The sequence below is a fragment of the Pseudomonas oplopanacis genome (assembly GCF_057128725.1).
The window spans coordinates 169,261-226,931 of sequence record NZ_JBSKHV010000010.1 but is presented as its reverse complement, the minus strand read 5'-3'; the positions used below and the strand labels follow the sequence as shown (position 1 = coordinate 226,931).

The 57,671-nt window shown below is 59.9% G+C and carries 49 protein-coding genes (2 of these 49 only partly in view); 30 read left to right on the top strand and 19 right to left on the bottom strand.

What is annotated here, in order from left to right; all coding sequences use genetic code 11:
- The 25 genes from purB to ACWKV5_RS20360 form a co-directional block, all read left to right on the top strand.
- Window positions 1–180 carry the 3' portion of an adenylosuccinate lyase gene (purB, locus tag ACWKV5_RS20480; RefSeq protein ID WP_123432253.1) on the top strand. The gene continues 1,191 nt to the left of window position 1, outside the view, so the window shows 180 of its 1,371 coding nt (coding positions 1,192–1,371); its start codon lies beyond the left edge, outside the window; its stop codon occupies window positions 178–180.
- A gap of 86 nt (window positions 181–266) precedes the next feature.
- A complete protein-coding gene (locus tag ACWKV5_RS20475) occupies window positions 267–1,436 on the top strand; it encodes a ribosomal protein uL16 3-hydroxylase (RefSeq protein WP_483842761.1) in 1,170 nt (389 codons plus the stop codon).
- On the top strand, window positions 1,429–1,854 hold the full coding sequence (locus ACWKV5_RS20470) for a GNAT family N-acetyltransferase (RefSeq protein ID WP_483842760.1): 426 nt from the start codon (window positions 1,429–1,431) through the stop codon (window positions 1,852–1,854). The genes ACWKV5_RS20475 and ACWKV5_RS20470 overlap by 8 nt, the downstream gene beginning before the upstream one ends.
- A 140-nt stretch (window positions 1,855–1,994) precedes the next feature.
- Entirely contained in the window at window positions 1,995–2,756 is a 762-nt protein-coding gene (locus ACWKV5_RS20465; RefSeq protein WP_483842759.1) for a secretin N-terminal domain-containing protein, read from the top strand.
- A 474-nt stretch (window positions 2,757–3,230) separates the two neighbouring features.
- Window positions 3,231–4,556 carry an isocitrate lyase gene (gene aceA / locus ACWKV5_RS20460; RefSeq protein ID WP_028623958.1) on the top strand — a complete coding sequence of 442 codons (1,326 nt, stop codon included), beginning with the start codon at window positions 3,231–3,233 and terminating at the stop codon, window positions 4,554–4,556.
- 543 nt (window positions 4,557–5,099) lie between these two features.
- Window positions 5,100–5,513, top strand: a complete 414-nt coding sequence (locus ACWKV5_RS20455) for an NADH-quinone oxidoreductase subunit A (RefSeq protein WP_003223812.1) — start codon at window positions 5,100–5,102, stop codon at window positions 5,511–5,513.
- Between the two features lie 10 nt (window positions 5,514–5,523).
- Window positions 5,524–6,198 carry a NuoB/complex I 20 kDa subunit family protein gene (locus tag ACWKV5_RS20450; protein ID WP_007946424.1) on the top strand — a complete coding sequence of 225 codons (675 nt, stop codon included), beginning with the start codon at window positions 5,524–5,526 and terminating at the stop codon, window positions 6,196–6,198.
- Between the two features lie 72 nt (window positions 6,199–6,270).
- Window positions 6,271–8,055: an NADH-quinone oxidoreductase subunit C/D gene (gene nuoC, locus ACWKV5_RS20445; RefSeq protein WP_140667772.1), complete on the top strand. Its 1,785-nt coding sequence runs from the start codon at window positions 6,271–6,273 to the stop codon at window positions 8,053–8,055.
- Between the two features lie 2 nt (window positions 8,056–8,057).
- Window positions 8,058–8,555, top strand: coding sequence for an NADH-quinone oxidoreductase subunit NuoE (gene nuoE / locus ACWKV5_RS20440; protein WP_008020715.1), 498 nt, complete (start codon window positions 8,058–8,060; stop codon window positions 8,553–8,555).
- Entirely contained in the window at window positions 8,552–9,907 is a 1,356-nt protein-coding gene (gene nuoF / locus ACWKV5_RS20435; protein ID WP_059182581.1) for an NADH-quinone oxidoreductase subunit NuoF, read from the top strand. Before nuoE ends, nuoF begins: the two co-directional genes overlap by 4 nt.
- A gap of 138 nt (window positions 9,908–10,045) precedes the next feature.
- Window positions 10,046–12,760: an NADH-quinone oxidoreductase subunit NuoG gene (gene nuoG / locus ACWKV5_RS20430; protein WP_483842758.1), complete on the top strand. Its 2,715-nt coding sequence runs from the start codon at window positions 10,046–10,048 to the stop codon at window positions 12,758–12,760.
- Entirely contained in the window at window positions 12,757–13,764 is a 1,008-nt protein-coding gene (gene nuoH / locus ACWKV5_RS20425; RefSeq protein ID WP_218439445.1) for an NADH-quinone oxidoreductase subunit NuoH, read from the top strand. The genes nuoG and nuoH overlap by 4 nt, the downstream gene beginning before the upstream one ends.
- 12 nt (window positions 13,765–13,776) lie before the next feature.
- Window positions 13,777–14,322: an NADH-quinone oxidoreductase subunit NuoI gene (nuoI, locus tag ACWKV5_RS20420; RefSeq protein ID WP_007946418.1), complete on the top strand. Its 546-nt coding sequence runs from the start codon at window positions 13,777–13,779 to the stop codon at window positions 14,320–14,322.
- Window positions 14,323–14,331: 9 nt separating this feature from the next.
- On the top strand, window positions 14,332–14,835 hold the full coding sequence (gene nuoJ / locus ACWKV5_RS20415) for an NADH-quinone oxidoreductase subunit J (RefSeq protein ID WP_348058466.1): 504 nt from the start codon (window positions 14,332–14,334) through the stop codon (window positions 14,833–14,835).
- 2 nt (window positions 14,836–14,837) lie between these two features.
- Window positions 14,838–15,146 (top strand): NADH-quinone oxidoreductase subunit NuoK, encoded by a 309-nt coding sequence (nuoK, locus tag ACWKV5_RS20410; RefSeq protein ID WP_007946416.1) that lies wholly within the window; start codon window positions 14,838–14,840, stop codon window positions 15,144–15,146.
- On the top strand, window positions 15,143–16,996 hold the full coding sequence (gene nuoL / locus ACWKV5_RS20405; protein ID WP_483842757.1) for an NADH-quinone oxidoreductase subunit L: 1,854 nt from the start codon (window positions 15,143–15,145) through the stop codon (window positions 16,994–16,996). Before nuoK ends, nuoL begins: the two co-directional genes overlap by 4 nt.
- Before the next feature lie 40 nt (window positions 16,997–17,036).
- A complete protein-coding gene (gene nuoM, locus ACWKV5_RS20400; RefSeq protein ID WP_483842756.1) occupies window positions 17,037–18,569 on the top strand; it encodes an NADH-quinone oxidoreductase subunit M in 1,533 nt (510 codons plus the stop codon).
- Between the two features lie 7 nt (window positions 18,570–18,576).
- The gene (nuoN, locus tag ACWKV5_RS20395) at window positions 18,577–20,040 is read left to right on the top strand and encodes an NADH-quinone oxidoreductase subunit NuoN (protein ID WP_027925104.1); all 1,464 of its coding nucleotides are present in this window, start codon (window positions 18,577–18,579) and stop codon (window positions 20,038–20,040) included.
- Between the two features lie 496 nt (window positions 20,041–20,536).
- Window positions 20,537–20,887: a toxin gene (locus ACWKV5_RS20390; protein ID WP_483842768.1), complete on the top strand. Its 351-nt coding sequence runs from the start codon at window positions 20,537–20,539 to the stop codon at window positions 20,885–20,887.
- On the top strand, window positions 20,877–21,191 hold the full coding sequence (locus tag ACWKV5_RS20385) for a helix-turn-helix domain-containing protein (protein WP_483842755.1): 315 nt from the start codon (window positions 20,877–20,879) through the stop codon (window positions 21,189–21,191). The genes ACWKV5_RS20390 and ACWKV5_RS20385 overlap by 11 nt, the downstream gene beginning before the upstream one ends.
- A gap of 422 nt (window positions 21,192–21,613) precedes the next feature.
- The gene (locus ACWKV5_RS20380; protein WP_483842754.1) at window positions 21,614–21,742 is read left to right on the top strand and encodes a hypothetical protein; all 129 of its coding nucleotides are present in this window, start codon (window positions 21,614–21,616) and stop codon (window positions 21,740–21,742) included.
- Between the two features lie 44 nt (window positions 21,743–21,786).
- Window positions 21,787–23,022 carry a YcaO-like family protein gene (locus tag ACWKV5_RS20375; RefSeq protein ID WP_483842753.1) on the top strand — a complete coding sequence of 412 codons (1,236 nt, stop codon included), beginning with the start codon at window positions 21,787–21,789 and terminating at the stop codon, window positions 23,020–23,022.
- Window positions 23,019–23,963, top strand: a complete 945-nt coding sequence (locus tag ACWKV5_RS20370) for a class I SAM-dependent methyltransferase (RefSeq protein ID WP_483842752.1) — start codon at window positions 23,019–23,021, stop codon at window positions 23,961–23,963. The genes ACWKV5_RS20375 and ACWKV5_RS20370 overlap by 4 nt, the downstream gene beginning before the upstream one ends.
- Window positions 23,963–24,841 carry an alpha/beta fold hydrolase gene (locus tag ACWKV5_RS20365; protein ID WP_483842751.1) on the top strand — a complete coding sequence of 293 codons (879 nt, stop codon included), beginning with the start codon at window positions 23,963–23,965 and terminating at the stop codon, window positions 24,839–24,841. The genes ACWKV5_RS20370 and ACWKV5_RS20365 overlap by 1 nt, the downstream gene beginning before the upstream one ends.
- Window positions 24,842–24,987: 146 nt before the next feature.
- Window positions 24,988–26,313: an OprD family porin gene (locus tag ACWKV5_RS20360; RefSeq protein ID WP_483842750.1), complete on the top strand. Its 1,326-nt coding sequence runs from the start codon at window positions 24,988–24,990 to the stop codon at window positions 26,311–26,313.
- A gap of 318 nt (window positions 26,314–26,631) precedes the next feature.
- Here the strand turns inward: ACWKV5_RS20360 and ACWKV5_RS20355 are convergent, their stop codons facing one another.
- The 5 genes from ACWKV5_RS20355 to ACWKV5_RS20335 all read right to left on the bottom strand — a co-directional run bounded on the left by ACWKV5_RS20355 (window position 26,632) and on the right by ACWKV5_RS20335 (window position 33,095).
- The gene (locus tag ACWKV5_RS20355) at window positions 26,632–26,964 is read right to left on the bottom strand and encodes a DUF2790 domain-containing protein (RefSeq protein ID WP_483842749.1); all 333 of its coding nucleotides are present in this window, start codon (window positions 26,962–26,964) and stop codon (window positions 26,632–26,634) included.
- Between the two features lie 67 nt (window positions 26,965–27,031).
- On the bottom strand, window positions 27,032–27,232 hold the full coding sequence (locus ACWKV5_RS20350; protein ID WP_483842748.1) for a co-regulatory protein PtrA N-terminal domain-containing protein: 201 nt from the start codon (window positions 27,230–27,232) through the stop codon (window positions 27,032–27,034).
- A gap of 137 nt (window positions 27,233–27,369) precedes the next feature.
- Window positions 27,370–30,522, bottom strand: a complete 3,153-nt coding sequence (locus ACWKV5_RS20345; RefSeq protein WP_483842747.1) for a CusA/CzcA family heavy metal efflux RND transporter — start codon at window positions 30,520–30,522, stop codon at window positions 27,370–27,372.
- 52 nt (window positions 30,523–30,574) lie between these two features.
- Window positions 30,575–31,774, bottom strand: coding sequence for an efflux RND transporter periplasmic adaptor subunit (locus ACWKV5_RS20340; RefSeq protein WP_483842746.1), 1,200 nt, complete (start codon window positions 31,772–31,774; stop codon window positions 30,575–30,577).
- A gap of 49 nt (window positions 31,775–31,823) precedes the next feature.
- Window positions 31,824–33,095, bottom strand: coding sequence for a TolC family protein (locus ACWKV5_RS20335; protein ID WP_483842745.1), 1,272 nt, complete (start codon window positions 33,093–33,095; stop codon window positions 31,824–31,826).
- Window positions 33,096–33,574: 479 nt separating this feature from the next.
- Between ACWKV5_RS20335 and ACWKV5_RS20330 the strand changes: the two genes are divergently transcribed.
- Together ACWKV5_RS20330 and ACWKV5_RS20325 are read left to right on the top strand one after the other, a co-directional pair.
- Window positions 33,575–34,249 (top strand): heavy metal response regulator transcription factor, encoded by a 675-nt coding sequence (locus ACWKV5_RS20330; protein ID WP_483842744.1) that lies wholly within the window; start codon window positions 33,575–33,577, stop codon window positions 34,247–34,249.
- Window positions 34,246–35,655, top strand: a complete 1,410-nt coding sequence (locus tag ACWKV5_RS20325; protein ID WP_483842743.1) for a heavy metal sensor histidine kinase — start codon at window positions 34,246–34,248, stop codon at window positions 35,653–35,655. Before ACWKV5_RS20330 ends, ACWKV5_RS20325 begins: the two co-directional genes overlap by 4 nt.
- 198 nt (window positions 35,656–35,853) lie before the next feature.
- Here ACWKV5_RS20325 and ACWKV5_RS20320 read toward each other — a convergent pair whose 3' ends face one another.
- Genes ACWKV5_RS20320 through ACWKV5_RS20295 form a run of 6 tightly spaced genes read right to left on the bottom strand, consistent with a single transcriptional unit; the run spans window position 35,854 to window position 41,808 of the window.
- On the bottom strand, window positions 35,854–37,596 hold the full coding sequence (locus ACWKV5_RS20320; protein ID WP_483842742.1) for an ABC transporter substrate-binding protein: 1,743 nt from the start codon (window positions 37,594–37,596) through the stop codon (window positions 35,854–35,856).
- A 47-nt stretch (window positions 37,597–37,643) separates the two neighbouring features.
- Window positions 37,644–37,916 (bottom strand): DUF2160 domain-containing protein, encoded by a 273-nt coding sequence (locus ACWKV5_RS20315; protein WP_027925091.1) that lies wholly within the window; start codon window positions 37,914–37,916, stop codon window positions 37,644–37,646.
- Window positions 37,917–37,926: 10 nt separating this feature from the next.
- Window positions 37,927–38,727: a carbohydrate ABC transporter permease gene (locus tag ACWKV5_RS20310; protein WP_027925090.1), complete on the bottom strand. Its 801-nt coding sequence runs from the start codon at window positions 38,725–38,727 to the stop codon at window positions 37,927–37,929.
- Window positions 38,728–38,735: 8 nt separating this feature from the next.
- The gene (locus tag ACWKV5_RS20305) at window positions 38,736–39,602 is read right to left on the bottom strand and encodes a carbohydrate ABC transporter permease (protein ID WP_027925089.1); all 867 of its coding nucleotides are present in this window, start codon (window positions 39,600–39,602) and stop codon (window positions 38,736–38,738) included.
- On the bottom strand, window positions 39,599–40,714 hold the full coding sequence (locus ACWKV5_RS20300) for an ABC transporter ATP-binding protein (protein WP_483842741.1): 1,116 nt from the start codon (window positions 40,712–40,714) through the stop codon (window positions 39,599–39,601). The genes ACWKV5_RS20305 and ACWKV5_RS20300 overlap by 4 nt, the downstream gene beginning before the upstream one ends.
- A complete protein-coding gene (locus ACWKV5_RS20295) occupies window positions 40,714–41,808 on the bottom strand; it encodes an ABC transporter ATP-binding protein (RefSeq protein ID WP_483842740.1) in 1,095 nt (364 codons plus the stop codon). Before ACWKV5_RS20295 ends, ACWKV5_RS20300 begins: the two co-directional genes overlap by 1 nt.
- Window positions 41,809–42,226: 418 nt before the next feature.
- Here ACWKV5_RS20295 and ACWKV5_RS20290 point away from each other — a divergent pair, with 418 nt between their 5' ends.
- Complete coding sequence (locus ACWKV5_RS20290) at window positions 42,227–44,062, top strand: sigma-54-dependent Fis family transcriptional regulator (RefSeq protein WP_483842739.1); 1,836 nt, start codon at window positions 42,227–42,229, stop codon at window positions 44,060–44,062.
- 202 nt (window positions 44,063–44,264) lie between these two features.
- On the opposite strand, the gene cysS is transcribed toward ACWKV5_RS20290, so the two are convergent.
- Together cysS and ACWKV5_RS20280 are read right to left on the bottom strand one after the other, a co-directional pair.
- Window positions 44,265–45,647: a cysteine--tRNA ligase gene (cysS, locus tag ACWKV5_RS20285; RefSeq protein ID WP_483842738.1), complete on the bottom strand. Its 1,383-nt coding sequence runs from the start codon at window positions 45,645–45,647 to the stop codon at window positions 44,265–44,267.
- Between the two features lie 18 nt (window positions 45,648–45,665).
- Window positions 45,666–47,366, bottom strand: coding sequence for a glutamine--tRNA ligase/YqeY domain fusion protein (locus ACWKV5_RS20280; protein ID WP_483842737.1), 1,701 nt, complete (start codon window positions 47,364–47,366; stop codon window positions 45,666–45,668).
- Between the two features lie 248 nt (window positions 47,367–47,614).
- On the opposite strand from ACWKV5_RS20280, the gene ACWKV5_RS20275 reads away from it, so the two are divergent.
- Together ACWKV5_RS20275 and lpxH are read left to right on the top strand one after the other, a co-directional pair.
- Entirely contained in the window at window positions 47,615–48,118 is a 504-nt protein-coding gene (locus ACWKV5_RS20275) for a peptidylprolyl isomerase (RefSeq protein WP_483842736.1), read from the top strand.
- On the top strand, window positions 48,115–48,867 hold the full coding sequence (lpxH, locus tag ACWKV5_RS20270; protein ID WP_483842735.1) for a UDP-2,3-diacylglucosamine diphosphatase: 753 nt from the start codon (window positions 48,115–48,117) through the stop codon (window positions 48,865–48,867). Before ACWKV5_RS20275 ends, lpxH begins: the two co-directional genes overlap by 4 nt.
- A gap of 123 nt (window positions 48,868–48,990) precedes the next feature.
- On the opposite strand, the gene ACWKV5_RS20265 is transcribed toward lpxH, so the two are convergent.
- The 6 genes from ACWKV5_RS20265 to ACWKV5_RS20240 form a co-directional block, all read right to left on the bottom strand.
- A complete protein-coding gene (locus ACWKV5_RS20265; protein ID WP_483842734.1) occupies window positions 48,991–50,520 on the bottom strand; it encodes a DHA2 family efflux MFS transporter permease subunit in 1,530 nt (509 codons plus the stop codon).
- A gap of 61 nt (window positions 50,521–50,581) precedes the next feature.
- Window positions 50,582–51,799 carry an EmrA/EmrK family multidrug efflux transporter periplasmic adaptor subunit gene (locus ACWKV5_RS20260; RefSeq protein WP_483842733.1) on the bottom strand — a complete coding sequence of 406 codons (1,218 nt, stop codon included), beginning with the start codon at window positions 51,797–51,799 and terminating at the stop codon, window positions 50,582–50,584.
- A 15-nt stretch (window positions 51,800–51,814) separates the two neighbouring features.
- Window positions 51,815–53,284, bottom strand: coding sequence for an efflux transporter outer membrane subunit (locus tag ACWKV5_RS20255; RefSeq protein ID WP_483842732.1), 1,470 nt, complete (start codon window positions 53,282–53,284; stop codon window positions 51,815–51,817).
- Window positions 53,281–53,754 (bottom strand): MarR family winged helix-turn-helix transcriptional regulator, encoded by a 474-nt coding sequence (locus ACWKV5_RS20250; RefSeq protein ID WP_483842731.1) that lies wholly within the window; start codon window positions 53,752–53,754, stop codon window positions 53,281–53,283. Before ACWKV5_RS20250 ends, ACWKV5_RS20255 begins: the two co-directional genes overlap by 4 nt.
- Before the next feature lie 238 nt (window positions 53,755–53,992).
- Window positions 53,993–57,661, bottom strand: coding sequence for a translocation/assembly module TamB domain-containing protein (locus ACWKV5_RS20245; protein WP_483842730.1), 3,669 nt, complete (start codon window positions 57,659–57,661; stop codon window positions 53,993–53,995).
- Window positions 57,658–57,671: the 3' end of an autotransporter assembly complex protein TamA gene (locus tag ACWKV5_RS20240; RefSeq protein WP_483842729.1), read on the bottom strand. The gene runs 1,714 nt beyond the window's last position; 14 of the gene's 1,728 nt are visible here — the last part of the coding sequence; its start codon lies off the right edge, out of view; the stop codon is at window positions 57,658–57,660. The genes ACWKV5_RS20245 and ACWKV5_RS20240 overlap by 4 nt, the downstream gene beginning before the upstream one ends.

The following is a 57,671-nucleotide window of genomic DNA, read 5'->3' as shown; positions in this document are numbered from 1 at the left end:
AACATCGAAAACCCGTACGAAAAGCTGAAAGAACTGACCCGCGGCAAGGGCATCAGCCCGCAAGCGCTGCAGACTTTCATCGACGGCCTGGACATGCCAGCCGCCGCCAAGGCCGAGCTGAAATTGCTCACCCCGGCGAACTACATCGGTAACGCTGTAGAGCAAGCCAAACGCATCTGATTGACCGCTGGACCTGCTTGAGACGCCCGGCCGCGCCGGGCGTTTTTATTCCTGTCTAAAAAGTAGTTTTTTTCAATAGGTTACACATGAATCCTGACATTCCTCTTCAACTTCTGGGCGGCATCACGGCGCGCGAATTCTTGCGCGACTACTGGCAGAAAAAACCGCTGCTGATCCGCCAGGCGATTCCTGATTTCGAAAGCCCGATCGACGCCGACGAACTGGCCGGCCTGGCACTGGAAGAAGAAGTCGAATCACGCCTGGTGATCGAGAACGGCGAGCGCCCATGGGAATTGCGCCGCGGCCCGTTCGCCGAAGACGAATTCAGCAAACTGCCGGAACGTGACTGGACCCTGCTGGTTCAAGCGGTCGATCAGTTTGTGCCGGAAGTCAGCGAACTGCTGGAAAACTTCCGCTTTCTGCCGAGCTGGCGCGTCGACGACGTGATGATCAGCTTCGCCGCCCCAGGTGGCAGCGTCGGTCCGCACTTCGACAACTACGACGTGTTCCTGCTGCAAGGCCACGGCAAGCGCAACTGGAAAATCGGCCAGATGTGCGACTCCGAAAGCAAGTTGCTGCCACACGCAGACCTGCGCATCCTCGCTGAATTCGAAGCTACCGAAGAGTGGGTCCTGGAACCGGGCGACATGCTGTACCTGCCGCCGCGCCTGGCTCACTGCGGCGTCGCGGTCGATGACTGCATGACGTACTCGGTGGGTTTCCGTGCGCCGAGCGCCGCTGAAGTGCTGACCCACTTCACCGACTTCCTCAGCCAGTTCCTGACCGACGAAGAGCGTTACACCGACGCCGACGCCCTGCCTGCGGTCGATCCACACCAGATCCAGCACGACGCCCTTGATCGCCTGAAAAGCCTGCTGGCCGAGCACATGAGCGACGAGCGCCTGCTGCTGACCTGGTTTGGCCAGTACATGACCGAGCCGCGCTACCCGGAACTGGTGGTTGGCCCGGAAGAGATCGAAGAAGACGACCTGCTCGCCAGCCTTGAGCAAGGCGCCGTCCTGATCCGCAACCCAAGCGCCCGCCTCGCCTGGTCCGAAGTCGATGACGACCTGCTGCTGTTCGCCAGCGGCCAGAGCCGCTACCTGCCGGGCAAGTTGCGCGAACTGCTGAAAATGATTTGCGCCGCTGACGCGCTGCACATCGACAACCTCGGCGAGTGGCTGAGCGACGAAGACGGCCGAGGCCTGATCTGCGAATTGATCAAGCAAGGCAGCCTGGGGTTTGCTGATGAATAAAATTCACGTACGTGTCGCAGACTGGCAGAAGGACATCGCCGAGATCCGGCGCATTCGTGAGACGGTATTCATCGCCGAGCAATCCGTTCCACCTGAGCTGGAATGGGATGCCGATGACGCCACTGCGGTGCATTTCCTGGCCTTCGAAGGCGACTTCCCGATTGGCACCGCGCGCCTGCTGCCCGATGGCCACATCGGCCGGGTTTCGGTGCTCAAGGACTGGCGCGGCCTGAAGGTCGGCGATGCATTGATGCATGCGGTAATCGGTGAAGCCGAGGAGCGCGGCCTGAAGCAGCAGATGCTCAGCGCGCAGGTGCAGGCCACGGCGTTCTATGAGCGCCTGGGTTTTCACATCCTCAGCGAGGAATTCCTGGAAGCCGGGATTCCACATGTGGACATGGTGCGTCACTCGGCGTAACACCCTCGCCACAGAGAACACCACAAAACGCCCCGCCATCAACCGATGCCGGGGCGTTTTGCTGTCTACGATTCAACTTGCACCACGTCGGGCCGACAAACTGGCAATATCAACACTTCAAGATGTCGGAGATAACGGATATGTCCCTACGCACCCTGCTCACCACCCTGTTGCTGACCTGCAGTTTTTCAGCCATGGCAGCCACCGAGATCGTGCCCCTGAACTACCGCACCAGCGCCGACATGCTGCCCATGGCGCAGGATTTCATTGGCAAGGAAGGCCAGGTCAGCGCCTACGGCAATCAGCTGATCGTCAACGCAGATCAACGCAAGATCGACGAACTTAAAACCCTGATCAGCCAACTCGACGTCGCGGCCAAGCGCTTGTTGATTACCGTCGACACCAATGAAAACAACTTTCAGGGCGATCAGGGCGTCTCGGTCAACGGCGCCAAGCCAAGCCAGACCCGAATCATCAATTACGGCACCGCCAGTCGCGACGGTGGCATCCAGCAGGTTCAGGCCAGCGAAGGCACGCCCGCACTGATTCAGGTCGGCCAGAGCGTACCGCTCACCAGTTCGCAGACCGACTCCTACGGCGATTTGCGCAGCCAGACCGAATACCGCAACGTCACTCAAGGCTTCTATGTCACCGCCAGCGTCACCGGCGACATCGTTCACCTGGCGATCAGTACCAACCGTGACCGCATGAGCCAGGAACGTCCCGATGTAGTGAACGTGCAAAGTACCGACACAACTGTCACGGGCCGCCTCGGCGAATGGATCCTGCTGGCTGGCGTCAACCGTCAGACCCAGGCCGACAAACAGGGCACGAGCCGCAACTACGCTACTCAGGGCCGGGATGACATGACCCTGCGGGTGAAAGTCGATACTTTGGACTAAACCACCGAAAACTGACTGATTAGTCGTATTAGACCAAAGATGTAGTGCCTGAAAAAAAGCACTACAAAACGTTTGACGATCGAAAAAAGCAAAGGCATGATGGCCTCGCTCCCGCTAATCAGGGGCCCTGGCAAGGGCCTTCGAAGCGATGCTCGCACCTACCCCGCGAGCCGCTTCGTGTCTGTACCGCCCACAAGGTGTGTTTGACGAGGTTGCCGACTGGAACGAAGTTGTCCCGAGGGACGGAAGCGTAATTAGGTAACCCGGCTTTACACTGATGTTTGCACCAAGGCCCACGATGCCCCAATGCGTTCGCCAGTTTGCCCTTACCTGCTCACTTCCCCTCGAGCCCATCGTTCATCCCGTCGCCACCCCCGCCAAATCCGACTTGACCACCAAGCTTCTGGTCAGCGAGCGCATGAATTTTCCACCGCAGAACAACTTTCCGTAAAAGACGCGACGAGGTTTATCTCCATGGCACTGACACGCGAACAGCAAATTGCAGCCCTCGAAAAAGATTGGGCTGAAAACCCACGCTGGAAAGGCGTGACTCGCGCTTACTCCGCTGCTGACGTCGTCCGCCTGCGTGGCTCGGTTCAACCTGAGCACACCTTTGCAAAAATGGGCGCCGAAAAGCTGTGGAACCTGGTCACCCAGGGCGCCAAGCCTTCCTTCCGTCCTGAGAAAGATTTCGTCAACTGCATGGGCGCCCTGACCGGCGGCCAGGCTGTACAGCAAGTTAAAGCCGGTATCCAGGCGATCTACCTGTCGGGCTGGCAAGTGGCTGCGGACAACAACTCCGCCGAATCGATGTACCCGGACCAGTCGCTGTACCCGGTGGACTCCGTTCCAACCGTGGTCAAGCGCATCAACAACTCGTTCCGTCGTGCTGACCAGATCCAGTGGAAAGCCGGCAAAGGCCCGGGCGACGAAGGCTACATCGACTACTTCGCCCCAATCGTGGCTGACGCTGAAGCCGGTTTCGGCGGCGTACTGAACGCTTACGAGCTGATGAAAAGCATGATCGAAGCAGGCGCCGCCGGCGTTCACTTCGAAGACCAACTGGCTTCCGTGAAGAAATGCGGCCACATGGGCGGCAAGGTACTGGTTCCTACCCAGGAAGCCGTACAGAAGCTGACCGCTGCCCGTCTGGCAGCAGACGTTGCCGGTACTCCGACCATCATCCTGGCCCGTACCGACGCTAACGCCGCTGACCTGCTGACTTCCGACTGCGACCCGTACGACCAGCCATTCGTGACTGGCGAACGTACCCAGGAAGGCTTCTACAAAGTGCGCGCCGGTCTGGACCAGGCCATCGCTCGCGGCCTGGCTTACGCTCCGTACGCCGACCTGATCTGGTGCGAAACCGCCAAGCCGGATCTGGACGAGGCTCGTCGCTTCGCTGAAGCGATCAAAAAGGAATACCCGGACCAACTGCTGTCGTACAACTGCTCGCCTTCCTTCAACTGGAAGAAAAACCTGGACGACGCGACCATCGCCAAGTTCCAGCGCGAACTGTCCGCCATGGGTTACAAGCACCAGTTCATCACCCTGGCCGGCATTCACAACATGTGGCACAGCATGTTCAACCTGGCGCACGACTACGCCCGCAACGACATGACTGCCTACGTGAAACTGCAAGAGCAAGAGTTCGCTGACGCTTCGAAAGGCTACACCTTCGTGGCTCACCAGCAGGAAGTGGGCACCGGCTACTTCGACGACATGACCACTGTGATTCAAGGTGGCTCGTCTTCGGTAACCGCACTGACCGGTTCGACTGAAGAAGAACAGTTCCACTGATCTGCTTCGCTTGATCGATCGGCCGCTGCGGGCCAGATAGAAAGCTAACCGCAGCGCCGCACATCTGACGCCCCGACTGGTTCGGGGCGTTTTTTTGCCTGCGATTCCTCAAACACCACAGGGGTCCGTGGCGAGACAGGAAAAACATTGATCCAGCGCGGTATCAGGGTCAGAAAAATCCGTTAAAACCGTCGCCTTCACTACTTGCTGTAACGCGCATAAAAGACAACTTCGCGGCCCCAATCCGGATAACCAGTTTAAAAACCACTGCAAACAATATTGATTATCATTTAGCCATAACTATGTTCGTTACATTCCCTACAAAACAATATTGATGAAAACCCGGCTAATGCCCGTAACGCATGGGTTGCGGGGCTTTGGAGGTGCGCTATGTCCTTATTCCTGTAAATAATTTCGCTATAGGAATTTTACTTGCTGAGTGTTGTGCCATAAAATCAGCGGGATTGATTGCTGCGACATATCGTCACTGCTTTGTTTCTTTTCAAGCTCAGAGACCTTTGCTCTCTGTTAAGGATTACCAGCATGCCCGAAGCGACAGGACTCATGGCCCACAACTGGGGCTTTGCCATTTTCCTTCTGGGCGTCGTCGGCCTCTGCGCCTTCATGCTCGGCGTTTCCAGCCTCCTTGGGTCAAAAGCCTGGGGCCGCAGCAAAAACGAACCGTTCGAATCCGGCATGCTACCTACAGGTGGCGCCCGTCTGCGGCTCTCAGCCAAATTCTATCTGGTCGCGATGCTCTTCGTGATCTTCGATATCGAAGCCCTCTTTCTCTTTGCATGGTCTGTGTCCGTCCGCGAAAGCGGCTGGACCGGATTCGTCGAAGCTCTCGTTTTCATAGCAATTCTGTTGGCAGGCCTTGTCTACCTATTCCGAGTGGGCGCCCTTGACTGGGCTCCGGAAGCTCGTCGTAAGCGGCAAGCGAAGCTGAAACAATGAGGCTTTGGCAATGCAATACAATCTCACCAGGATCGACCCCGATGCTCCTAACGAGCAGTATCCGATTGGCGAACGGGAAACCGTTTCCGATCCGTTAGAAGATCAAGTCCACAAAAACATCTTCATGGGCAAGCTCGAAGACGTGCTTAACGGCACGATCAACTGGGGGCGCAAGAACTCCCTGTGGCCGTATAACTTCGGTCTTTCGTGCTGCTACGTGGAAATGACCACCGCCTTCACGGCGCCCCACGACATCGCGCGCTTTGGCGCCGAGGTTATCCGGGCATCGCCGCGCCAGGCGGATTTCATGGTTATCGCCGGTACCTGCTTCATCAAGATGGCGCCGATCATTCAGCGTCTCTACGAGCAAATGCTCGAACCTAAATGGGTTATCTCCATGGGTTCGTGCGCCAACTCCGGTGGCATGTACGACATCTACTCTGTCGTTCAAGGGGTGGACAAGTTCCTGCCCGTGGACGTCTACGTGCCTGGCTGCCCGCCCCGTCCTGAAGCTTTCCTGCAAGGCTTGATGCTCTTGCAAGAGTCGATTGGACAGGAGCGTCGTCCGCTTTCCTGGGTCGTTGGTGATCAAGGCGTCTACCGCGCCGAGATGCCTTCCGAAAAGGAAAAGCGCCGCGAACAGCGAATCGCAGTCACCAACCTGCGCAGCCCCGACGAAGTCTGATCCAGATCTGCTTCTTTAATAGAACGAGACACTGGCTTCATTCTTTACGTTGACCGAAAGCGATAAATAACCATGACTACAGGCAGTGCTCTGTACATCCCGCCTTATAAGGCAGACGACCAGGATGTGGTCGTCGAACTGAACAACCGTTTTGGCGCGGACGCGTTCACCGCCCAGCCTACCCGCACCGGCATGCCGGTGCTTTGGGTTGCGCGCGCCAAACTCGTCGAAGTCCTGACCTTCCTGCGTAACCTGCCCAAGCCGTACGTCATGCTCTATGACCTGCACGGCGTGGACGAGCGTCTGCGCACCAAGCGTCAAGGGCTGCCAAGCGGCGCCGACTTCACTGTGTTCTATCACTTGATGTCGATCGAACGTAATAGTGACGTGATGATCAAGGTCGCCTTGTCCGAGAGCGACCTCAACGTGCCGACCGTGACCGGTCTGTGGCCGAACGCCAACTGGTACGAGCGTGAAGTGTGGGACATGTACGGCATCAACTTTGCCGGTCACCCGCACCTGACCCGCATCATGATGCCGCCGACCTGGGAAGGTCACCCGCTGCGCAAGGACTTCCCGGCCCGTGCCACCGAGTTCGACCCGTTCACCCTGAACCTGGCCAAGCAACAGCTTGAGGAAGAAGCCGCGCGCTTCAAGCCTGAAGACTGGGGCATGAAGCGTTCCGGTGCGAACGAGGACTACATGTTCCTCAACCTTGGTCCTAACCACCCTTCCGCGCACGGTGCGTTCCGCATCATCCTGCAGCTGGACGGTGAAGAGATCGTCGACTGCGTGCCGGACGTTGGTTACCACCACCGTGGTGCCGAGAAGATGGCCGAGCGTCAGTCCTGGCACAGCTTCATCCCGTACACCGACCGTATCGACTACCTCGGCGGCGTGATGAACAACCTGCCGTACGTGCTCTCGGTCGAGAAGCTGGCCGGCATCAAGGTGCCCGAGAAGGTCGACGTCATCCGCATCATGATGGCCGAGTTCTTCCGGATCACCAGCCACCTGCTGTTCCTGGGTACCTACATCCAGGACGTCGGCGCCATGACCCCGGTGTTCTTCACGTTCACCGACCGTCAGAAGGCGTACACGGTGATCGAAGCCATTACCGGTTTCCGTCTGCACCCGGCCTGGTACCGCATCGGTGGCGTCGCCCACGACCTGCCGCGCGGTTGGGAAAAACTGGTGAAAGACTTCGTCGAGTGGATGCCAAAGCGTCTGGACGAATACCAGAAAGCCGCCCTGGACAACAGCATCCTGAAAGGCCGGACCATCGGCGTCGCCGCCTACAACACCAAAGAAGCCCTGGAATGGGGCGTCACCGGTGCAGGCCTGCGTTCGACCGGTTGCGACTTCGACCTGCGTAAGGCACGTCCATACTCCGGTTACGAAAACTTCGAATTCGAAGTGCCGCTGGCCGCCAATGGCGATGCCTACGATCGTTGCATCGTGCGCGTCGAAGAAATGCGCCAGAGCATCAAGATCATCGAGCAGTGCATGCGCAACATGCCGGAAGGCCCGTACAAGGCGGATCACCCGCTGACCACGCCGCCGCCGAAAGAGCGCACGCTGCAGCACATCGAGACCCTGATCACGCACTTCCTGCAAGTTTCGTGGGGCCCGGTCATGCCGGCCAACGAATCCTTCCAGATGATCGAAGCGACCAAGGGCATCAACAGTTATTACCTGACGAGCGATGGCGGCACCATGAGCTACCGCACCCGGATTCGTACCCCAAGCTTCCCGCACCTGCAGCAGATCCCTTCGGTGATCAAAGGCAGCATGGTCGCGGACTTGATTGCGTACCTGGGTAGTATCGATTTCGTTATGGCCGACGTGGACCGCTAAGCATGAACAGCACGCTTATCCAGACAGACCGTTTCACCTTGAGTGAAACCGAGCGCTCGGCCATCGAGCACGAGTTGCATCACTACGAAGACCCGCGCGCGGCGTCGATCGAAGCCCTGAAGATCGTCCAGAAGGAACGTGGCTGGGTGCCGGACGGCGCTCTGTACGCCATCGGCGAGATCCTCGGCATTCCGGCGAGCGACGTTGAAGGCGTGGCGACGTTCTATAGCCAGATCTTCCGTCAGCCAGTGGGCCGTCACATCATTCGCGTTTGCGACAGCATGGTCTGCTACATCGGTGGTCACGAATCCGTGGTCAGCGAAATCCAGAGCAAGCTGGGCATCGGCCTGGGTCAGACCACCGCCGACGGTCGTTTCACCCTGCTGCCGGTCTGCTGCCTCGGCAACTGTGACAAGGCGCCGGCGTTGATGATCGACGACGACACTTTCGGTGATGTGCAGCCTGCCGGCGTTGCCAAATTGCTCGAGGGCTACGTATGACCCTGACTTCCTTCGGTCCTGCCAACCGCATCAAGCGTTCGGCCGAGACTCACCCGCTGACCTGGCGTCTGCGTGACGACGGCGAAGCCGTGTGGCTCGACGAGTACCAGGCCAAGAACGGTTACGCCGCTGCACGAAAGGCCTTCGCCGACATGGCTCAGGACGACATCGTCCAGACCGTGAAAGACTCCGGTCTTAAAGGTCGCGGCGGTGCAGGCTTCCCCACGGGCGTTAAGTGGGGCCTGATGCCCAAGGACGAATCCATCAACATCCGCTACCTGCTGTGCAACGCGGATGAAATGGAGCCGAACACCTGGAAAGACCGCATGCTGATGGAGCAACTGCCCCATCTGCTGATCGAAGGCATGCTGATCAGTGCTCGCGCGCTGAAAACCTACCGTGGCTACATCTTCCTGCGTGGCGAGTACACCACCGCTGCCAAGCACCTCAACCGTGCAGTGGAAGAAGCCAAGGCAGCTGGCCTGTTGGGCAAGAACATCCTGGGCAGCGGCTTCGATTTCGAGCTGTTCGTCCACACCGGCGCCGGGCGTTACATCTGCGGTGAAGAAACCGCACTGATCAACTCCCTGGAAGGCCGCCGCGCCAACCCGCGCTCCAAGCCGCCCTTCCCTGCCGCCGTTGGCGTGTGGGGCAAGCCGACCTGCGTGAACAACGTTGAAACCCTGTGCAACGTGCCGGCGATCATTGCCGACGGCGTGGACTGGTACAAATCGTTGTCCCGCGAAGGCAGTGAAGACATGGGCACCAAGCTCATGGGCTTCTCCGGCAAGGTCAAGAACCCGGGCCTGTGGGAGCTGCCATTCGGCGTCACCGGTCGTGAGTTGTTCGAAGACTACGCCGGTGGCATGCGCGACGGCTTCAAGCTCAAGTGCTGGCAGCCTGGCGGCGCCGGTACCGGTTTCCTGTTGCCGGAACACCTGGACGCACAAATGTACGCCGGCGGCATCGCCAAGGTGGGCACCCGTATGGGTACCGGCCTGGCCATGGCGGTGGACGACAGCGTCAACATGGTTTCCCTGCTGCGCAACATGGAAGAGTTCTTCTCCCGTGAGTCGTGCGGTTTCTGCACCCCGTGCCGTGACGGTTTGCCGTGGAGCGTCAAGCTCCTGCGTGCGATCGAGAACGGTGAAGGGCAAGCCGGCGATATCGAGACCCTGCTGGGTCTGGTCGGCTTCCTCGGCCCTGGCAAGACCTTCTGTGCTCACGCACCGGGCGCCGTGGAGCCGTTGGGCAGCGCAATCAAATACTTCCGCCATGAGTTCGAAGCCGGCATCGCGCCTGTCAGCGCCGTCGTCCCGCCTCTGGCAAGGCCGATCGTAGTCGGCGCGTAAACGCTTAAAGAAGGCGAAGGGTCCGTGCCCTTCGCCTTCTCGTGTGATGACGCCTTTAACGGCTGTGTTGATTCACGCGAATAACAAGATTCCATTAGCCACGCCCGCTGACACCGGGCCAACGAAGAACTTTGAACCATGGCCACTATCCACGTAGACGGCAAAGAGCTCGAAGTCGATGGGGCAGACAACCTGTTACAGGCATGTCTGTCGCTAGGCCTCGATATCCCTTATTTCTGCTGGCACCCAGCCCTCGGCAGCGTTGGCGCTTGCCGCCAGTGCGCGGTCAAGCAGTACACCGACGAAAACGACAAGCGTGGTCGGATCGTCATGTCGTGCATGACGCCCGCCACCGACGGCAGCTGGATCTCCATCGACGACGAAGAAGCGAAAGTATTCCGCGCCAGCGTCGTTGAATGGCTGATGACCAACCACCCTCACGACTGCCCGGTCTGTGAAGAAGGCGGTCACTGCCACCTGCAAGACATGACGGTAATGACCGGCCACAACGAGCGCCGTTACCGCTTCACCAAGCGTACCCACCAGAACCAGCAACTGGGCCCGTTCATTTCCCACGAAATGAACCGCTGCATCGCTTGCTACCGCTGCGTGCGCTTCTATAAGGATTACGCTGGCGGCACCGACCTCGGTGTATTCGGTGCCCACGACAACGTGTACTTCGGTCGCGTTGAAGACGGCACCCTCGAAAGCGAGTTCTCCGGCAACCTCACCGAGGTCTGCCCGACCGGTGTGTTCACCGACAAGACTCACTCCGAGCGCTACAACCGCAAGTGGGACATGCAGTTCTCGCCGAGCATCTGCCATGGCTGCTCCAGCGGTTGCAACATCTCCCCGGGCGAGCGCTACGGTGAACTGCGTCGTATCGAAAACCGTTTCAACGGTTCGGTAAACCAGTACTTCCTGTGCGACCGTGGCCGTTTCGGCTATGGCTACGTCAACCGCGAAGACCGCCCGCGTCAGCCTCTGCTGGCCAACGGCGCCAAGCTGAGCCTCGACGAAGCACTGGATAAAGCTGCTGATCTGCTGCGCGGTCGCAACATCGTCGGTATCGGTTCGCCGCGTGCCAGCCTTGAAAGCAACTACGCGCTGCGCGAACTGGTCGGCGCCGAGCACTTCTACTCCGGTATCGAAGCGGCCGAGCTGGAGCGCATTCGTCTGGTCATGCAGGTGCTGAAAGACAGCCCGCTGCCGATCCCGAACATGCGCGACATCGAAGACCATGACGCGATTTTCGTTCTCGGCGAAGACCTGACCCAGACTGCAGCCCGTATGGCGTTGTCCCTGCGTCAATCGGTCAAAGGCAAGGCCGAAGACATGGCCGACGCGATGCGCGTTCAGCCTTGGCTCGACGCCGCGGTGAAGAACATCGGTCAGCACGCGCTGAACCCGTTGTTCATCGCCAGCCTGGCTGAAACCAAGCTCGACGACGTCGCCGAAGAATGCGTTCACGCAGCACCGGACGACCTGGCCCGCATCGGTTTCGCCGTGGCTCACGCCCTCGACGCCAGCGCTCCAGCCGTTGAAGGCCTGGACGCTGAAGCCCTGGAACTGGCCAAGCGCATCGCCGACGCCCTGCTCACGGCCAAGCGTCCATTGATCATTGCCGGCACCTCGTTGGGTTCCAAGGCGCTGATCGAAGCGGCAGCCAACATCGCCAAAGCCCTGAAGCTGCGCGAGAAAAACGGTTCCCTCAGCCTGATCGTGCCAGAGGCCAACAGCCTCGGCCTGGCCATGCTCGGTGGTGACTCGGTCGACGCCGCGCTGCAAGCCGTCATCGATGGCAAGGCCGACGCCATCGTCGTGCTGGAAAACGATCTGTACACCCGTACCGACAAAGCCAAGGTTGATGCCGCACTGACCGCTGCGAAAGTAGTGATCGTTGCCGACCATCAAAAAACCGCTACCAGCGATCGCGCGCACCTGGTTCTGCCAGCCGCCAGCTTCGCTGAAGGCGACGGTACCCTGGTCAGCCAGGAAGGCCGTGCCCAGCGCTTCTTCCAGGTCTTCGATCCGAAGTACATGGACGCGAGCATCCTGGTTCACGAAGGCTGGCGCTGGCTGCATGCCCTGCGCGCGACCCTGCTGAACCAGCCGATCGACTGGACCCAGCTGGACCACGTCACCGCTGCCGTCGCGTCGAGCACGCCGCAACTGGCGCGTATCGTTGATGCCGCACCGTCCGCCTCGTTCCGCATCAAGGGCATGAAACTGGCCCGCGAACCGCTGCGTTATTCCGGTCGTACCGCCATGCGTGCTGACATCAGCGTGCACGAACCGCGTACCCCGCAAGACAACGACACCGCGTTCAACTTCTCGATGGAAGGTTACTCGGGCTCGGTCGAACCGCGTCAGCAAGTGCCATTCGCCTGGTCTCCGGGCTGGAACTCGCCGCAAGCCTGGAACAAGTTCCAGGACGAAGTCGGTGGTCACATCCGCGCTGGCGACCCGGGCACCCGCCTGATCGAAAGCACCGGTGATTCGCTGAACTGGTTCGCCGCTGTACCGCGTGCGTTCAACCCGGCTCCGGGCACCTGGCAGGTTGTGCCGTTCTTCCACCTGCTGGGCAGCGAAGAGACCTCGTCCAAAGCCGCGCCGGTTCAGGAACGCATCCCGGCCGCTTACGTTGCCTTGGCCAAGTCCGAAGCCGATCGCCTGGGTGTCAATGACGGCGCCATGCTCAGCTTGAACGTGGCTGGCCAGACCTTGCGTCTGCCGCTGCGCATCAACGAAGAACTGGGTGCCGGTCTGGTTGCATTGCCTGCGGGCATCGCCGGCATTCCGCCAGCGATCTTTGGCAAATCCGTTGACGGTCTGCAGGAGGCAGCGCAATGACTTGGTTCACTCCTGAAGTGATCGCCGTGATCATCTCGGTCATCCAGGCCATCGTGATTCTGCTCGCCGTGGTGGTGTGCGGCGCGTTGCTCAGCTGGGTCGAGCGTCGTTTGCTCGCCCTCTGGCAGGACCGTTACGGTCCGAACCGCGTCGGCCCGTTCGGCGCGTTCCAGATCGCGGCCGACATGATCAAGATGTTCTTCAAGGAAGACTGGACCCCACCGTTCGCCGACAAGATGATCTTCACGTTGGCACCGGTCGTGGCCATGAGCGCCCTGCTGATTGCCTTCGCGATCATCCCGATCACCCCGACCTGGGGCGTGGCGGACCTGAACATCGGCATCCTGTTCTTCTTCGCCATGGCCGGTCTGTCGGTCTACGCGGTGTTGTTCGCCGGTTGGTCGAGTAACAACAAGTTCGCCCTGCTGGGCAGCTTGCGGGCCTCGGCGCAAACCGTGTCGTACGAAGTGTTCATGGGCCTGTCGCTGATGGGCATCGTGATCCAGGTCGGCTCGTTCAACATGCGCGACATCGTTGATTACCAGGCCCAACACCTGTGGTTCATCATTCCGCAGATCTTCGGTTTCCTGACCTTCTTCATCGCTGGCGTCGCCGTGACTCACCGTCACCCGTTCGACCAGCCGGAAGCGGAACAGGAACTGGCCGACGGTTACCACATTGAATACGCCGGCATGAAATGGGGCATGTTCTTCGTCGGTGAGTACATCGGCATCGTGCTGATTTCAGCGCTGCTGGTGACCTTGTTCTTCGGTGGCTGGCACGGTCCGTTCGGCATTCTGCCGCAGATCCCGTTCATCTGGTTTGCACTGAAAACCGCGTTCTTCATCATGATCTTCATCCTGCTGCGCGCTTCTATTCCGCGCCCACGGTATGACCAAGTGATGGATTTCAGCTGGAAGTTCTGCCTGCCGCTGACCCTCGTCAACATGCTGGTGACCGCTGCGATCGTGTTGCTCAACACGCCCGCCGTCGCGGCTCAGTGAGGATAGAGAATCATGAAGTACATATTTGACATCGTGCATGGCTTCTTCACCCAGCTTCGCAGCCTGGTGATGATCTTCGGCCACGCCTTCCGCAAGCGCGACACGCTGCAGTACCCGGAAGAAGCCGTGTACCTGCCGCCGCGCTACCGTGGCCGTATCGTCCTGACCCGCGACCCTGATGGCGAAGAGCGTTGTGTAGCCTGCAACCTGTGCGCCGTGGCGTGCCCGGTGGGTTGCATCTCGCTGCAGAAAGCTGAAACCGAAGACGGTCGCTGGTACCCGGACTTCTTCCGCATCAACTTCTCGCGCTGCATCTTTTGCGGCCTCTGCGAGGAAGCCTGCCCGACCACCGCAATCCAGCTGACACCGGATTTCGAGATGGCCGAGTTCAAACGTCAGGACCTGGTGTACGAGAAAGAAGATCTGCTGATCTCCGGCCCCGGCAAAAACCCTGATTACAACTTCTATCGTGTTGCAGGTATGGCGATTGCCGGGAAGCCGAAAGGCTCCGCGCAGAACGAAGCCCAGCCGATCAACGTGAAGAGCTTGCTGCCTTAAGGAAGAAAGATGGAATTCGCTTTCTATTTCGCATCGGGTATCGCTGTGGTGTCCACGCTTCGCGTGATCACCAACACCAACCCTGTGCACGCCCTGCTCTACCTGATCATTTCGCTGATCGCCGTGGCCATGACGTTCTTCGCCCTCGGCGCACCGTTTGCCGGTGTCCTGGAAGTGATCGCCTACGCTGGCGCCATCATGGTGCTGTTCGTGTTCGTGGTGATGATGCTGAACCTGGGCCCGGCCTCGGTCCAGCAAGAGCGCGTCTGGCTCAAGCCCGGCATCTGGCTCGGCCCGGTCGCCCTCGGCGCCCTGCTGCTGGTTGAACTGCTGTACGTGCTGTTCAGCCATTCCAGCGGCCAGGCCATCGGCCACACCACCGTAGACGCCAAGGCCGTGGGCATCAGCCTGTTTGGCCCTTACCTGCTGGTGGTCGAACTCGCCTCGATGCTGCTGCTCGCTGCAGCCGTCACGGCGTTCCACTTGGGCCGCAACGAAGCCAAGGAGCAATGACGATGCCTGCTATCCCTATGGAGCATGGTCTGGCGGTCGCCGGCATCCTGTTCTGCCTCGGTCTGGTAGGCCTGATGGTCCGCCGCAACATCCTTTTCGTGCTGATGAGCCTGGAGGTCATGATGAATGCCTCCGCACTGGCGTTCATCGTTGCCGGTAGCCGCTGGGCGCAGCCGGATGGACAGATCATGTTCATCCTGGTGATCAGCCTGGCAGCCGCCGAGGCCAGTATTGGCCTGGCGATTCTGTTGCAGCTGTATCGCCGCTTCCACACTCTCGATATCGACGCTGCCAGCGAGATGCGCGGATGAATCTTCTCTATCTGACTTTCGTATTCCCTCTCATAGGTTTCCTGCTGCTGGCGTTCTCACGCGGCCGCTTCTCGGAAAACCTGTCGGCGCTGATCGGCGTCGGTTCCATCGGTCTGTCGGCCATCGTCACGGCTTACGTGATCTGGCAATTCAACGTCGCCCCGCCCGAGGGCGGTCACTACACCCAGGTGTTGTGGCAGTGGATGGCGGTTGAAGGCTTTACGCCGAACTTCGCGCTGTACCTGGATGGCTTGTCGGTCACCATGCTCGGTGTGGTCGTCGGTGTCGGCTTCCTGATCCACCTGTTCGCGTCCTGGTACATGCGCGGTGAAGCCGGTTATTCGCGCTTCTTCGCCTACACCAACCTGTTTATCGCCAGCATGCTGTTCCTGGTCCTGGGCGATAACCTGTTGTTCCTGTACTTCGGCTGGGAAGGCGTGGGCCTGTGCTCGTACCTGTTGATCGGTTTCTACTACAGCAACCGCAACAACGGTAACGCGGCACTCAAGGCCTTCATCGTCACCCGTATCGGCGACGTGTTCATGGCCATCGGCCTGTTCATCCTGTTCCAACAGTTGGGCACGCTGAACATCCAGGAACTGCTGGTCAAGGCACCTGAGCACTTCAAGGTCGGCGACTTCTGGATCGTTCTGGCGACCCTGATGCTGCTGGGCGGCGCTGTCGGTAAATCCGCGCAACTGCCGCTGCAAACCTGGCTGGCGGATGCGATGGCCGGTCCTACTCCGGTTTCGGCACTGATCCACGCCGCAACCATGGTGACCGCAGGCGTTTACCTGATTGCCCGTACCCACGGCCTGTTTGCGTTGGCGCCGGACATCCTGCACCTCGTCGGCATCGTCGGCGGCGTGACCCTGGTGCTCGCCGGTTTCGCGGCACTGGTGCAGACCGACATCAAACGTATCCTCGCCTACTCGACCATGAGCCAGATCGGCTACATGTTCCTGGCGCTGGGCGTTGGCGCATGGGAAGGCGCGATCTTCCACCTGATGACCCACGCCTTCTTCAAGGCGCTGCTGTTCCTTGCCTCCGGTGCGGTGATCGTTGCCTGCCACCACGAGCAGAACATCTTCAAGATGGGCGGCCTGTGGAAGAAACTGCCGCTGGCCTACACCAGCTTCATCGTCGGCGGCGCGGCCCTGTCTGCCCTGCCACTGGTCACCGCCGGTTTCTACTCCAAGGACGAAATCCTCTGGGAAGCGTTTGCCAGCGGCAACCACGGTCTGCTGTACGCCGGTCTGGTCGGCGCGTTCATGACCTCGCTGTACACCTTCCGCCTGATCTTCATCGCGTTCCACGGTGAAGCGAAGACCGAAGCGCACGCCGGTCACGGTATCGCTCACTGGCTGCCACTGTCGGTGCTGATCGTGCTGTCGACCTTCATCGGCGCGATGATCGTTCCACCGCTGCACGGTGTGTTGCCGGAAAGCGTCGGGCATGCCGGCGGCGAAGCCAAGCACAGTCTGGAAATCGCTTCGGGCGCCATCGCCCTGGCCGGTATCCTGCTGGCCGCGTTGCTGTTCCTGGGCAAGCGTCGTTTCGTCACTGCCATCGCCAACAGCGGCATCGGCCGCTTCCTTTCGGCCTGGTGGTTTGCTGCCTGGGGCTTCGACTGGATCTACGACAAACTGTTCGTCAAGCCTTACCTGGCGATCAGCCACGCACTGCGCAGAGACCCGCTCGACCAGACCATCGGTCTGATCCCGCGTATGGCCAAAGGTGGTCACACCGCCCTGAGCCGTACCGAAACCGGTCAACTGCGTTGGTACGCAGCCTCGATGGCAGCCGGCTCCGTGCTGGTCATCGGCGCCATCGTGCTGGTAGCGGTCTGAATATGAACCTTGCGAACTTGCGAAAGGAATTGAGCCCGTCATGATTCTGCCTTGGCTAATCCTGATCCCCTTCATCGGCGGCCTGCTGTGCTGGATGGGTGAGCGCTTCGGCGCCACCCTCCCCCGCTGGATTGCGCTGTTGACCATGACCCTGGAACTCGCACTCGGCCTCTGGCTGTGGGCCCACGGTAATTACTCATTTGCACCGGCGCCTGGCGCCGATCCGACCTGGGCGCTTGAGTTCAAGCACATCTGGATCCAGCGCTTCGGCATCAGCGTGCACCTGGCCCTCGACGGCCTGTCGCTGCTGATGATCCTGCTGACCGGTCTGCTGGGTATCCTCTCGGTACTGTGCTCGTGGAAAGAGATTCAACGTCACGTTGGCTTCTTCCACCTGAACCTGATGTGGATCCTGGGCGGTGTCGTCGGCGTGTTCCTCGCCCTCGACCTGTTCATGTTCTTCTTCTTCTGGGAAATGATGCTGGTGCCGATGTACTTCCTCATCGCGCTCTGGGGTCACAGTTCTTCGGACGGCAAGAAAACCCGGATCTACGCGGCGACCAAGTTCTTCATCTTCACTCAGGCGTCCGGCCTGATCATGTTGGTGGCGATCCTGGGTCTGGTGCTGGTCAACTTCAACAGCACCGGCGTGATCACGTTCAACTACGCCGACCTGCTGAAAACCAAGATGTCGCTCACCACCGAGTACATCCTGATGCTCGGCTTCTTCATCGCCTTCGCGGTGAAGCTGCCGGTCGTACCGTTCCACTCGTGGTTGCCTGACGCTCACGCCCAGGCGCCAACAGCAGGTTCGGTCGACCTGGCCGGTATCTTGTTGAAGACAGCGGCTTACGGCCTGCTGCGTTTCGCCCTGCCGCTGTTCCCGAATGCCTCGGCCGAGTTCGCGCCGTTTGCCATGACCCTGGGTCTGATCGGGATCTTCTACGGTGCGTTCCTGGCCTTCGCCCAAACCGACATCAAGCGTCTGATCGCCTACTCCTCCGTTTCCCACATGGGCTTCGTGTTGATCGGCATCTACTCCGGCAGCCAACTGGCGCTGCAGGGCGCGGTAATGCAGATGCTGGCGCACGGTCTGTCGGCGGCGGCACTCTTTATCCTCAGCGGTCAGTTGTACGAACGCACCCACACCCGCGACATGCGTGAAATGGGTGGCCTGTGGTCGAAGATCGCTTACCTGCCGGCCATCAGCCTGTTCTTCGCAGCCGCGTCCCTGGGCTTGCCGGGCACCGGTAACTTCGTCGGTGAGTTCCTGATCCTGATCGGCACCTTCGCCGCTGCGCCGTGGATCACCGCGATCGCAACGTCGGGCCTGGTGTTTGGTTCGGTCTACTCGCTGATCATGATCCACCGTGCCTACTTCGGCCCGTCCAAGTCGGACGCGGTGTTGCATGGCATGGATGGTCGCGAACTGATCATGGTGGTCGGTCTGGCGGCGCTGCTGATTTACATCGGCGTGTACCCGCAACCGTTCCTCGATACCTCTGCCGCGACGATGCATGGCGTGCAGCAGTGGCTCGGCTCCGCCTTCACTCAACTCGCTTCGGCCCGGTAAGAGCGCTATGGAATTCACGACTCAACACTTTATCGCGCTAGCGCCGTTGTTGATCACCAGCGCCACGATCATCGTGGTGATGCTGGCGATTGCCTGGCGCCGCAACCACTCTCAGACCTTCCTGATTTCCGTGGCGGGCCTGAACCTGGCATTGCTGTCGATCCTGCCAGCCCTGAAAGTCGCGCCATTGGCCGTGACCCCGCTGTTGCAAATCGATAGCTTCGCCTGCTTGTACATGGCGCTGATCCTGGTCGCCACCCTTGCTTGTGTGACCCTCGCCCACGCCTACCTCGGCGATGGCGGTTCGGGTTACCCGGGCAACCGTGAAGAACTGTACCTGCTGATCCTGATGTCCGCCGCCGGTGGCCTGGTTCTGGTCAGCGCGCAGCACCTGGCCGGTTTGTTCATCGGTCTGGAACTGCTGTCGGTGCCGGTCTACGGTCTGGTGGCTTACGCCTTCTTCAACAAGCGTTCGCTGGAAGCCGGTATCAAGTACATGGTGCTGTCGGCCGCCGGTTCTGCGTTCCTGTTGTTCGGTATGGCACTGCTGTACGCCGACTCGGGTTCGCTGAGCTTCGTGGGTATCGGTCAAGCACTGGCTGCCACTGGCCTGCCAAGCTCGCTGGCGCAACTGGGCCTGGGCATGATGCTGATCGGTCTGGCGTTCAAGCTGTCGCTGGTACCGTTCCACCTCTGGACCCCGGACGTGTACGAAGGTGCTCCGGCACCGGTGGCCGCGTTCCTGGCAACCGCTTCCAAAGTCGCTGTATTCGCGGTGATGGTGCGTCTGTTCCAGATCTCCCCAGCGGCAAGCAGCGGTGTGCTGAGCGACGTGCTGACCATCATCGCCATCGCGTCGATCCTGTTCGGTAACCTGCTGGCACTGACCCAAAGCAACCTCAAGCGTCTGCTGGGTTACTCGTCCATCGCCCACTTCGGCTACCTGCTGATCGCCCTGGTGGCGAGCAAAGGTCTGGCCGTGGAAGCCATCGGCGTGTACCTGGTCACTTACGTGATCACCAGCCTCGGCGCGTTCGGCGTGATCACCCTGATGTCCTCGCCGTACAACGGCCGTGACGCGGATGCCCTGTACGAATACCGCGGCCTGTTCTGGCGCCGTCCGTACCTGACCGCCGTACTGACCGTGATGATGCTGTCCCTGGCCGGTATCCCGCTGACCGCGGGCTTCATCGGCAAGTTCTACATCATCGCGACCGGTGTCGAGTCGCATCAATGGTGGCTGGTCGGTTCCCTGGTACTGGGCAGCGCCATCGGCGTTTTCTACTACCTGCGTGTGATGGTCACCCTGTACCTGATCGAACCGAACCTGCGTCGCCACGATGCGCAACTGCACTGGGAACAACGTGCAGGCGGCGTGATGCTGCTGGCGATCGCTCTGGTGGCGTTCTTCCTGGGCGTTTACCCGCAGCCATTGCTGGTCCTGGTTCAACAGGCCGGGTTGGCGGGTTGATCGCTTAAGCGACACTCGGTAGAAAACAGAAACGGCACCTTCGGGTGCCGTTTTTGCGTTTGTGGGATGTGTTGCGGCTGCCCTGCCCTCCTTGTGCAATCCCCGAAAGCGCTCGCCTGACCCACCGCCATCGCGGGCAAGCCCGGCTCCCACAGGTTTAGCGGTGTACATGAAGCCTGCTGGCATCCCGCAATTCTGTAGGAGTGAGCCTGCTCGCGATGGCGGACTATCAAGCACATAAAACGACACCTTCGGCTGCTGCTTTTGCACCTGGGGTAGTGGCTTCAGACATCGATTGACCCACCGTTTTCCAGGCCAGCCCCCTGCCAAGTTTCCCCTCCCCTTTATCGAATGCTCTCACCGTACTGGTCGACTCGTCCTACAGGTGTTTTTACAACCGGGGTCTACCGTTCAAAGCGGGAGCGAAAAGGATGGCTTCGATGCCTTGACCGATTCGATTATCGAGACAACACTATACGTAGGTAGCGTACAGAACATGGATGCTCTTTTTATCGAATTACCTATGTTTCAGAAACACCGAGACGATTATCTGGATGACGATCTGTTTCGTAGCTTTCAGCTGGAGTTACTGAGGAATCCGCAAGCGGGTGATCTCATCGAGGGCACCGGAGGGCTGCGCAAAATCCGCTTCTGCGATCAACGCCGAAGCAAGGGCAAGCGCAGCGGATTGCGGGTGATTTATTACTGGTGGTCAGGCTTCGATCAATTCTGGTTATTCACCGTGTACGACAAAAACGAGCAGGACGACCTGTCGCCCTCCCAGAAAAAAATCTTCAGACAAATGCTAGCAAGAGAAATCAACACGAGATCCCACTATGAAACGTGACATTTTTTCCGAACTGATGGATGGCCTCGAAGCCCTGGCCGATGAGCGCCAAGGCAAGATTACATTGCGAACCCACAAGGTTCAGCTGCCAAAACTGGTGCCCATCACCGCCGAGGAAGTGGTAGCCATCCGCCAACAGCTCAACCTCTCCCGTTCCGTGTTCGCCATGTATCTGCGCACCAACACACGAACCCTCGAGAACTGGGAACAGGGACGGGCAATACCCAATGCCCAAGCCACGACGCTGATCCGTCTGGTGGAACGCTTTCCGCAGACGATCGAACAACTCGCAGCCTTGAACTGAACCGTCGAGGCAAAACGGCACAGTCGGGTGCCGTTATTGCATTTTTCGAAGGCCCAGAACCTTGGTTTGGGCGACGCTCGATTTTCCCCTCACAAATTTTGTAGGAGTATTCGCCAAGTAAAAGGTTAAAGATCACGATCAACACAACTATTGAGATTTTGCCTCAGCCTCCTGTTGAAACTTCCCACAAGTGGAAACGAAAAATCCCGAACACCCAGTTGTTTTGTAATGTCGTTACTGCCAAAGCGCACCACGGCGCCACGCACTATTTAGTCAACCCAACAATTGTTGTGTACGTATTTCGATGTTACTTCAATACGCTTTCGACACTTTCTGACATTTTTGACGCCCTTAACCCATGACTTATATATTTGATCCGTGCTCAACAACGCACATCCAACTAAAAACAAGAGGATTTAATCATGGGTTATTTGGTCAGCTGGAACGCCAACAAAGTAATCGACCTTGAACAACAGGACGGCCCTACTGCAGAGCAAATTGAAGAACTGCAATTGACCGAGACTGAACAGGCCGAACTGGAAGCCGTTTAAAAAAAACGGGGGGCAATGCCCCCCGTTTTTCAAGGGAGCAAACCATGGACAGTTTCACACCTGCAGAACGAGACCTCACCCTTGCACAGGCCGAACAGCGGATTTACGCGGAACTGGAGAGTTTGGGACTTCACGCCGAGCCCCGCGTAATGGGCCAACAGATCGTCGCGGTGCAGGTCTCTGCCAGTTCCAGCAACCAGCGCGGCATCGCTCGTGGGGCGGGCAAGGGTTATCACCCTCACGCCCATGTTGGAGCGCTGTACGAAACACTGGAGCATTATTTAAGCGATCATTTCAATACGTCCGATATTGACTGCATACACCCGCGTTACTTTTCTGACTCGACACTATTTATCGACGACTCTGTTCTTTCTCCCCTCATCGAACAAGACGACACATTGACAGCCTGCAGAACTTATACGGATGTTTTCAAACACACTTCATTTTATTACCCGGTTGCTTTATGCTCGCCCGGATACTCATCCAGCCCACTGAAACAAGACACAACACACTATGGCGTATTACGACGTTACGCATCTAACAGCGGAACGGCTATTGGCGCCAGTTACAACGAAGCCGTCTTGCATGCAGCCAATGAATGCATCGAACGCGATGCAGTCTCATTGTTTCTGCTGGAGCATTTCTACTACGAAAACCAGCCGGCGCTGCGCCGGGTCGCTCGAGTGGCGGATGACGAAGAACTGGGCCGATTATGGCGGGATGCCGAGACTGAGATCGGAGCAGAAATCGCCTTGATCGACATCAGCACCGAATTCCTGCCACACACGTTCCTGGCGTTCTCTACCGAACCTGCCGTCCATCCCAACGTGTTCGGGAGCGGTTGTTCGATCAGCCCCCGACATGGCGCGTGGCGGGCGTTGACCGAACTCGTCCAGTTGCATCACACCGCCTCGGAACCGGAACTGCAGTATTTCCTGAGCAACGCGCAACGGCACTTGAGCCCATTTCCGCGCCTGCTTCGCTGCCTGCAATTCGATCTGTATCCACTGCTGACCCTGTGCAAGCAACTCAAGGTGCAGTTACCCGACGCAGTCAATGAGCGTCCGTTGGCGGAGCAAATCAATCTGCTGGCCGAAGACCTGCAGCGGCATGGGCGCACGCTGGGGGTACACCGGCTGCATCAGACCCCACTGGGGACCACGCTGGTGAATGTGGTCATTCCGGGGCTGGAACGGTTTTTCGTGGTATCCAGCGGCAATGTGGTGATCCCGCAAGCACGCGGACGGCGCCTGCAAAAGCATCAGGAAGTGGCAGCATGACCCCTGCCTTCCGTCGAGAGCAGCACCTCACTCATTCCTTCACCGATCGCAAGGCTATGCCAGGCGAACTCGATGTCCACATCGAACCCTTCGGCCCGGGCCTGCATCATCTGTTCGTTTTGCGCGTGAACGGCAGCGATTGGATCGGTCGCAAAGTCCTGCAACAGCACGCCACTGACGGCTGGTACATCAGCAGCCTGCTCAAGCCCTGGATGCTGCTCGGACCGTTGGCTGAATGGCATTGGGGCAATCAAGGCGCAGTGATCTATTTCCGCGCGGCGTCTTTGCAGCAGAAGGAAACGGCGTTTGCCAACGCATTGGTGCAATCTGACGGCGAAGTGCGCTTCCCGTTTCCGGCCATGGATGACAGCGGTCTTGAATCTGTATGCCCGCCCGATTATTGGCAGTGCAACGAGTCCCTCGCCACACAGTTGAATGCCGACGAAACACACTTTCGCGAGCATTGTGCATGCCTGCTCAAGACCCTGTCAGATCCCGACTCGGTGATCCTTGACCCGGCGTGTTCGACGGGTGAATTCATCGCGCATCTGGCCGCCGAGCTCCCCGACCGTCAGTGTCTGGGCTCTGATCGCTCAGCTTCGATGATCGAACATGCCAAACAGCGTCACGGCACGTCACCTGTCCGGTTCTACTTTGCCGACGCCCGCGACATCGCAACTGCCGGCATCAAATGCGATGTGCTGATACTGCGTTTCCTGAATGCCGAAGTGATGACGCGCACGGACGCACGCAAAGCGTTCCACGATTTGGCGGCCTGCGTTAAGCCGGGAGGCACAATTCTTCTTTTCGGCCATACGCCGGTGCTGATCGCCGTGCCTTACATGGCGCAGTTGCTCAAACTTGAGCTGATGTCCTGCGTTGCGGCCCGTCCTGGCCACACAGAACTGTTCCAGTTCTACAGGCTGAGGAAGCCCCTCTGATGGTCAGGAATGGCTACTACCCGACAGACGACGGCCATCATCTCTATTGGGAGCGATACGGTACCCCAGGTAGCGAACCGATATTTTTCCTGCATGGCGGACCGGGTGGTCGCAGCAACCGCCATCACCTGGAGTTTTTCGATGAGCGCTGTTTCGACATCATTCTGTTCGACCAGCGTGGCTGCGGACGCTCCATACCCCAAGGCGAACTCCAGCACAACAACACCTGGCTTTGCGTCGAAGACATCGACGCCCTGCGCCGGCACCTGGGCTTCGAAAAAATCAGCTTGTTCGGTGTCTCCTGGGGGAGCTGGCTGGCTATCCAATACCAGCAACGTTATCCCGAGGCTGTTCTGAAAACCACGCTGGTCTCTGTGTTCGTGCCGTTTGCGGCCAATGTAACTGCCTACGATAAAGCCTTGAGTGACGGCTTGTCGGCAATGCCCGATGGAACCTGCGCCGCCAGTGCCGCGGCGATTTACCAAGCCCTGAACAACGGCTGTTCAATACAGCAGCGTCATGCGGCGCTTCACTGGTCGCGGGCGGCGTTGCATTTGAACGGACAATCGATGCCCCCTGGCGCACTCGAAGACTTCGTTGACGACGAAGCCGTGCGCAGTATCCGTCTGGAATTGCACTACCACGTCAACCGGTACTTCTTCAGCGTGGAAGACGAAAACCTCTCGCTCAACGCCGACACCCTGGCGATACAAGGCATCAAAGACACCTTCGGCCTGGCCAGCCTGCGCTGGTTGCGCGAGCGCCAGCCCATTCACTGCCGCCTGCTACACGCCGGGCACAACGCGTTCGAGTTGCCGGTATTAAAAACCGTGCGCCTGTCGTTGAAACGCGCTTATGCGCAGGCAACTCCGACATGACGAAATTGTAATTCCCTCATCACCTTGACGTTATCCGCAGCTTGCAACGATGTCACCCGGCGACCATGCCGGCGGGACTATGCCCGTCGAACAATAAAACCCACGCCGAAGCACGTTCCCGTTCTGCCGATCCCAAGGAGTGATTGATGGTTAACAATACAAAAATGTCGATGGCCGCTTTGGCTGTAGTGGTCGGCTCAGGGCCGTCCATGGTCCTGGCGGAGGATAAAGCCGAGGGGTTTATCGAAGGCAGCAGCCTGACGATGCTCAACCGCAACTTCTACTTCAATCGTGATTACCGTCATGGCCAGTCGAGCCCTACCGGCAATGGTTATTCCGAGGCCTGGGCCCAGGCCATCATCAGCAAGTTCGAGTCCGGGTTTACCCAAGGCACCGTCGGGGTTGGTGTTGATGCGTTTGCCATGATTGGCCTGAAGCTCGATACCGGTGACGGCCGCAACGGTGGTCGCAGTTCGTTCGACGTGCTGCCGGTCAACAGTGAAGGCGAAGCGCCGGATGAATACACCAAGGTCGGTGGCGCCGCCAAAATCCGCGCCTTCGATACGGTGGTCAAGGTCGGTGATGTGTTCCCCGCCACCCCGGTCGTCGCGGCAGGTGACTCTCGATTGCTGCCGGAAAGCTTTAGGGGCGTCACGGCGACCAACACCAGCCTCGAGAGATTGTCGGTTCAGGGCGGACGCCTGCATGCGATGAGTCAACCAGTGTCCAGCGACCTGCGCGAAAACTTCGCGACGTTTTACGCCGGTCCGGTCAATTCGCCGTGGATCGCCTACGGAGGCGGCGACTATGCGCTGAACAAGAACCTCCGCTTCAGCCTGTATTCCAGCCGTCTCAAGGATGCCTGGAATCAGTATTACGCCGGCACCGCGTGGACGTATCCGCTGTCGGACGACCTGTCGTTGTTTGGCGGCCTTAACTATTACAAGGCGGTCGATGAAGGCAAACAGTTGCTCGGCCAGTTCGACAACAACATCTGGAGCGGTCGGGTCGGCGTGAAACTCGGCGCGCATTCCGTGGCGTTGTCGCACCAGCGCAACAACGGTAATGACGACTTCGACTACCTGCGCCAGTCCGACTCGATCTTCCTCGACAACTCCATCCAGTACAGCGACTTCAACTCGCCGAAAGAACGTTCGTGGATGGTGCGTTACGACCTCGACATGACGACCTTTGGCGTGCCGGGATTGTCGTTCATGACCCGCTACGCCCGTGGCACCGACGCCGACTATTCCAACGCCAACGCCGTGTACATGCGCCGCGATGCCGAGGGCAATCCGCTGACCGACCAGAAGCGCTGGGAACGCGACATCGAAGTCAAATACGTGGTGCAGACGGGCTCGCTGAAAGACCTGTCGTTGCGCCTTCGCCAGGCCAATACCCGCGCTACCGCGTATGAATCGGATCTGGATGAAGTGCGGGTGATTATCGAGTACCCGCTGGCGATTCTCTGACTTCACGGGTTATACGCATTTACCTTTAGAAGCTCCTGGCTCCTTTGGTAAGAGGTGAATTTTTTGGCGTCCTTTTGGACGCCTTTTTTTGTGCCCGGGTTTGGTGGGCTCATTCAGCATCTTCTTTGACTGGCCTACCGCTATCGCGGGCAAGCCCGGCTCCCACAGGTTTCTCGGTGTACGCAAACTCTGCTGGCACCCCTGAAATAATGCAGGAGTGAGCCTGCTCGCGAAGAGGCCGGCCCAGCCCACATCATCATCGACTGACCCACCGCTATCGCGGGCAAGCCCCGCGAATTGAAATACGCACTGCAAGGCTCACCCACCACGCTGACGACAATCCCCAGCCACGGTGTATCGGATAGTGTTGAGCTGGCCCTTGGAGTCTTCATAAGTCATTGCGGCCGGCACCGCAGCGCAAGCCGCTTGCGGGCGCACCACGCTGACCACTTTCACCACGTCCAGCGTCATCCCGTACGCATACTCCTTCACCACCGGCGCAGCTTTACCCTGGTTGGCGGCGTACTGCTCCATGGCTTTGGAATTGGCGCTGAGCGCACGTTCAAACGTACGATCACCGCCGCCCTCAGCCATTACATTCAGGGACATCGCCATCACGCCGGCGAATGTCATCACCTTGATCAATTTCATGTTCATTACCTTCATAAAAAAGCCCACCACCGGAATTCGATGACGGGCTTGTCCAAGTGCGGCACGCTTACAAATTTTTAGTCTTATCGTCCTTCTTTTCATTGACGACGACCGGGTCGCGGGCCTGCTCCTTGGCGACGAACAGTTCTACGGATCGGTCTTTGGCCGCCATCATTCTTGCGAATGTCTTGTCGCCGCCACCGGCCGCCATGACCACAGAAGACATCACCAATGCCGCTGCAAACGCACCCACCTGTACAAGTTTCATCTTTGATTCCTCGTTTAATTAACTAACGGGATCAAGGTAACAATCCGAACCTTTCGTGACGGTGGCGCGCACATTACATATCCGTTATGTGCCAGAAAAGGGTGGGAGCGAGCAGGCTCGCTCCCACAGGGGATCACCTATTGGGTTGGGACAGTGTCTTCGTCTCGTCGATGGGCGAGCTGATACAGCGCCGGCAAGATCAGCAACGTGAGGATGGTCGAGGACACAATCCCGCCGATCACCACCGTCGCCAGCGGACGCTGCACCTCCGCCCCGGTGCCGGTTGCCAGCGCCATTGGAATAAAGCCCAGGGACGCCACCAGCGCCGTCATCAACACCGGCCGCAACCGCGTCAGCGCCCCTACGTTGATCGCATCAGACAGCGAACGCCCCTCCTCGCGCAAATTGCGGATGAACGAGATCATCACCAACCCGTTGAGCACCGCCACCCCCGACAGCGCAATGAATCCGACACCTGCCGAGATCGACAGCGGGATGTCCCGCAGCCACAACGCCATGACGCCACCGGTCAAGGCAAACGGAATCCCGGTGAACACCAGCAGCCCGTCCTTGAGGTTGTTGAACATCATGAACAACAAGCCGAACACCAACAGCAGCGCCACCGGCACCACGATCTGCAAGCGCCTGGCCGCCGACTGCAACTGCTCGAACTGCCCGCCCCAACTGGTCCAGTAGCCCGCCGGAACCTGGACATCGCGCTCGATCACTTCGCCGGCCTCTTTAACGAACGAACCAATGTCGCGCCCACGCACGTTGGCGCTGACAATCACCAGTCGCTTGCCGTTTTCGCGGCTGACCTGATTGGGCCCGAGTACCAGGTCGAGGCTGGCGACGTCCTTGAGCGCGATGAAGCCAATCTGGCCGGCAGCGCCATTGACCGGCGCCGGTACCGGAATCAGCAGCGCCGACAGGCCATCGATGTCCTGGCGCATGGCATCGGACAGGCGCACCACCATGTCGAAACGCCGGTCGCCTTCGTACAGCGTCCCGGCCTTGCGCCCGCCGACCGCCACCGCAATGGTGTCTTGCACATCGCCCACGTTGAGGCCATAACGCGCGGCCTTGTCGCGGTCGATGTTGATGGTCAGCACCGGCAGGCCGGTGGTTTGTTCAACCTTGACCTCGGAAGCGCCATCGACCTTCTGCAGGGCTGCGGCGACCTTCGCCGCCGTGGCGTTGAGCACGTCCATGTCGTCGCCGAACACCTTGACCGCCACGTCGCTGCGCACGCCGGAGATCAGCTCGTTGAAGCGCAACTGGATCGGCTGCGACAGTTCATAGTTGCTGCCCGGCAACGTCGCGGCGGCTTGTTGCAGTTCGGCCATCAGGGTTTCGCGGGACTTGTCCGGGTCCGGCCACTGCTCTTTCGGCTTGAGCATCACGTAGCTGTCGGAGATGTTTGGCGGCATCGGGTCGGAGGCGATTTCGGCGGTGCCGGTGCGGGCGAACACGCGCTCGACTTCGGGCACCTTGTCGAGGATCAGGGTTTCCAGACGCTGTTGCATGTCGACCGACTGGGTCAGGCTGGTGCCCGGCACGCGCAGGGCTTGCAGGGCAAAGTCGCCTTCACTGAGGCTGGGCACAAACTCGCTGCCCATGCGACTGGTCATCACGCCGCTGAGCGCAATCACGCCCAGTGCCATCCCCACGGCCAGCGCCCGATGGCTCATTACCCAGGCCAACGCCGGCGCATAAATCTGGCGCGCGCCGCGCATGACCGCACCCTCCTCTTCCTTGACCTTGCCGGTCACGAACAGCGCAATGGCCGCCGGAACAAACGTCACCGACAACAACATGGCCCCCAACAGCGCGATGACCACCGTGAACGCCATCGGGTGGAACATTTTCCCTTCGACACCGCTCAAGGCGAAGATCGGCAGGTACACGACCATGATGATCAACTGGCCGAAAATCAGCGGACGCCGCGCTTCTTTGGCGGCTGCAAACACTTCGTGAAACCGTTCGGAACGGGTCAGCAGTCGCCCGTGATGCTGCTGCGCATGGGCCAGCCGTCGCAGGGTGTTTTCGACGATCACCACGGCGCCGTCGACGATGATCCCGAAGTCCAGCGCGCCGAGGCTCATCAGGTTGGCACTGACCTTGTTGCTGAACATGCCGGTGAAGGTGAAGAGCATCGAGAGCGGAATCACCATCGCGGTAATCAGCGCCGCACGGATGTTGCCGAGAAACAGGAACAGAATCGCGATCACCAGAATCGCGCCTTCCACCAGGTTCTTCTTCACCGTGGCAATGGCTTTGTCGACCAGGTGCGTGCGGTCGTACACCGGCACCGCGATCACGCCTTTGGGCAAGGATTTATTGATCTGTTCGAGCTTGCCGGCAACCGCTTGCGAGACGGTGCGGCTGTTTTCACCGATCAGCATGAACACCGTGCCCAGCACCACTTCGCGGCCGTTTTCGGTGGCGGCACCACTGCGCAGTTCGCGGCCGATTTCCACGGTCGCGACGTTCTTCACCCGGATCGGCGTGCCGTCGACGTTGGCCATGACAATGTTGGCGATGTCCTCGGTGCTAGCCACCTGCCCCGGCGCACGAATCAGCAACTGCTCGCCGCTGCGCTCGATGTAACCGGCGCCGACGTTGGCGTTATTGCGCTCCAGCGCCGTGACCAGATCGGTGAGGGTCAACTTATATGCCGCCAACCGTTTCGGGTCGGGTGCGATCTGGTATTCCTTGGCGAAACCGCCGATGGTGTTGATCTCGGCGACCCCCTGGACGTTGCGCAATTGCGGCTTGATGATCCAGTCCTGAATCACCCGCAGATCGGTGGGTGTGTACGGCGTGCCGTCGTCCTTCAGCGCACCGTCCTGCGCTTCCACCGTCCACAGGAAAATCTCGCCGAGGCCGGTGGAAATCGGTCCCATCACCGCCTCCGCGCCCTCGGGCAATTGCTCCTTGGCGATCTGCAAGCGCTCGTTGACCAGTTGCCGGGCGAAGAACAGGTCGGTGCCGTCCTTGAAGATCACCGTGACCTGCGACAGACCGGAACGCGACAGCGAACGCGTCTGCTCCAGCGCCGGCAAACCGGCCATCGCGGTTTCAATCGGAAAGGTGATGCGCTGCTCGGTTTCCAGCGGCGAGAACCCGGCGGCGCCGGTGTTGATTTGCACCTGGACGTTGGTGATATCCGGCACGGCGTCGATCGGCAGTTTTTGATAACTGGCGATGCCGAGGCCGGCCATGAGCAAAACGGCGAGCAGCACAATGATGCGCTGCTCGATGGCAAACTGGATCAGGCGTTCGAACATGAGAACCTTCTCGTCGAGGGGGCGTATCGGTGGGAGTCTTCAGTGAGCGGTTTTAGTGAGCGTGCTCTGCCGAGGCTTTGCCCAGTTCCGATTTGAGGACGAAGCTGCCGGCAGCAGCGACTTGCGCGCCAGGCTCCAGCCCTTGGGTGATTTCCACCTGGCCGGCCGCGCGACTGCCCAGCTCCACCGCTTGCGCCTTGAAGCCATCGTCGGTGCGCACGAACACCGTGGGTTTGTCCTCGACCGTCTGGATCGCGGTTTCGGGAACGGCGACCTTGGCCTGGCGGCTGTCGGTGGCGACCCGGGCAGCGACGAACAGCCCCGGACGCCACGAGCCTTGCGGGTTTTCCAGGGTCACGCGAACCGTCGCGGTGCGCGTCTGTTCGCCGAGCAAGCTGCCGACGTAAGCCACGGTGCCGACGACTTCGGCGTTCAGTTCCGGGGCGCTGACGGTGACTGTTTTGCCCACTTGCACCTTGTTCAGGTCCTTGGGCGACACGCCGAAGGTCACCCACACCCGCGACAGATCCGAAAGCGTGAAAGCCGCCGTGGTTTCGTCAACCACCTCCCCCGGCGTCAGGTGTTTTTCCACTACCACGCCGTCGAATGGCGCGCGCAATTCATAGCGATTGCCGCCGGTGGCGACCACGCTGCCGCTGAGCACGCTGATTTTCTGCCGGGCATTGTTCAGGGCGATTTCGGCTTCCTCCAGCGCCTGGCGAGCCTGAAGGAAATCCTGTTCGGCGGAAATCTTGTCCTGCCACAACTGCTTTTCTCGCTCGTAAGTGGTACGCGCCAAGGTCAGGCGTCGCTGTGCGGCAGCTTGTTCGCTGCGCTGATCGGAGATCTGCTGACTGGCGATCACCGCCAGCAACTGCCCCTTTTTCACCGGCTGCCCGAGATTGACCGACACCGACTCGACCACTCCCGGCACGCGCGGCACGATGTGGGCGGTACGGTCCTCGTCGAAGCGCACTTCGCCGGGAAACGACAAACCGAGGCTGATGTTCTGCGCCCCGGCTTCGGCCAATTGAATGCCCGCTATAGCAATCTGCTCGGCGCTCAACGTCAGGTGCCCTTCTTCGCCTTCGGCATGCTCGCCGTTGGCAGTGGCGCCTGCTTCAGCGTGGTCGGCATGCTCCGCCGCCTCATCGGCATGGGCGTCGATGGTGGAATTACCCGTCCACATCGAACCGATGCCAATGCCCAGTGCCAACGTCGCCGCAGCGACAACGATCAGTTTTTTATCCATGGAAACTCCTCTGCGTCAGGCCATCGCGCAGTCAGGTAAAAGGTGAAATTCAAGGGCTGACGGCGAGATCGCCAAAAATCCGTTCGATGCGCACCCGCGCGTCCGTCGCCTCGGCAACGGCCTGTATGTACTGGGTGCGGGCGCTGATCAGGGTGCGCTGGGCGTCGAGCACGTCGAGGAAGCCGAACTTGCCCATTTCGAAACCGCGGGTGGCGCTGTCCACAGCACTTTGCGCGGCGGGCAGGATGGTCTGGTTGAACGCTTTGACCTCGCCGTTGGCGGTCTGCCATTGCTCCAGGGTGGTCTGGATTTGCGTGCGCAAACGCAGCTCGGTGGCATTGCGCAGGTCCCGCGCCTGATCAGCGCGCCGCGCCGCGGCCAGGACGTTGCCTTGATTGCGGTTGAACAGCGGAATCGGCATCGACAGCCCCACCACGTTCACCCGCTCGCGCTCCGTTTCGCTGTACTGGCTGCCGACACTGACAGTCAGATCCGGCATTCGCTGCGCTTTCTCCAGCCCCAAAGAAGCCTCGCGCTGATCGATCTGCAATGTGGCCAACCGCAGCTCGGCGGTTTCGTTCAGGCGCTCGAGCAACCGGGTCGGCGGCGGTACGGCCGGCATGCCTTGAGGTGCGGCCTGCACATTGACCGAGGTCGGCAACGGTGAGCCCATGACCTGCGCCAATTGCTGATAGGCATTGCTCTGGTCGCGTTCGGACCGGCTCAACTCCAGGCGCACTTCCGACAGTTGCACCTGCGCCCGCGTGCCTTCGACCGGTGACGATTTGCCCGCCTCGATACGCCCTTGCGCCACGCGCACACCGTGCTCGGCCAGTTGCAGCGACTGACGGGACAACTGCAACCGTTGCTGGGCAGTCTGTGCGCCGGTAAACGCCTGGATCACATCGGCGCGCAAGGCATTGCGCTGGCGTTCCAGCTCGATGCCGGAGGCGTCCTGCGCACGGCTGGCAACTTCGATACGTGCGCCGCGCTTGCCGCCCAGTTCAATCGGCTGGCTGAGCATCACCGTGGTGGTACGCGATTCGCGCCGGGTGTCTTCGGCCTCCCACGACACTTCAGGGTTGGGTATCAGACCGGCCTGCTGTCGATCCCCTTGGGCGATGCCGATTTCCCACTGCGCTGCCGCCAGGTCGGGGTTACCGGCGAATGCCGTTTGCAGGGCCTGATCCAGCGTCAGCGTCGAGCCGGGCGAGACCGCTGCGAAACCAGGACCGGCCAACAATAAAAAACAGGTGGCACTCACCACCCGTCGCGTTTTTTTCAGGCGTGATCGCGCCGTCAGTTCTCTTAAACCGGGCAATGGAGTACTTCCTTCTTTAAATCAAGAAACTTCGATGCGGCCACGGTAATGTTTTGAACTTATCGACAAGGTGACTGGAACATTACAAATCCGTTATACACGGCGCCGACAAGTTGTTTTGCTCTAGCATGTGAAGTACAAATCCAGTATCGCAATACATAGAAACAAATGCTCTGTGGTTATCCGCCGAACAGTACTTGTCCGAATTCAGTTCTCATGCGGCGGATGAACTTTTTGCCACACCCACTGCGACAAGCCGTCGCAGATGGCCGGTTTAAAGGCTCAGCACCGACGTTTTCGGTTGACCCTGTAGCCACTACACCCTTTACCTTGCACGCCTTGACACGGAGAACCGCTGAAAGAAAATACAGACCTCACACAGTTAGCCGTTATTGAATCCCGTCCGGAGCCCTTACAAAAACAACAACTTTCCCGACCAACTTAGTTACATATCCGTTAAATAGAAGTGGTGATTGATCATGCGAATCCTTATCGTCGAGGACGAGCTTAAAAGTGCCGAATACTTACATCAGGGACTGACGGAAAGTGGTTATATCGTTGACCACGCGGCAACGGGTGCCGATGGACTGCATCTGGCCCAACAACAGGTTTATGACCTGGTGATCCTGGACGTGAATCTGCCCGAACTGGACGGCTGGGGCGTACTTGAACAACTGCGTCGTACCCGCTCCACCCGGGTGATGATGTTGACCGCGCGCGGTCGGCTGGCCGACAAGATTCGTGGCCTGGACCTGGGTGCCGATGACTATCTGGTCAAGCCATTCGAGTTTCCGGAATTGTTGGCGCGGGTACGCACCTTGATGCGCCGCAGCGATAACATCCCGGTCCCCCAGGTGCTCAAAGTCGCCGACCTGGAACTCGACCCGGGGCGCCACCGCGCCTTTCGCGGCGAACAACGCATCGACCTGACCACCAAGGAGTTCGCGCTGCTGCATCTGTTGATGCGCCAGTCCGGCGAGGTGCTCACCCGCACCCAGATCATTTCGCTGGTGTGGGACATGAACTTCGACTGCGACACCAACGTGGTCGAAGTCTCGATCCGGCGCTTGCGGGCGAAAATCGACGACCCCTTCGACAACAAGTTGATCCATACCCTGCGCGGTGTCGGCTATGTGTTGGAGGCGCGGGAATGAAGCCGGTGAGCCTGTCGCTGCGCCTCGGTCTGACGGTGAGTATTCTCGGGGCATTGTTGGTGGTGTTTCTGGCGATCTTCGCGTATTTCGCCCTGACCCATGAGCTGAATTCGCTCTCCCGGGACAGTCTGGAAAAGAAAATGGCGCAGGTGGAACACAGCCTGTCGATGTACATCGATGCCAATGAAGTCAGTGGAAAACCACACATTCTGCTCGATCAGATCATGGGCCATGACAACCTGACGCTGACAATTTACGACCGCTCGAACCTGCGTTCACCGCTGTTGAAGTCCGGCACCGGCATGGCCGATCCGCGCGTCGAACTGAAGGCCGTGCGCAGGGCCACCGATCAGTTGGCTTACTCCGCCAGCACCGACGCCCAAGGCATAAAGTTTCTGACGGCCTCCCGATTGATCCGCCTGAAGGACGGCACCAGCGTCCCGGTACTGCTGTCGATGGACAATGCCCACGATCAGGCGTTGCTCAGTGCCTATCTGCGCACGACGCTGATGGCGCTGCCGTTGCTGCTGATCCTCATCGGCCTCTGTGCCTGGGCGGCCGTGCAGCGTGGCCTGGCACCGATGCGCGAGTTTCGCAAAGTGGCGGAGATGGTGTCGACGCAAGACCTCGACCATCGACTCTCGGTGGTGAACATGCCGCAGGAACTCAGTGAACTGGCGCAGGGCATCAATTTCATGCTGCATCGCCTCGACAGCGGCGTGCAGCAGTTGTCGCAGTTCTCCGATGATCTGGCCCACGAGCTGCGCTCGCCGATCAACAACCTGATGGGCAAGGCACAGGTGACACTCTCTCGTGAACGCACGACGGATGAGTACAAAGACGTGTTGGTGTCGTGTACCGAAGAACTGGATCGCCTTGCGCGGATTGTCTCGGACATGCTGTTTCTGGCGCAGGTCAGCCACCCGGCGGCGCTGACGCCTTTCGAGCTGATTGCGCTGGAAGATGAAGCCCTGAAAGTCGCCGACCTGTTTTCCCTGTCCGCACAGGACAAGCAGGTTCATTTGACGGTGGTGGGCAGTGCCCGGGTGACGGGCGACCGGTTGATGATCCAGCGGGCGATCTCGAACCTGCTGTCCAACGCCCTGCGCCACTGCCCGGCCGGGCAAACGGTTTCGCTATTGATTGAACAAGGCGCGACGCAGGTTTCCCTGCTGGTTAGCAACCCCGGCGCGGGCATCGAAGCGCAGCATCTGCCGCATCTTTTCGACCGTTTTTACCGCGTCGACAGCAGCCGCTGCCGCGCCCAGGGCAGCACCGGACTGGGCCTGGCCATCGTGCGCTCGATCATGAGCCTGCATCAGGGTGTGGCAGAGGTTAAGAGCCTGCCGGGAGTGATGACGGTGTTTCGGTTGGAGTTTCCTGCGATTGAGGGTGTGGCGCCCTGAGGTATCAGGCTTGAGATTTTCGCTGTCGGGGCCGCCGCCTTCGCGAGCAGGCTCGCTCCCACAGGGGATTTGTGTCGTACACAAAATCGGCTGTCACCTCGGCCCAATGTGGGAGCGAGCCTGCTCGCGAAAGCGGTTTCTAAGCCACACACAAAAACGGCACCTTTCGGTGCCGTTCGTTTTGCTCAGTAAAGAGGCTTACTTACGCGCATCCGCCCACGATTTCAGCAGTTCGTTGTAGTTCACGGTTTCGCCTTTCGGCTTCTCGTTCGCCAGCTTAGGCTTCGGTGCGCCCGGTTGATCGAACCAATATTGCGCATCGCGCTCGGGGTTCATTTTCGGGGCGCAAGTGGTTTGCGCTTTCGAGCGTTCCAGACGGGACATGATCGCGTCCTGATCCTTGGCCAGACCGTCCAATGCCTCTTGCGGGGTTTTCTCGCCGCTCGCCGCTTCGGCGATGTGGCTCCACCACAGTTGCGCCAGACGCGGATAGTCCGGCACGTTGGTCCCGGTCGGGGTCCATTGCACACGCGCCGGGCTGCGGTAGAACTCGACCAGACCACCGAGTTTCGGTGCCAGGTCGGTCATCGCTTGCGAGTTGATGTCCGACTCGCGGATCGGCGTCAGGCCGACGATGGTTTTCTTCAGCGACACGGTTTTCGAGGTCACAAACTGCGCATACAGCCACGCCGCCAGTTTCTGTTTCTCAGGCGTGGACTTCATGAACGTCCACGAACCCACGTCCTGATACCCGAGTTTCATGCCCTCTTCCCAATACGGACCACGCGGCGATGGCGCCATGCGCCACTTCGGCGTGCCATCGGCGTTGACCACCGGCAGGCCCGGTTTGGTCATGTCGGCGGTGAACGCGGTGTACCAGAAGATCTGTTGGGCGATGTTGCCCTGAGACGGTACCGGCCCCGACTCGGAGAAGGTCATGCCCGCCGCTTCCGGTGGTGCATAGGCTTTGAGCCAGTCGACGTATTTCTGGGTGGCAAAGACTGCCGCCGGGCCGTTGGTGTCGCCACCGCGGGTCACGCTGGAACCCACCGGGTGGCAATCCTCGACGCGAATGCCCCACTCGTCCACCGGCAAACCGTTCGGCAGGCCTTTGTCGCCACCACCGGCCATGGAGAACCAGGCATCGGTGAAGCGCCAGCCCAGCGACGGGTCTTTCTTGCCGTAGTCCATGTGCCCGTAAACCCGCTTGCCGTCGATTTCCTTGACGTCTTCGCTGAAGAATTTGGCGATGTCTTCATAGGCCGACCAGTTCACCGGCACGCCCAATTCGTAGCCGTACTTCTCCTTGAACTTGGCTTTCAGGTCCGCACGTTCAAACCAGTCGGCGCGGAACCAGTACAGGTTGGCGAACTGCTGGTCAGGCAGCTGATAGATCTTGCCGTCCGGCGCGGTGGTGAAGGAAATGCCGATGAAGTCCTTGATGTCCAGGGTTGGCGAGGTATACGCCTTGCCTTCGTTGGCCATCAAGTCGGTGATCGACTCGGTCTTGCCATAGCGAAAGTGCGTACCGATCAGGTCCGAGTCGTTGACCCAGCCGTCATAGATGCTCTTGTCCGACTGCATCACGGTCTGCAGTTTTTCCACCACGTCGCCTTCTTGCAGCAAGTCGTGGGTCACCTTGATCCCGGTGATCTCGGTAAAGGCCTTGGCCAGCACCTTGGACTCGTATTCGTGGGTAGTCAGGGTTTCCGATACGACTTTGATGTCCATCCCGCGAAACGGCTCGGCCGCCTTGATGAACCACTTCAATTCCGCGAGCTGCTGGTCGGCCGTCAGGGTGGACGGTTTGAACTCGGCGCCAATCCATTTCTTCGCAGCGTCTTCATAGGCGTCGGCCCAGGCCGCAGCGCTCAACCCACTGAGTGCCAGCATGGCTGCCAATGAAATGCTATGTCGCAGCTTATTGTTTTTGTCGAACATAGAGACCTCCTGTTTGATTTTCGGAGCAACATTGCCGAGCGATTCGACTAGCCCCAACGCATCACAGCCAACAGCCACACCAGGGACAACGCGGACGCTACCCAGATGCTCCAGTCGGTGACGCCGATTACCAGCAAATGCAGGTAGGCGCTGCCGAGAAGACCGATAAACAGCCGATCGCCACGGGTGGTGGCAATCGGCAACAAACCCCGCCGAAGAATGCTCGGCGAACGCAACTCCCAGGTCGTCATGCCCACCAGAATCAGGCCAATGACAATGAAGAACGCCGCGGTGGGGACCGTCCAACTCATCCATTCCATCATCAGCTCCTCATACCCGGCCGAGGGCAAAGCCCTTGGCCACGTGGTTGCGAACAAACCAGATCACCAGCATGCCCGGCAGGATGGTCAACACCCCCGCCGCCGCCAGCACGCCCCAATCGATGCCGGACGCCGAGACGGTACGCGTCATCACCGCCGCAATCGGCTTGGCGTTGACCGACGTCAGCGTGCGCGCCAAGAGCAACTCGACCCAGGAAAACATGAAGCAGAAAAACGCCGTGACACCGATCCCGGAGCCGATCAGCGGGATGAAAATCTTCACGAAAAACTTGGGAAAACTGTAGCCGTCGATGTAGGCGGTTTCGTCGATTTCCTTCGGAACACCGGACATGAAGCCTTCAAGAATCCACACCGCCAACGGCACGTTAAACAGGCAGTGAGCCAGGGCCACGGCGATGTGGGTGTCGAACAGACCGATCGAGGAATACAGCTGGAAGAACGGCAGCAGGAACACTGCCGGTGGCGCCATGCGATTGGTCAGCAGCCAGAAGAACAGGTGCTTGTCACCGAGGAAGCGATAGCGCGAAAACGCATACGCCGCCGGCAGCGCCACGCTCAGGGAGATCACCGTGTTCAGGCTCACGTAATACAGCGAGTTGAGGTAACCGGTGTACCAGCTCGGATCGGTGAAAATCACCTTGTAGTTATGCAAGGTGAAGTCCGAGGGAAACAGCGTCAGGCCGCCGAGGATTTCGGTGTTGCTCTTGAACGACATGTTCAGCAACCAGTAGATCGGCACCAGCAGGAACAGGATGTAGATCAGCAGCGGGATGAGTTTTCTCTTGCTCATGATGGGCCTCAGCGGTTGGCGTCAGAGTGAGTCATGGCGGTGTAGAACAGCCAGGACACCAACAGGATGATCAGGAAGTACACCAGCGAAAACGCCGCTGCCGGTCCCAGGTCGAATTGCCCTACGGCCATCTGGGTCAACGTCTGACTGAGGAACGTCGTGGCATTCCCCGGCCCGCCACCGGTCAGCACGAACGGCTCGGTGTAGATCATGAAACTGTCCATGAAGCGCAGCATCACCGCGATCAGCAGCACGCTTTTCAGCTTGGGCAACTGAATGTGCCGGAACACTGCCCAGGCCGAGGCCCGATCAATCCGTGCCGCCTGGTAATACACGTCCGGAATCGCTCGCAACCCGGAGAAACACAGCAACGCCACCAGCGACGTCCAGTGCCACACGTCCATCACCAGCACCGTGACCCAGGCGTCCATGGTGTTCGATGCATAGTTATAGTTGATGCCCATCGCATTCAGGCTCGAACCCAGCAGGCCGATGTCGGCGCGGCCGAAAATCTGCCAGATGGTGCCGACCACGTTCCAGGGAATCAGCAGCGGAATGGCCAGGATGATCAGCACCAGCGACGACCAGCGCCCCTTGGTCGGCATGGTCAGGGCGATGGCGATGCCCAGCGGGATTTCGATCAACAGCACGCAAGCGGAGTAGATGAACTGCCGCAAAAGAGAGTCATGCAGGCGCGGATCGAGCAGCACTTGCTTGTACCAGTCGGCGCCGACGAAGTAGCGGCTGGACTGGTCGAAAATGTCCTGCACCGAATAGTTGACCACCGTCATCATCGGGATCACCGCACTGAAGGCCACCAGCAGGAACACCGGCAACACCAGCCACCAGGCCTTGTTGTTTTGCACCTTGTTCATGGCTGCACTCCGTTATTGGCTTGCGCTGGCAGCAGATATTCATCGGCATAGACCATCAACCACTGCGCCGGAAAACTGATGTACGCCGTGCCTTCCGGCACCGGTTTGTCTTCGGCCAGGCGCACTTTCAGCGGCGCGCCGTCGAGGTTCAGGGTCAAGATTTTGTAGGTGCCAAGGTCTTCGATGTGTACGACCTGTGCCTGCATTGCGTCATCAAAGGGTTCTTCCCACACGTGGACGAACTCCGGGCGGATACCGACTTTCAGGGTTTTCCACTCGGACTCGGCGATGCGCTGTTGCTGCGCCTCGGACAGCGGCAGGTGCGTCGAGGCGAACCCCACGCCTCCCGGTTGCGGCGTGACCTCGATCAGGTTCATCCCCGGGCTGCCAATGAAGTAGCCGACAAAGGTGTGGCTCGGCCGTTCGAACAGTTCTCGCGGCGTGCCGAATTGCACGATCTGCCCGCCGTACATCACCGCGATCTTGTCGGCGAAGGTCGAGGCCTCCAGCTGATCGTGGGTGACGTAGACCATGGTGATGTTGAACTGCTCGTGGATCTGCTTGAGCTTGCGTCGCAGCTTCCACTTCAGGTGCGGGTCGATCACGGTCAGCGGCTCGTCGAACAGGATCGCCGAGACGTCATCGCGCACCAGCCCACGGCCCATGGAGACTTTCTGCTTTTCGTCGGCGGTGAGGTTGCTGGCCTTTTTGCTCAGCAGTGCCTGCAGGTCAAGGACCTCGGCAATTTCCTGCACCTTGGTGTGAATTCTCGCCTCGGCCATGCCCTGATTACGCAGCGGAAACGCCAGGTTATCGAACACGGTCATGGTGTCGTAGACCACCGGGAATTGAAAAACCTGGGCGATGTTGCGCTTCTCCGGCGTCAGGTCGTTGACCGCTTTGCCGTCGAACAACACGTGCCCCTGCGAAGGGCTGAGCAACCCGGAAATGATGTTGAGCAAGGTCGACTTGCCGCACCCCGAAGGCCCGAGCAACGCATAGGCGCCGCCCTGCTCCCAGATGTGGTCCATCTCGCGGATCGCGTAATCCTCAGGGCCGGACGGGGTTTTGGTGTAACTGTGGGCGAGGTTCTGCAAACGGATTTCGGCCATCAGGCAACCCTCGCGACACGGCGACCGGGCGCCTGGACCAAACGTCCCTGCGCATCGAACACAAACAGTTTATGGGTCGGGATATAGATGCGGATCGGCGCGTCGACGTCGTATTCGTGAACGCCAGGCAAGTGCAGCACCAACAGGAAATGCTCGTTGCGCACGTGCAGGAAAGTTTCCGAACCGCTGATCTCGGCGACCTCGACGGTCACGGCCAGTTCCAGATCATCGTCGTTGCTCGGCACCAGCGAGATGTGGCTTGGCCGCACGCCAAAGCGGAACTCGCCCTCGCCAACCGGCCGCAAATCCACGTTCAACGGGAAGTGCACGAAGTTGGCGAAGCTGACTTCGTTGCCGGCAATCCGTCCCGGCATCAGGTTGATCGGCGGCTCGGAGAACAGCTCTGCCGCGAGCACGCTTTGCGGCTGGTGATAGACCTCGGACGACTTGCCGCTCTGGATCACCCGACCTTCGTGAAGAATGGTCGTGGTGCCGCCCAGTGCCAGGGCTTCGTTGGGTTCGGTAGTGGCGTAGATGGCGATGGTGTGCCGCGCCTTGAACAGCTCGCGCATTTCCTGGCGCAGTTCTTCGCGCAGCTTGTAATCGAGGTTGACCAGCGGCTCGTCGAACAGGATCAGCTCGGCGTCCTTGACCAGTGCGCGGGCCATGGCCGTGCGCTGTTGCTGGCCGCCGGAGAGTTCAAGGGGATGGCGCTGGAGGAACTTCTCGATGCGCAGCATCTTCGCGGTTTCCAGCACTTTGCTCTGGATCAGCTCATTGGACACACCGCCCTGGCGCAACGGCGAGGCAATGTTCTCGAAGACGGTCATGGTCGGGTAATTGATGAACTGCTGATAGACCATCGACACGTTGCGCAGGCGCACCGGGCGCTGGGTGACGTCGACGCCGTTCATGAGGATGCGGCCGCTGTCGGGCTTGTCCAGCCCGGCCATCAGGCGCATCAGACTGGTTTTGCCGGACAGCGTGCGCCCGAGCAAAACGTTGAAGGATCCGGGTTCAAAACTCAGGCAGGCATCGTCGATCCAGGTCTGGCCCTCGACGGTGCGGCTGACGTGCTCCAGGGTTAATGACATGGCTCGGCCTTTTTTATTATTTGGAGTCAAGCGACCGGAGCTACAGAGCGAGTTTCGTGCCAGATATTTCAAGCCATTGATCCGACTGGAAAATCTTTGTATGAGCAGGGTGAACGCTTTCGTTGCTGAACAAAAATGAACAGCCTGAACTGAACAACTGAACAATCCGGCGGTTGACAATGAACAATCGTGAACAACACTCTACGGATGTTTTTGCCCCACCCGCAGATGCGCAACGTCGCTAAACCTGTGGGAGCGAGCCTGCTCGCGAAGGCGGTGTGTCAGTCGATATAAATGTTGAATGTTGTATCGCATTCGCGAGCAGGCTCGCTCCCACATGGAGTTCGTCGCCACCCCGGGGTTTGTGCAGCAAAACCAATCATAAAAACAATAAAAGCTTGCTCAGAGATCGACTGCCATGGCCGCACCCGCCTCGCCGCTCTCCCACGACGCCGTCATTCAGGACTCCTGGAAGCGTTGCCGCGCCTTCGGCCTCAACCACCAGAGCGCCCCGGCATTCGATCAACTGCCGGCCGAAGGCATCGCCCAATTGCTGGAGAGCCAGCACTCCCTGGTCCAGACCACGCACCAGGAAGTCCTGCCGTATTACGAAAACATCCTGAGCAATTCCAATTGCCTGATCATGCTCGCCGACAATCAAGGCCAGGTCCTGACGTCGTGGGGCACCCAACGCTTTATCGAGCCGAGCCTGACCCGTGGTTTCAGCGCCGGCGCCAGCTGGATGGAGCGTTGCAGCGGCACCAACGCCATCGGCACCGCCCTCGCCTGCGAGCAGGCCGTGCACATCGAACACGATGAACACTTTCTGAAAGCCAACCGTTTCATGACCGGTTCCGCCGCGCCGATTTTCGATGCCGAGCGCAAGGTGATCGCGGTGCTGGACGTGTCCAGCGACAGCTACCTGCCGCCGTCCCACACCCTCGGCATGGTCAAGATGATGAGCCAGACCGTGGAAAACCGGCTGATTCTCAACCTGTTCCATGGCCAACATTTTCAACTGACCTTCAACACCGGGTTGAACAACCTCGACAGCCAGTGGGCGGGGTTGTTGATCTTCGACGAGACCGGCCAGGTACTGTCCGCCAACCGTCGCGCCGACAATCTGCTGGGCATCAGCCTGTCGCGGGTCAGCGTCGAAAGCCTGTTCAAGGTGTCGCTGCTGGAATTACTGAACCAGCCCGACGGTTTGCCGTTCGCCCTGCAAGCCTCGGGGCGCAACCGCTTCCAGTGCCTGCTGAGGCGGCCGAAACAGGTGCCGATTCAACCGCGGCTGTTTGCGGAGCCAGTGGTCGTGGCGGCTCCCGAAACGATCAGCCTCAACACCCTGCACTTCGGCGACAGCCGCGTGGAAAAAGCCGTGCGTCAGGCTGAACGCCTGCTGGAGAAAGACATTCCGCTGTTGATTCACGGCGAAACCGGGGTCGGCAAGGAAGTCTTCGTCAAAGCCTTGCACCAGGCCAGCTCGCGCAGCAAACAACCGTTCATTGCCGTCAACTGTGCAGCGATCCCCGCCGAACTGGTGGAATCCGAGTTATTTGGCTACGAGAAAGGCGCATTCACCGGCGCCAACCAGAAAGGCAGCATCGGACTGATCCGTAAGGCGGATAAGGGCACCCTGTTCCTTGATGAAATCGGCGACATGCCGCTGCCGACTCAAGCCCGGTTGTTGAGGGTATTGCAGGAACGTTGCGTGCAACCGGTGGGCAGCAGCGAGCTGTTCCCGGTCGATATCCGGATTATTTCAGCGACCAACCGTGCGTTGCGTGAGCAAGTGCAACTCGGTCGGTTTCGCGAAGACCTGTATTACCGGATCGGCGGCTTGACCCTGGAATTACCGCCCCTGCGCGAACGCAGTGACAAGCAGGCCTTGTTCAAACGCTTGTGGGAGCAGCACCGGGAGCCATCGCAATGGGCCGGGTTGAGCCGTGAAGTGCTGGAGCTGTTCGGCCGTCATCCGTGGCCGGGGAATTTGCGTCAGGTCAGCAGCGTGATGCAGGTGGCGCTGGCCATGGCCGAAGAACAGCCGGTACGGCCGGAGCATTTGCCGGATGATTTTTTTGTCGATCTGGAGATGGAACCGGTGGATTCGCCTGAAACGCTGGCGGTGGATTTGAATGATGTCGAGAATTTGAATCGGCAGTTGCGCGCGGCTGGGGGGAATATTTCGCATCTGGCCCGGCGGTTGGGGGTTAGCCGTAATACCCTCTATAAGCGATTGCGCCAGGCTGAGTGATGAGTGAACTGTACTGGCTGTGGTTGGCTTGAGACCTTCGCGAGCAGGCTCGCTCCCACAGGGGATTTGTGTCGTGCCGAAGATCGACTGTGGGAGCGAGCCTGCTCGCGAAGGCATCAGCCCTGTCACCACAAACCTAAAACCCTGCACATAAACAAAAACCCGCACAAGGCGGGTTTTTGTTTTGTAGCGGATAACCCAATCAGTCAGCCAAACGCCAGGTCGTGCCGCCCTTCCCGTCTTCCAGCACCACGCCCATGGCGGTGAGCTGGTCGCGGATGCGGTCGGATTCGGCCCAGTCTTTACCGGCACGAGCCGCCAGACGCGCAGCGATCAACGCATCAACTTCAGCGGCATCCACACGCCCTTCAGCGCCAGCCTGCAAGAAGTCATCGGCCTCAAGCTGCAACACACCCAACACGCTCGCCAGTTCTTTCAGACGCGCCGCCAGACCCGCCGCCGCATTGAGATCGCTCTCGCGCAGACGGTTGATCTCGCGCACCATTTCGAACAGCACGGCGCAGGCTTCCGGCGTGCCGAAGTCGTCGTTCATCACCTGAGTGAAGCGCTCGACGAAGGCTTCGCCGCCGGCCGGTGCCACGTTCGGCAGGCCTTTGAGCGCGTGATAGAAACGCTCTAGGGCGCCTTTGGCGTCCTTGAGGTTGTCTTCCGAGTAGTTGATCGCGCTGCGGTAGTGGCTCGACACCAGCAGGTAACGCACGACTTCCGGGTGGTACTTTTCCAGCACGTCACGAATGGTGAAGAAGTTGTTCAAGGACTTGGACATCTTCTCGCCATTGATACGAATCATGCCGCAATGCATCCACGCGTTGGCGTAGGTCTTGCCGGTGGCCGCTTCGCTCTGGGCGATTTCATTTTCGTGGTGCGGGAACTCGAGGTCGCTGCCGCCGCCATGAATGTCGAAAGTCTCACCCAGGCAGCAGGTCGACATCACCGAGCACTCGATGTGCCAGCCCGGACGACCGTCGCCCCACGGCGAAGGCCAGCTCGGCTCGCCTGGCTTGGCGCCTTTCCACAGTACGAAGTCCAGCGGGTCCTGTTTGGACTCGTCGACTTCGATGCGTGCGCCGATGCGCAGGTCTTCGATCTTCTTGCGCGACAGCTTGCCGTAGCCCATGAACTTGGCGACGCGATAGTACACGTCGCCATTGCCCGGGGCGTAGGCGTAACCCTTGTCGATCAGGGTCTGGATCATGCTCAACATACCCGGAATGTGATCCGTGGCACGCGGTTCCATGTCCGGCTTGAGGATGTTGAGGCGCGCCTCGTCCTCGTGCATCGCAGCGATCATGCGTTCGGTCAGCGCATCGTACGGCTCGCCGTTCTCGCGGGCACGATTGATGATCTTGTCTTCAATGTCGGTGATGTTGCGCACATACGTCAGGTTATAACCGCTGAAGCGCAACCAGCGGGTCACCAGGTCGAATGCGACCATGCTGCGGCCATGGCCAATGTGGCAGTAGTCGTACACGGTCATCCCGCAGACGTACATGCGCACATTGTTGCCATCCAGCGGCTTGAAGACTTCTTTGCTCTTGGTGAGCGTGTTGTAGATCGTTAGCACTTTAAAAACTTCCTTGAATCACTGGCCCCACGAATCACGCAGGGTCACGGTACGGTTGAATACCGGAGCGCCCGGTTTCGAGTCCTTGATATCCGCGACGAAGTAACCTTCGCGCTCGAACTGGAAACGGTCTTCCGGCTGTGCGTTGCCCAGCGAGGGTTCAGCACGACAACCGTTGAGTACCTGCAGCGAGTCAGGGTTGATGTTGTCCAGGAAACTGGCGCTGTCTTCAGCCTTTTCAGGGTTGGCCGAACGGAACAGGCGATCGTACAGACGTACTTCGCACTCGACGCTGGCAGCGGCCGGCACCCAGTGCACCACGCCTTTGACCTTGCGGCCTTCAGGGTTCTTGCCGAGGGTTTCCGGGTCGTACGAGCAACGCAGTTCAACGATGTTGCCATCGGCGTCCTTGATCGCTTCGTCGGCGCGGATCACGTAGCTGCCACGCAGACGCACTTCGCCGTTGGGTTCCAGGCGCTTGTAGCCTTTTGGCGGCTCTTCCATGAAGTCATCGTGGTCGATGTAGATTTCACGGGCGAACGGCAGCTTGCGCACGCCCAGTTCTTCTTTCTGCGGATGACGCGGCAGTTCGAGGTTCTCGACCTGGTCTTCCGGATAGTTGGTGATTACCACCTTCAACGGACGCAGCACGCACATGGCGCGCGGGGCGTTCGCGTCCAGATCCTGACGGATGCTGAACTCGAGCATGCCGAAATCGACGACGCCGTCAGAACGGTTGGTGCCGACCATGTCGCAGAAGTTGCGGATCGACGCAGGCGTGTAGCCACGGCGGCGGAAGCCCGACAGCGTCGACATGCGCGGATCGTCCCAACCGAACACGTGCTTTTCATCGACCAGTTGCTTGAGCTTGCGCTTGCTGGTGATCGTGTAGTTCAGGTTCAGGCGGCTGAATTCGTACTGACGCGGGTGCGCCGGCACTGGCAGCGCGTCCAGGAACCAGTCGTACAGCGGACGGTGGCTTTCGAACTCCAGGGTGCAGATCGAGTGGGTGATGCCTTCGATGGCGTCCGACTGACCGTGGGTGAAGTCGTAGTTCGGGTAGATGCACCACTTGTCACCGGTCTGGTGGTGATGCGCGTGACGGATGCGATACATGATCGGGTCGCGCAGGTTCATGTTCGGCGAGGCCATGTCGATCTTGGCTCGCAGCACGCGTGCGCCGTCCTGGAATTCGCCGGCCTTCATGCGGGCGAACCAGTCGAGGTTTTCTTCCACGGAGCGATCACGGAACGGGCTGTTCTTGCCCGGCTCGGTCAGGCTGCCACGGTATTCCTTGGCCTGTTCCGGGCTCAGGTCGTCGACGTAGGCCTTGCCGGCCTTGATCAGTTCAACGGCCCAGTCGTGCAACTGGTCGAAATACTGCGAGGCGAAGCGCACGTCGCCGGACCATTCAAAGCCCAGCCATTTGATGTCGCTTTCGATCGCGTCGATGTATTCCTGGTCTTCCTTGGCCGGGTTGGTGTCGTCGAAACGCAGGTGGGTAACGCCGCCGAATTCCTGGGCCAGGCCGAAGTTCACACAGATCGACTTGGCGTGACCGATGTGCAGGTAGCCATTGGGCTCAGGCGGGAAACGGGTGACGATCTGCGTGTGCTTACCCGAGTCCAGGTCCGCCTGGATGATCGGGCGCAGGAAATTGACCGGCACGGCAGGGCCGGTCTTGGCATTCGAGGTAGGGTCGACAGTGGGCTTGCTCATAGGATCCTTGAACGTACAAGTGCGCGGCCGGAGAAGGCCAAGTAAAACAAAGCCGCTATCATAGCCGATGCTGTCAAGCACCTGACAGAGCGCGCCTGCAAACGGTCGTATTTAATAGGCCATAAATGAAAAACAGCCTCGAAATTCGCGCCCGGCACGCTAAACTGCGCACCTTGGCTGTTACTGGCCAGACCGGTTGGGGGCTGTAATAGCCCGAAACCCACGAATTCCTAGAAAGAGTACCGATCATGACCCAAGTCAAACTGACCACCAACCATGGCGACATCGTCCTGGAACTGAACGCTGAAAAAGCCCCGATCACCGTGGCCAACTTCATCGAGTACGTTAAAGCCGGTCACTACGAAAACACCGTTTTCCACCGTGTCATCGGTAACTTCATGATCCAGGGCGGCGGTTTCGAGCCAGGCATGAAAGAAAAGAAAGACAAGCGCCCAAGCATCCAGAACGAAGCCGACAACGGCCTGCCGAACGTGAAGTACAGCGTTGCCATGGCCCGCACCATGGAGCCGCATTCGGCTTCCGCCCAGTTCTTCATCAACGTGGCTGACAACAGCTTCCTGAACCACAGCGCCAAGACCACTCAGGGCTGGGGCTACGCCGTATTCGCCAAAGTCGTTGCAGGCCAAGAAGTGGTCGACAAGATCAAAGGTGTTTCCACCACCATGAAGTCCGGCCACCAGGACGTACCAGCAGACGACGTGATCATCGAGAAAGCCGAGATCATTGAGTGATACTGCTGATTTCAGATTTGCATCTGGAAGAGGAGCGCCCGGACATTACCCGGGCGTTTCTGGATTTGCTCGCCGGACGCGCCCGCTCGGCGAGTGCGTTGTACATTCTGGGCGACTTTTTCGAAGCGTGGATTGGCGACGACGCCATGACGCCCTTCCAGCGCTCCATCTGCCAGGCCCTGCGCGAATTGAGCGACAGCGGCACGGCCATTTTCCTGATGCACGGCAATCGCGACTTCATGCTCGGCCAGGCCTTCTGTAAACAGGCCGGCTGCACGTTGTTGAAGGACCCGAGTGTCGTACAGTTTTACGGTGAGCCGGTGCTATTGATGCACGGCGACAGCCTCTGCACCCGCGACGAAGCCTATATGAAGCTGCGTCGCTACCTGCGCAACCCGATCAGCCTGTTCATCCTGCGGAATTTGCCACTGCGCACCCGGCACAAGCTGGCGCGCAAGCTGCGCAGTGAAAGCCGTGCGCAAACGCGGATGAAGGCCAATGACATTGTGGATGTCACGCCGGAGGAAATTCCGCGGATCATGCAGGAATATGGCGTGAAAACCTTGATCCACGGCCATACCCATCGCCCGGCTATCCACAAATTGCAGCTGGGCGAACAAGCGGCCAAACGCATTGTGCTGGGGGATTGGGATCGCCAGGGCTGGGCGTTGCAGGTGGATGAGCAAGGGTTTGCGCTGGCCCCCTTCGACTTCACCCCGCCAGCGCAACTGGCAGCCCCCACGAACTGACTACCGAACACAAAACCCTTGTAGGAGCCGGCTTGCTGGCGATAGCGGTTTATCATTCAACAACTTTATTGACTGAAAAAACGATATCGCCAGCAAGCCGGCTCCTACAGGATTGTGTTGCGCTTAATGGCCGGAAGCAGCAGGCCCCGCTTTCGCTGCAAACGGCGGTTTCGCCAGCCAAACGATCAGAATCAACCCCATGAACCCCCACCCCAGCAACGTGAAGTAATCCACGGTGGAGAGCATGTACGCCTGACTGGTCAGCACATGGTCGAGCTGCGCATAGGCCGGGTTACCCGCCCCGCCCAAGGTGTTCAGTGCATCGCGGGTGGCCGGGTCGAACGTGGTGATGCTTTCGCTCAGATACGCATGGTGCTGATCCGCCCGGCGAATCCAGATCCAGGTGGTCAGCGATGCCGCAAAACTACCGCCGAGGGTCCGCAGGAAGGTCGCCAGGCCCGCACCATCGGCGATCTGGCTCGGTGGCAGGTCCGACATCAAGATGCTCAGGGTCGGCATGAAGAACAGCGCCACGCCAATGCCCATGAACAGTTGCACCAGGGCGATGTGCTGGAAGTCGACCTCATTGTTGAACCCGGCGCGCATGAAGCAGCTCAGGCCAATGGCCAGGAACGCCAGACCGGCCAGCAGACGCAGGTCGAACTTGTGCGCGTACTTGCCGACAAACGGCGACATCAGCACCGGCAGAATCCCGATCGGCGCAACAGCCAGACCGGCCCAGGTCGCGGTGTAGCCCATCTGGGTTTGCAGCCATTGCGGCAGGATCAGGTTGATGCCGAAGAACCCGGCGTAACCGAGAACCAGCACCAACGTGCCGATACGGAAGTTGCGGTAGGCGAACAGCCTCAGGTTCACCACCGGGTGCTTATCGGTCATTTCCCAGATGATGAACACCGCCAGCGCTATCACGGAAATGGCGGAGCTAATCAGGATGAAATTCGACTCGAACCAATCCAGGTCATTGCCCTTGTCGAGGATAATCTGCAACGCACCGACGCCAATGATCAACGTGATCAGCCCCACGTAATCCATCGGTTGGCGGCTGGTTTCCACCGGGCGTGCCTTGAGTTGCTGGCGCACCACCATCACTGCGAAGACACCGATCGGCACGTTGATGAAGAAAATCCACGGCCAGCTGTAGCTGTCGGTAATCCAGCCGCCGAGGATCGGCCCTGCAATGGGTGCCACCACCGTGACCATCGCCAGCAACGCCAGGGCCATGCCGCGCCTCGCGGGGGGATAGACCGCGATCAGCAGCGTCTGGGTCATCGGGTACAACGGACCGGCCACCAGGCCTTGCAGCACTCGAAAGCCGATCAGCTCCGGCATCGAGGTCGAGATACCGCAGAGAAACGAGGCCAGCACAAACAGCACCGTGGCCCAGAGAAACAGCTTCACTTCACCGAAGCGGCGGCTGAGCCAACCGGTCAGCGGCAGCGCGATCGCGTTGCTCACCGCGAAGGACGTAATCACCCACGTGCCCTGCTCCGAACTCACGCCCAGGTTGCCGGAAATGGTCGGTAGCGCCACGTTGGCGATGGTGGTGTCGAGCACTTGCATGAAGGTCGCCAGCGACAGGCCGATGGTGCTGAGCAACAGGCTGGGCGGCGTGAAAGAGGCGTTATTGCTCATCGCTAATCCTTTGAAACCTGATTGGCGCCGCGCCTGTTATTGACGCAGCTGACCTTGTGGATCAGCGTTGCGCGGTCTTGCTGACCGCAGCGCTGTTGTCGTGGATCAACTGAGTGATCATCGCGTCGGCTTCAGCCAACTGACGGTCGTAGACGTTGGTGCTGAACGAGGCCTTTTGCGGCGGCTGTTGCGCCAGCACCGGGCCGCTCTGGTCGTGCAGGTTCACGTCGACCTGCGTCGACAGCCCCACGCGCAACGGGTGCTTGGCCAGTTCTTCGGCGTTGATGTGGATCCGCACCGGCACGCGCTGGACGATCTTGATCCAGTTACCCGTAGCGTTTTGCGCCGGCAGCAGGGCAAACGCACTGCCGGTACCGGCGCCGAGGCTGTCGATGGTGCCGCTGAATTTCACGTCGCTGCCGTACAGGTCGGCCTGGATGTCCACCGGCTGACCGATGCGCATGTCACGCAGCTGGGTTTCCTTGAAGTTGGCGTCGATCCACAGCTGATCCAGCGGAATCACCGCCATCAGCGCAGTGCCCGGCTGTACCCTTTGACCCAACTGCACGGAACGCTTGGCCACATAACCGGTGACCGGTGCAATCAAGGTGCTGCGTGAGTTGTTCAGGTAGGCCTGACGCAGTTGCGCGGCCGCCGACATCACGTCCGGGTGCGACGAGACCACGGTGTCATCGACCAGCGCACTGGTGGTTTTCAATTGCTGCTTGGCGTTGGCCAGGGCGTTTTGCGCCGAGGTCAGGTCGTCGCGAGCGTGGGACAGCTCTTCCTGGGAAATCGCACCGCCGGCGGCGAGGTTTTTCCGGCGATTGAAGTTGTCCTGGGCCTTTTGCACTTCAGCCTGCTGCGCGTTGACCTGAGCTTTCATACCGTCGACGTTACTGTACAAACCGCGTACCTGGCGCACGGTGCGCGCCAGATTGGCCTGTGCACTTTGCAGGCCGACTTCGGCGTCATTCGGGTCGAAGTTGATCAGCACCTGACCTTCGTGGACCAGGTCACCGTCATCGGCGCCGATGCTGACCACGGTGCCGGTGACCAGCGGGGTGATTTCCACCACGTTGCCGTTCACATAGGCGTCATCGGTGCTTTCGTTCCAGCGCCCGTAGAGTTCGTGATATCCCCAGACGCCGACTCCGGCGAGGACGACCAGGATGGCCAGCGCGACCAGCATGACTTGGCGTTTACGCGGATTGCTCGTGTCTTGAGCGTTCTCCGGCGCTGTGTTGGTTGGAGCAGCAGGTGTATCGACAGTGGCCATGACAAATACCTTGAATTAGTTGTGCTGCGTGGCTGGGAGGGCGTTGGCTGCGGTCAGGGTTTCGCCCTGAAAACCGCCGCCCAGCGCTTGCATCAATTGGATCGACAGGTCGATCTGCTCGGCATTCAGGTTGGCCAGCTGACGCTGGGCCTGGAGCAATTGCTGCTCGATGCTGAGCACGTCCAGGTAGTTGCCGATGCCGGAACCGTACCGCTGGACCACGGTGTTGTAGGAATCCTGGGCAATGTCGGTGGCATGCTGCTGCGCACCGATCTGCCGACCGATATCCCGCAGCTGATTAATGGTGTCGCTGACATCGCCGAGCGCTTTCACCAGGCTTTTGTTGTACTGCGCCACCGCGAGGTCGTAATCGGCGTCGCGCGAATCGAGGTCGGCGCGCAAGCGGCCACCGTCGAAAATCGGCACAGAAATGGTCGGGGCGATGTTGAAAAAACGGCTCGCCGAACCAAACATTGCATCCCCCAACAACGATTCGGCACCGGCCGCGGCGCTGAGGTTCAGGTTGGGATAGAACTGGGTTTTGCCGGCGGCGATGTTCTTGCTCGCGGCCTCGACCCGCCAGCGCGCGGCCACCAGGTCGGGACGACGACCGAGCAATTCGGCGGGCAGCACCGATGGCAAAGCCACAGCGCTGGCCTGAAGGATCTTCGGTCGGGCGATTTCGTTGCCGCGGTCCGGGCCTTTGCCGAGCAGCACCGCCAGGGCGATTTTTGCGCTGTTCAGGCGTTTCTCGGCGTCGATCAGGCTGGCTTCGGACGTGGCTTCCAGGCTTTGGGTCTGCTGGAACTGGTATTGGCTGTCGATGCCCGAGCTCAGGCGACGTTGGCCCAAGTCGAGCATTTGCCTGGTTCGTTTGAGGTCTTCATTGGCCAGGTCGTAGACGATGTGCGCCTGCCCCAAATCGCTGTAGGCGCGGGCGACGTCGGCGGACAGGGTCAACTGCGCGGCCTGTTGATCGACTTCGGCGGCGCGAGCCTGGCCCAACGCGGCTTCCCAGGTGTCACGCTGACCGCCCCACAGGTCGAAGTTGTAATTGAAGCTGGCGCCGATGTTGCGCACGGTGGCGTAAGTGCCACCCTGCCCGGTCGGGTCCTGGTCGCGGGACAAACGCGAACGGCTGACACCGGCGCTGGCATCGAGGGTCGGCATGCGCGCGGCGTCGGCGGCGTAGGCCGCGGCACTGGCCTGATGCGCGCGGGCGTCGGCGATTTGCATGTCGGGGCTGTCGTGCAGGGCTTCGCGGATCAGACCGTCGAGCTGCGGGTCGCCGAGGCTTTTCCACCAGTCGTTTTTCGGCCAGGCCGCCGGCGACAGGGTTACGCCGCTGAGGGACTGACCGGCCTTGAGGGTTTTCGCATCGAGGCTTTTGCCTTCGGTGGTCAAGCCGCTGTAGCTGGCGCAACCGGCCAGGGTCATGGCGGCCAGGACCAGGTTCAGCCCGGTGCGCAGGGTTTTACTGTTCATTTGTCACCTACCCGCAGCAGGGTGATCGAATCACCGGCGGCTATCAGGATTTTCTTGAGGATGTGTTCCAGGGTTTTCAACTCATCGGGGCTGATGGCGCCGGCCAACTCGTTCATGGCGTCGGCGCCAATGTGCGGCAGACGGTCGGCGAGGCTCTGGCCTTCGGCGGTCAGCACCAGTTGAACCTGGCGGCGATCCGCCTCGGAGCGTTGGCGGATGAGGAAACCTTTCTGTTCCAGACGATCGAGCATGCGGGTCATCGAGCCGCTGTCCAGCGACAGGTGACGGCACAACTCGGCCGGGGTATCGACGCCGTACTGGGCCACGATAATCATCACCTTGAACTGCGCGGCGGTGATGCCGTGGGGTTCCATGTGCGTGTCGATGATCCGGTCCTTGAGCAGCGCGGCACGCCCGAGCAGGAGGCCGAGGTGGCAGTTTTCGAAATCGTCCGGGGTGAAATGTTTCATTTGCTCACCTAATAACTGCCTAGGCAGTGAATGTATGACGAGATGTTACTGCCTAGGCAGCCAATGTCAACGCAATAGTTAGGTTGCTTGGTAATTAGTTGACCGATGGTGTCGGGTATTTGCGTCGGGCACACTGACGCCTTCGCGAGCAGGCTCGCTCCCACAGGTTCGGTGTGACACCTGTGGGAGCGAGCCTGCTCGCGAAGGGGGCGACTCGGTGTCGTGAAAGGAAACGGGTCTAGAAATCCCGCTTGTAGAAGATGTCCAGCGAACTCGCCACGCCGCTCGCCGCTTCGAGGTAGACCTTCTTGCTCAGCTTGTAGCGCAGGGCAATGGTGTTGGCCGGTTCAAACACGCCCACGCCATAACGCAAACTGAGTTTCTCGGAGATGTTGCCGCTGGCCACGACGGCGGTGGTGTTGCCGCTGCCCTGGGTATCCAGTTGGAAATCCTGAATCCCCAAATTCTTCGCCAACCCGCCGGTCACCCCGGAACTGCCCATCAAGCCCAAACCAAGCGCTGCCTGGGCCAGCATGTTGTTGTCTTCGCCGTTGCTGCTCAGCGGACGCCCCAGCACCAGATAGGACAAGGCCTGTTCCTGGCTCATGGCCGGTTCGGAGAAGATCTGCGTGGTCGGCTGCTCGGCACTGCCGCTCAGGCGAATACCGGCGATCACGTCGTCAGTCTGGCGAATGGCCTCGACGTCCAGGTACGGCTGATCGAGCGGGCCGGCAAACAACAAGCGCGCCCGGCGCACAGTCAGGCGCTGGCCGTAGGCGCGATAACGCCCGTCGTTGAGCCACAGCTCGCCGCGTGTGTCCAGGTTGTCGCCGATGTGCACATGCCCCTGCACATTCGCGGTCAGGCCAAACCCGGCAAAGCTCAGCTTGTCTTCGCCGACCACCACATCAATGTCCATTTTCATGGCCAACGGCGGTTTGCCTTCTTCGGTCTGCTGGCCGACGATCACCACGTCATCGGAGATCTTTACCGTGGAAGGTGGCAATTCGCGAATGGTGATCTCACCTCTGGGCACCTGCACTTTGCCGGCGATCGCCAACTCGTCGCCCTTCATCGAGATTTTCAGGTCCGGCGCGACTTCCAGCTTGGCGTACGGCTCGACGGTAACCGGTAACTGCGAGCCCTTGAGCGCCAGGTCCACCACCAGCGCCTGTCCCCAGGCGATGTTGCCGTTAAGGGTGCCCTGCCCGGTCTTGCCGCTTTTCCAGTCGCCATTCAATTGCACGGTTTCACCGGCAATCACCGCTCGCAGCTGCAAGGCTTGGAGTTCCATCGGCAGTTCAGCCCCGGAGACTTCGCCGTCGCTGAGCAGCAGGCTGCCGTTGACCTGCGGCGCCAACAGGCCACCGGAAATCGTGCCGCTGCCATTCAAGCGCCCGGTGAGCTTCTCGACCATCGGCACGAACGGCCGCGCCACCGACAGGTCCAGCCCGCTCAAACGGAATGAACCGGTGAGCGGTTTGTTTTTCGGCAACGGGTTGATTTGCGCCTGCACCATCAGTTCGCCGAGCTTGCCGCCGACGAAGTTGAGGTCGGTGTCGATGCGTTTCGGCGTGAGTTTGCTGGTGAGTTTCAGCGTCTGGTACGGGAAGTCCAGCCACTGGTCCTTCTCCTTCATGCGCAACGTGCCGCCGCTGGCGTCGATGCTGATCTGGCCATTCGGGCCGCTGGCCGGCAGGTCCAGTTGCAGGTCGGCGTTGAGGCTGCCCTTCCAGGCGAAATCCTTCGGCAGCCACTGCGCCAGGCTTTCAATCGGGAATTGCTTGAGGTGGAAACGCAGCTTCGGCTCCGGCATTAAACGCTGGTCTTCACCGCAAAGGCTGGCCGGGCCGGACATCCAGCAATGGGCGCCAAGGTTGATTTTGCCGTCCGCCAGCCGCTCCAGTTTCGCCGGGCCTTGCAACTTCCAGTCCTGCCCACCGGTCTGGATATCGCCGCTGGCCAGGCGACCGCGCCAGTTGCCTTTGTCCAGCGCGCCGTCGAGACCGAGCGCCAGTTTCAGCTGCGGGCCTTGCAGGTCGAGGCTGAGTTTCTGGTTTTTGATGTCGCCCTGGCCGCTGGCGGTCAGCGTGCCCAGTGAGGTGTCACCGGCCTGGATGCCGCTGCCCTTGAGGTCGATTTTCGCCCGCTGCGCACTGTCGAGCGTCGCGTCGAGATTGAGGCTTTGCAGGCGATTGTCGTCGAACGCCAGTTGCGTGCCTTGCAGCCCGAGCTTGCCTTGCGGCGCCTTGAGCGTGCCGGCGACATCGATGCGGCCGTTCAGTTGCCCGCGCAGTTGTGGCCAGAGCTGGGCCAGACGCGGCATCTTGATGTCGACCTGACCGGCAAGTTTCTGTTGCAGGCTGCCCTTGCCATTGATGCTGTTGTCGCCGAGGCGGATTTGCAGCGCGTTGAGGTTCCATTGCTCGCCACCGCCATCCGCCTTGGCCTGGATCACGGCGGGCTGCCCGCGCAGCTTTCCTTTCAAGTCGAGGTCGGCAGTGAGGCTGAGTTTGTCATTCTTCATCTCGCCTTTGCTGCGCAATGGTCCGGCCAGCATGCCCGGCAATTCCGCCACCCAGTACGCCGGGTTGATCGCTGACAGGTCGAGCGCGGTGTCCCACGCAATGCCGTCGGCGAATTGCAGGTTCAGGTGCCCTTCGGCCTTGCCCTGCCCGGCCTGGAGCTGGATTTGTTGCAGGTAGATTTTCGTCAGGTCACCGCTGAACGGACTGTTCAGGGTGAAAGCGCCGGCCGGGCCATCCGCCGCTGCCTGGAAGCTGCCGAGGTATTTGCCATCGGTGTAGGAGATGTCACCGTTGAAGCTGCGCAACGCCACTTCCGGCTCGTCGATCAGCGGATAGAGGCGGTGCCACGGGAAGTCCAGCCAGGCGATTTTCGCGTCGGCGCTCAGGCCTTTGCTCCAATCGAGGGTGCCGCTGAGCTTGAGGCTTTGCTTGTCGTTGGCGGTGAGGTCGAGGGCGGCGATCTGCGCGCCCTTGGCGTCGACCTTGCCTTGCAGCAGCAACGCAACCGGGCCTTGTTCGGCGGGCAGCGTGGCGTGGCCGAACAATTGGTAACCGTTTTTCAGGTCGCCGTCGCCGGTGAGTTCCAGTTGATTGAGTTGCAGGGTGTCTGGCAGGTCGGCGGCGGGTTTGAAGCCGTCGGCGGTGATGCGTACCTTGGCCGGCAAGTTGTCCGCCAGTGGTTGCATCTCGCCGGTCAATTGTCCGTTCAGGTAACCGCTGCTGTCGGCTTTCAGGTTCAGGGTTCTCAGCAGGTCGCCGTCAACCTTCAGCGCCAGTGTCCAGGGCGCGGGGGTTTGCAGGGTCAGTTGACCTTCAACCTTGAGCGGCCAGTTACCGGTGGGTTGCAGCAGGCCGGAGAGGTTCAGGCTCAGGTCATCGCGCTGCAACTTTACCGAATCGATCTGCATCCCTTGCGCGGTCCAGTGCGCCGCCAGTTGCAAGCCTTTGAGCTGCTCGCTGCCGTTGAACAGCAGGCTGCCGATCTGCACATCACCCAGCTCGATGGCCAGGGGTAACTTCAGATCCGGAAGGCTGATCGGCCCGCTGCTTTCTGCTTCAACACCGGGCGGAAATTGCAGGCTGACTTGATCGGCCTTCACCTGCTCAAGGCACAGCGTCATGCGGGTCAGGCACAGCGGCGACCAGGCGAAAATCACCTGGCTCAGCTCAACCCGGCTGGTGTCTTGCTGCCACAGCACATGATCGGCGCTCCACTGCCCGCCCAATCGGCCCTGGAAATTCTCGATGGTCAAACCCGGCACGAAGCCCAACGCCCAGCGACTGCCCGTGGCCGTGCCCAGCACCGAGACGATGCTCAGGACCACCAGCATCAGCAGCGCCAGAATCGCCAGCAGCGTTATTTTCAAACCACGATTCACAGCTCAGGCC

Coding starts and splice junctions, on each gene's coding strand:
- ACWKV5_RS20475 (WP_483842761.1), top strand. CDS start 267: ATGAATCCTGACATTCCTCTTCAACTTCTGGGCGGCATCACGGCGCGC.
- ACWKV5_RS20470 (WP_483842760.1), top strand. CDS start 1,429: ATGAATAAAATTCACGTACGTGTCGCAGACTGGCAGAAGGACATCGCC.
- ACWKV5_RS20465 (WP_483842759.1), top strand. CDS start 1,995: ATGTCCCTACGCACCCTGCTCACCACCCTGTTGCTGACCTGCAGTTTT.
- aceA (WP_028623958.1), top strand. CDS start 3,231: ATGGCACTGACACGCGAACAGCAAATTGCAGCCCTCGAAAAAGATTGG.
- ACWKV5_RS20455 (WP_003223812.1), top strand. CDS start 5,100: ATGCCCGAAGCGACAGGACTCATGGCCCACAACTGGGGCTTTGCCATT.
- ACWKV5_RS20450 (WP_007946424.1), top strand. CDS start 5,524: ATGCAATACAATCTCACCAGGATCGACCCCGATGCTCCTAACGAGCAG.
- nuoC (WP_140667772.1), top strand. CDS start 6,271: ATGACTACAGGCAGTGCTCTGTACATCCCGCCTTATAAGGCAGACGAC.
- nuoE (WP_008020715.1), top strand. CDS start 8,058: ATGAACAGCACGCTTATCCAGACAGACCGTTTCACCTTGAGTGAAACC.
- nuoF (WP_059182581.1), top strand. CDS start 8,552: ATGACCCTGACTTCCTTCGGTCCTGCCAACCGCATCAAGCGTTCGGCC.
- nuoG (WP_483842758.1), top strand. CDS start 10,046: ATGGCCACTATCCACGTAGACGGCAAAGAGCTCGAAGTCGATGGGGCA.
- nuoH (WP_218439445.1), top strand. CDS start 12,757: ATGACTTGGTTCACTCCTGAAGTGATCGCCGTGATCATCTCGGTCATC.
- nuoI (WP_007946418.1), top strand. CDS start 13,777: ATGAAGTACATATTTGACATCGTGCATGGCTTCTTCACCCAGCTTCGC.
- nuoJ (WP_348058466.1), top strand. CDS start 14,332: ATGGAATTCGCTTTCTATTTCGCATCGGGTATCGCTGTGGTGTCCACG.
- nuoK (WP_007946416.1), top strand. CDS start 14,838: ATGCCTGCTATCCCTATGGAGCATGGTCTGGCGGTCGCCGGCATCCTG.
- nuoL (WP_483842757.1), top strand. CDS start 15,143: ATGAATCTTCTCTATCTGACTTTCGTATTCCCTCTCATAGGTTTCCTG.
- nuoM (WP_483842756.1), top strand. CDS start 17,037: ATGATTCTGCCTTGGCTAATCCTGATCCCCTTCATCGGCGGCCTGCTG.
- nuoN (WP_027925104.1), top strand. CDS start 18,577: ATGGAATTCACGACTCAACACTTTATCGCGCTAGCGCCGTTGTTGATC.
- ACWKV5_RS20390 (WP_483842768.1), top strand. CDS start 20,537: ATGGATGCTCTTTTTATCGAATTACCTATGTTTCAGAAACACCGAGAC.
- ACWKV5_RS20385 (WP_483842755.1), top strand. CDS start 20,877: ATGAAACGTGACATTTTTTCCGAACTGATGGATGGCCTCGAAGCCCTG.
- ACWKV5_RS20380 (WP_483842754.1), top strand. CDS start 21,614: ATGGGTTATTTGGTCAGCTGGAACGCCAACAAAGTAATCGACCTTGAA.
- ACWKV5_RS20375 (WP_483842753.1), top strand. CDS start 21,787: ATGGACAGTTTCACACCTGCAGAACGAGACCTCACCCTTGCACAGGCC.
- ACWKV5_RS20370 (WP_483842752.1), top strand. CDS start 23,019: ATGACCCCTGCCTTCCGTCGAGAGCAGCACCTCACTCATTCCTTCACC.
- ACWKV5_RS20365 (WP_483842751.1), top strand. CDS start 23,963: ATGGTCAGGAATGGCTACTACCCGACAGACGACGGCCATCATCTCTAT.
- ACWKV5_RS20360 (WP_483842750.1), top strand. CDS start 24,988: ATGGTTAACAATACAAAAATGTCGATGGCCGCTTTGGCTGTAGTGGTC.
- ACWKV5_RS20355 (WP_483842749.1), bottom strand. CDS start 26,964: ATGAAATTGATCAAGGTGATGACATTCGCCGGCGTGATGGCGATGTCC.
- ACWKV5_RS20350 (WP_483842748.1), bottom strand. CDS start 27,232: ATGAAACTTGTACAGGTGGGTGCGTTTGCAGCGGCATTGGTGATGTCT.
- ACWKV5_RS20345 (WP_483842747.1), bottom strand. CDS start 30,522: ATGTTCGAACGCCTGATCCAGTTTGCCATCGAGCAGCGCATCATTGTG.
- ACWKV5_RS20340 (WP_483842746.1), bottom strand. CDS start 31,774: ATGGATAAAAAACTGATCGTTGTCGCTGCGGCGACGTTGGCACTGGGC.
- ACWKV5_RS20330 (WP_483842744.1), top strand. CDS start 33,575: ATGCGAATCCTTATCGTCGAGGACGAGCTTAAAAGTGCCGAATACTTA.
- ACWKV5_RS20325 (WP_483842743.1), top strand. CDS start 34,246: ATGAAGCCGGTGAGCCTGTCGCTGCGCCTCGGTCTGACGGTGAGTATT.
- ACWKV5_RS20320 (WP_483842742.1), bottom strand. CDS start 37,596: ATGTTCGACAAAAACAATAAGCTGCGACATAGCATTTCATTGGCAGCC.
- ACWKV5_RS20315 (WP_027925091.1), bottom strand. CDS start 37,916: ATGGAATGGATGAGTTGGACGGTCCCCACCGCGGCGTTCTTCATTGTC.
- ACWKV5_RS20310 (WP_027925090.1), bottom strand. CDS start 38,727: ATGAGCAAGAGAAAACTCATCCCGCTGCTGATCTACATCCTGTTCCTG.
- ACWKV5_RS20305 (WP_027925089.1), bottom strand. CDS start 39,602: ATGAACAAGGTGCAAAACAACAAGGCCTGGTGGCTGGTGTTGCCGGTG.
- ACWKV5_RS20300 (WP_483842741.1), bottom strand. CDS start 40,714: ATGGCCGAAATCCGTTTGCAGAACCTCGCCCACAGTTACACCAAAACC.
- ACWKV5_RS20295 (WP_483842740.1), bottom strand. CDS start 41,808: ATGTCATTAACCCTGGAGCACGTCAGCCGCACCGTCGAGGGCCAGACC.
- ACWKV5_RS20290 (WP_483842739.1), top strand. CDS start 42,227: ATGGCCGCACCCGCCTCGCCGCTCTCCCACGACGCCGTCATTCAGGAC.
- ACWKV5_RS20280 (WP_483842737.1), bottom strand. CDS start 47,366: ATGAGCAAGCCCACTGTCGACCCTACCTCGAATGCCAAGACCGGCCCT.
- ACWKV5_RS20275 (WP_483842736.1), top strand. CDS start 47,615: ATGACCCAAGTCAAACTGACCACCAACCATGGCGACATCGTCCTGGAA.
- ACWKV5_RS20265 (WP_483842734.1), bottom strand. CDS start 50,520: ATGAGCAATAACGCCTCTTTCACGCCGCCCAGCCTGTTGCTCAGCACC.
- ACWKV5_RS20260 (WP_483842733.1), bottom strand. CDS start 51,799: ATGGCCACTGTCGATACACCTGCTGCTCCAACCAACACAGCGCCGGAG.
- ACWKV5_RS20255 (WP_483842732.1), bottom strand. CDS start 53,284: ATGAACAGTAAAACCCTGCGCACCGGGCTGAACCTGGTCCTGGCCGCC.
- ACWKV5_RS20250 (WP_483842731.1), bottom strand. CDS start 53,754: ATGAAACATTTCACCCCGGACGATTTCGAAAACTGCCACCTCGGCCTC.